Source organism: Prosthecodimorpha hirschii (genome assembly GCF_001305515.1).
Taxonomy (GTDB): domain Bacteria; phylum Pseudomonadota; class Alphaproteobacteria; order Rhizobiales; family Ancalomicrobiaceae; genus Prosthecodimorpha; species Prosthecodimorpha hirschii.
In genome coordinates this window covers 2,930,580-2,988,053 of the sequence record NZ_LJYW01000001.1, presented here as the reverse complement: position 1 = coordinate 2,988,053, position 57,474 = coordinate 2,930,580, and the positions used below count along the sequence as shown (strand labels likewise).

The 57,474-nt window shown below is 68.5% G+C and carries 45 protein-coding genes, 1 other RNA gene and 1 pseudogene (1 of these 47 cut by a window edge); 29 read left to right on the top strand and 18 right to left on the bottom strand.

The annotated features are described in order from the left end of the window. Both ABB55_RS29735 and ABB55_RS13005 read right to left on the bottom strand, forming a co-directional pair. Positions 1-224 carry the 5' portion of a helix-turn-helix domain-containing protein gene (locus ABB55_RS29735; RefSeq protein ID WP_152982032.1) on the bottom strand. 226 nt of this gene lie to the left of the window's left edge, so only the first 224 of its 450 coding nucleotides appear in the window; its start codon is at positions 222-224; its stop codon lies off the left edge, out of view. Positions 225-1,122: 898 nt separating this feature from the next. After that, positions 1,123-1,410 carry a DUF1153 domain-containing protein gene (locus ABB55_RS13005; protein ID WP_210168253.1) on the bottom strand — a complete coding sequence of 96 codons (288 nt, stop codon included), beginning with the start codon at positions 1,408-1,410 and terminating at the stop codon, positions 1,123-1,125. Positions 1,411-1,664: 254 nt separating this feature from the next. On the opposite strand from ABB55_RS13005, the gene ABB55_RS13000 reads away from it, so the two are divergent. Further along, positions 1,665-2,387 carry a hypothetical protein gene (locus ABB55_RS13000; protein ID WP_140940114.1) on the top strand — a complete coding sequence of 241 codons (723 nt, stop codon included), beginning with the start codon at positions 1,665-1,667 and terminating at the stop codon, positions 2,385-2,387. Positions 2,388-3,054: 667 nt separating this feature from the next. Here ABB55_RS13000 and ABB55_RS30720 read toward each other — a convergent pair. The 4 genes from ABB55_RS30720 to ABB55_RS12985 form a co-directional block, all read right to left on the bottom strand. Then, a complete protein-coding gene (locus ABB55_RS30720) occupies positions 3,055-3,294 on the bottom strand; it encodes a hypothetical protein (protein WP_152982031.1) in 240 nt (79 codons plus the stop codon). A 410-nt stretch (positions 3,295-3,704) separates the two neighbouring features. Further along, positions 3,705-7,904: a coiled-coil domain-containing protein gene (locus ABB55_RS12995; RefSeq protein ID WP_054359185.1), complete on the bottom strand. Its 4,200-nt coding sequence runs from the start codon at positions 7,902-7,904 to the stop codon at positions 3,705-3,707. Further along, a complete protein-coding gene (locus tag ABB55_RS12990) occupies positions 7,898-9,214 on the bottom strand; it encodes a hypothetical protein (protein WP_152982030.1) in 1,317 nt (438 codons plus the stop codon). Before ABB55_RS12990 ends, ABB55_RS12995 begins: the two co-directional genes overlap by 7 nt. Before the next feature lie 76 nt (positions 9,215-9,290). Next, entirely contained in the window at positions 9,291-11,117 is a 1,827-nt protein-coding gene (locus tag ABB55_RS12985; RefSeq protein WP_054359183.1) for a 3-methyl-2-oxobutanoate hydroxymethyltransferase, read from the bottom strand. Positions 11,118-11,466: 349 nt separating this feature from the next. On the opposite strand from ABB55_RS12985, the gene ABB55_RS12980 reads away from it, so the two are divergent. Then, positions 11,467-12,597 (top strand): polysaccharide biosynthesis/export family protein, encoded by a 1,131-nt coding sequence (locus ABB55_RS12980; protein WP_152982029.1) that lies wholly within the window; start codon positions 11,467-11,469, stop codon positions 12,595-12,597. A 114-nt stretch (positions 12,598-12,711) separates the two neighbouring features. Here the strand turns inward: ABB55_RS12980 and ABB55_RS12975 are convergent, their stop codons facing one another. Continuing rightward, positions 12,712-13,614 carry a LysR substrate-binding domain-containing protein gene (locus tag ABB55_RS12975; protein WP_054359181.1) on the bottom strand — a complete coding sequence of 301 codons (903 nt, stop codon included), beginning with the start codon at positions 13,612-13,614 and terminating at the stop codon, positions 12,712-12,714. Positions 13,615-13,746: 132 nt separating this feature from the next. Here ABB55_RS12975 and ABB55_RS12970 point away from each other — a divergent pair, with 132 nt between their 5' ends. The 9 genes from ABB55_RS12970 (at position 13,747) to ABB55_RS12930 (ending at position 22,033) form a co-directional block, all read left to right on the top strand. Continuing rightward, positions 13,747-14,784 (top strand): ABC transporter substrate-binding protein, encoded by a 1,038-nt coding sequence (locus tag ABB55_RS12970; RefSeq protein WP_054359180.1) that lies wholly within the window; start codon positions 13,747-13,749, stop codon positions 14,782-14,784. A 94-nt stretch (positions 14,785-14,878) separates the two neighbouring features. Further along, positions 14,879-15,928: an ABC transporter ATP-binding protein gene (locus ABB55_RS12965; RefSeq protein WP_054359179.1), complete on the top strand. Its 1,050-nt coding sequence runs from the start codon at positions 14,879-14,881 to the stop codon at positions 15,926-15,928. Positions 15,929-16,026: 98 nt separating this feature from the next. Continuing rightward, the gene (locus ABB55_RS12960; protein WP_054362030.1) at positions 16,027-16,857 is read left to right on the top strand and encodes an ABC transporter permease; all 831 of its coding nucleotides are present in this window, start codon (positions 16,027-16,029) and stop codon (positions 16,855-16,857) included. Then, positions 16,854-17,660 (top strand): ABC transporter permease, encoded by an 807-nt coding sequence (locus tag ABB55_RS12955; protein ID WP_054359178.1) that lies wholly within the window; start codon positions 16,854-16,856, stop codon positions 17,658-17,660. The genes ABB55_RS12960 and ABB55_RS12955 overlap by 4 nt, the downstream gene beginning before the upstream one ends. Positions 17,661-17,668: 8 nt before the next feature. After that, positions 17,669-18,805 (top strand): NAD(P)/FAD-dependent oxidoreductase, encoded by a 1,137-nt coding sequence (locus ABB55_RS12950; RefSeq protein ID WP_054359177.1) that lies wholly within the window; start codon positions 17,669-17,671, stop codon positions 18,803-18,805. A 27-nt stretch (positions 18,806-18,832) separates the two neighbouring features. Continuing rightward, positions 18,833-19,129, top strand: coding sequence for a (2Fe-2S)-binding protein (locus ABB55_RS12945; RefSeq protein ID WP_054359176.1), 297 nt, complete (start codon positions 18,833-18,835; stop codon positions 19,127-19,129). After that, positions 19,126-20,541, top strand: coding sequence for an FAD/NAD(P)-dependent oxidoreductase (locus ABB55_RS12940; RefSeq protein WP_054359175.1), 1,416 nt, complete (start codon positions 19,126-19,128; stop codon positions 20,539-20,541). The genes ABB55_RS12945 and ABB55_RS12940 overlap by 4 nt, the downstream gene beginning before the upstream one ends. Then, on the top strand, positions 20,541-21,656 hold the full coding sequence (locus tag ABB55_RS12935) for an NAD(P)/FAD-dependent oxidoreductase (protein WP_054359174.1): 1,116 nt from the start codon (positions 20,541-20,543) through the stop codon (positions 21,654-21,656). Before ABB55_RS12940 ends, ABB55_RS12935 begins: the two co-directional genes overlap by 1 nt. A gap of 29 nt (positions 21,657-21,685) precedes the next feature. Continuing rightward, positions 21,686-22,033 carry a RidA family protein gene (locus ABB55_RS12930; protein ID WP_054359173.1) on the top strand — a complete coding sequence of 116 codons (348 nt, stop codon included), beginning with the start codon at positions 21,686-21,688 and terminating at the stop codon, positions 22,031-22,033. Between the two features lie 192 nt (positions 22,034-22,225). Here the strand turns inward: ABB55_RS12930 and ABB55_RS12925 are convergent, their stop codons facing one another. The 3 genes from ABB55_RS12925 to ABB55_RS12915 form a co-directional block, all read right to left on the bottom strand. Then, positions 22,226-22,888: a hypothetical protein gene (locus ABB55_RS12925; RefSeq protein ID WP_054359172.1), complete on the bottom strand. Its 663-nt coding sequence runs from the start codon at positions 22,886-22,888 to the stop codon at positions 22,226-22,228. A gap of 324 nt (positions 22,889-23,212) precedes the next feature. After that, the gene (gene nudC, locus ABB55_RS12920) at positions 23,213-24,196 is read right to left on the bottom strand and encodes an NAD(+) diphosphatase (RefSeq protein ID WP_054359171.1); all 984 of its coding nucleotides are present in this window, start codon (positions 24,194-24,196) and stop codon (positions 23,213-23,215) included. Positions 24,197-24,318: 122 nt separating this feature from the next. After that, on the bottom strand, positions 24,319-24,726 hold the full coding sequence (locus ABB55_RS12915) for an HIT domain-containing protein (RefSeq protein ID WP_054359170.1): 408 nt from the start codon (positions 24,724-24,726) through the stop codon (positions 24,319-24,321). A gap of 140 nt (positions 24,727-24,866) precedes the next feature. Here ABB55_RS12915 and ffs point away from each other — a divergent pair. From ffs to ABB55_RS12905, 3 genes are all read left to right on the top strand, one after another. Continuing rightward, positions 24,867-24,965, top strand: an RNA gene (gene ffs, locus ABB55_RS28910) — signal recognition particle sRNA small type. A 96-nt stretch (positions 24,966-25,061) separates the two neighbouring features. Then, positions 25,062-27,077 (top strand): DNA polymerase III subunit gamma/tau, encoded by a 2,016-nt coding sequence (locus ABB55_RS12910; RefSeq protein ID WP_083463580.1) that lies wholly within the window; start codon positions 25,062-25,064, stop codon positions 27,075-27,077. Positions 27,078-27,132: 55 nt separating this feature from the next. After that, positions 27,133-27,453 carry a YbaB/EbfC family nucleoid-associated protein gene (locus ABB55_RS12905; RefSeq protein ID WP_054359169.1) on the top strand — a complete coding sequence of 107 codons (321 nt, stop codon included), beginning with the start codon at positions 27,133-27,135 and terminating at the stop codon, positions 27,451-27,453. Between the two features lie 64 nt (positions 27,454-27,517). Here ABB55_RS12905 and ABB55_RS30340 read toward each other — a convergent pair whose 3' ends face one another. Then, a complete protein-coding gene (locus tag ABB55_RS30340; RefSeq protein ID WP_160321225.1) occupies positions 27,518-27,694 on the bottom strand; it encodes a hypothetical protein in 177 nt (58 codons plus the stop codon). A gap of 137 nt (positions 27,695-27,831) precedes the next feature. On the opposite strand from ABB55_RS30340, the gene recR reads away from it, so the two are divergent. Further along, complete coding sequence (recR, locus tag ABB55_RS12900; protein WP_054362029.1) at positions 27,832-28,452, top strand: recombination mediator RecR; 621 nt, start codon at positions 27,832-27,834, stop codon at positions 28,450-28,452. 87 nt (positions 28,453-28,539) lie between these two features. Here recR and ABB55_RS12895 read toward each other — a convergent pair whose 3' ends face one another. Continuing rightward, entirely contained in the window at positions 28,540-29,385 is an 846-nt protein-coding gene (locus tag ABB55_RS12895) for a peptidylprolyl isomerase (protein ID WP_054359168.1), read from the bottom strand. 350 nt (positions 29,386-29,735) lie between these two features. On the opposite strand from ABB55_RS12895, the gene secA reads away from it, so the two are divergent. From secA to ABB55_RS12880, 3 genes are all read left to right on the top strand, one after another. Beyond that, complete coding sequence (gene secA, locus ABB55_RS12890) at positions 29,736-32,414, top strand: preprotein translocase subunit SecA (RefSeq protein WP_054359167.1); 2,679 nt, start codon at positions 29,736-29,738, stop codon at positions 32,412-32,414. Positions 32,415-32,822: 408 nt separating this feature from the next. Further along, on the top strand, positions 32,823-33,314 hold the full coding sequence (locus ABB55_RS12885; RefSeq protein WP_160321224.1) for a pilus assembly protein TadG-related protein: 492 nt from the start codon (positions 32,823-32,825) through the stop codon (positions 33,312-33,314). Between the two features lie 185 nt (positions 33,315-33,499). After that, complete coding sequence (locus tag ABB55_RS12880) at positions 33,500-34,417, top strand: DUF3800 domain-containing protein (RefSeq protein WP_083463579.1); 918 nt, start codon at positions 33,500-33,502, stop codon at positions 34,415-34,417. Between the two features lie 75 nt (positions 34,418-34,492). On the opposite strand, the gene ubiG is transcribed toward ABB55_RS12880, so the two are convergent. Both ubiG and ABB55_RS12870 read right to left on the bottom strand, forming a co-directional pair. Beyond that, positions 34,493-35,239, bottom strand: coding sequence for a bifunctional 2-polyprenyl-6-hydroxyphenol methylase/3-demethylubiquinol 3-O-methyltransferase UbiG (ubiG, locus tag ABB55_RS12875; RefSeq protein WP_054359164.1), 747 nt, complete (start codon positions 35,237-35,239; stop codon positions 34,493-34,495). Positions 35,240-35,365: 126 nt separating this feature from the next. After that, on the bottom strand, positions 35,366-36,382 hold the full coding sequence (locus ABB55_RS12870) for a hypothetical protein (RefSeq protein WP_054359163.1): 1,017 nt from the start codon (positions 36,380-36,382) through the stop codon (positions 35,366-35,368). 207 nt (positions 36,383-36,589) lie between these two features. On the opposite strand from ABB55_RS12870, the gene ABB55_RS12865 reads away from it, so the two are divergent. The 5 genes from ABB55_RS12865 to ABB55_RS12845 all read left to right on the top strand — a co-directional run bounded on the left by ABB55_RS12865 (position 36,590) and on the right by ABB55_RS12845 (position 44,198). Further along, positions 36,590-37,843 (top strand): aspartate kinase, encoded by a 1,254-nt coding sequence (locus ABB55_RS12865; RefSeq protein ID WP_054359162.1) that lies wholly within the window; start codon positions 36,590-36,592, stop codon positions 37,841-37,843. An 81-nt stretch (positions 37,844-37,924) separates the two neighbouring features. Then, the gene (gene ptsP, locus ABB55_RS12860) at positions 37,925-40,198 is read left to right on the top strand and encodes a phosphoenolpyruvate--protein phosphotransferase (RefSeq protein WP_054359161.1); all 2,274 of its coding nucleotides are present in this window, start codon (positions 37,925-37,927) and stop codon (positions 40,196-40,198) included. A 60-nt stretch (positions 40,199-40,258) separates the two neighbouring features. Beyond that, positions 40,259-41,332, top strand: a complete 1,074-nt coding sequence (gene prfA / locus ABB55_RS12855) for a peptide chain release factor 1 (RefSeq protein ID WP_054359160.1) — start codon at positions 40,259-40,261, stop codon at positions 41,330-41,332. 4 nt (positions 41,333-41,336) lie between these two features. After that, on the top strand, positions 41,337-42,239 hold the full coding sequence (prmC, locus tag ABB55_RS12850) for a peptide chain release factor N(5)-glutamine methyltransferase (protein WP_244472031.1): 903 nt from the start codon (positions 41,337-41,339) through the stop codon (positions 42,237-42,239). A 723-nt stretch (positions 42,240-42,962) separates the two neighbouring features. Then, positions 42,963-44,198 (top strand): DUF4167 domain-containing protein, encoded by a 1,236-nt coding sequence (locus tag ABB55_RS12845; protein ID WP_083463578.1) that lies wholly within the window; start codon positions 42,963-42,965, stop codon positions 44,196-44,198. Positions 44,199-44,377: 179 nt separating this feature from the next. Here the strand turns inward: ABB55_RS12845 and ABB55_RS12840 are convergent, their stop codons facing one another. Then, positions 44,378-45,166, bottom strand: a complete 789-nt coding sequence (locus ABB55_RS12840) for an MOSC domain-containing protein (RefSeq protein ID WP_054359158.1) — start codon at positions 45,164-45,166, stop codon at positions 44,378-44,380. A 161-nt stretch (positions 45,167-45,327) separates the two neighbouring features. Between ABB55_RS12840 and ABB55_RS12835 the strand changes: the two genes are divergently transcribed. From ABB55_RS12835 to ABB55_RS12825, 3 genes are all read left to right on the top strand, one after another. Beyond that, positions 45,328-46,671: an NAD(P)/FAD-dependent oxidoreductase gene (locus ABB55_RS12835; RefSeq protein ID WP_054359157.1), complete on the top strand. Its 1,344-nt coding sequence runs from the start codon at positions 45,328-45,330 to the stop codon at positions 46,669-46,671. A 61-nt stretch (positions 46,672-46,732) separates the two neighbouring features. Next, positions 46,733-46,921 (top strand): type II toxin-antitoxin system HicA family toxin, encoded by a 189-nt coding sequence (locus ABB55_RS12830; protein WP_054359156.1) that lies wholly within the window; start codon positions 46,733-46,735, stop codon positions 46,919-46,921. Next, positions 46,921-47,367, top strand: coding sequence for a type II toxin-antitoxin system HicB family antitoxin (locus tag ABB55_RS12825; RefSeq protein ID WP_054359155.1), 447 nt, complete (start codon positions 46,921-46,923; stop codon positions 47,365-47,367). Before ABB55_RS12830 ends, ABB55_RS12825 begins: the two co-directional genes overlap by 1 nt. A 10-nt stretch (positions 47,368-47,377) precedes the next feature. Here ABB55_RS12825 and ABB55_RS12820 read toward each other — a convergent pair whose 3' ends face one another. Continuing rightward, positions 47,378-48,307, bottom strand: a complete 930-nt coding sequence (locus tag ABB55_RS12820) for a bifunctional helix-turn-helix transcriptional regulator/GNAT family N-acetyltransferase (RefSeq protein ID WP_054359154.1) — start codon at positions 48,305-48,307, stop codon at positions 47,378-47,380. Positions 48,308-48,639: 332 nt separating this feature from the next. Here ABB55_RS12820 and clpB point away from each other — a divergent pair, with 332 nt between their 5' ends. The 3 genes from clpB (at position 48,640) to ABB55_RS12805 (ending at position 53,661) form a co-directional block, all read left to right on the top strand. Then, entirely contained in the window at positions 48,640-51,234 is a 2,595-nt protein-coding gene (clpB, locus tag ABB55_RS12815; protein WP_054359153.1) for an ATP-dependent chaperone ClpB, read from the top strand. A 413-nt stretch (positions 51,235-51,647) separates the two neighbouring features. After that, on the top strand, positions 51,648-52,703 hold the full coding sequence (locus ABB55_RS12810; RefSeq protein ID WP_054359152.1) for a PcfJ domain-containing protein: 1,056 nt from the start codon (positions 51,648-51,650) through the stop codon (positions 52,701-52,703). Positions 52,704-53,028: 325 nt separating this feature from the next. Continuing rightward, positions 53,029-53,661 carry a YitT family protein gene (locus tag ABB55_RS12805; RefSeq protein ID WP_054359151.1) on the top strand — a complete coding sequence of 211 codons (633 nt, stop codon included), beginning with the start codon at positions 53,029-53,031 and terminating at the stop codon, positions 53,659-53,661. 175 nt (positions 53,662-53,836) lie between these two features. On the opposite strand, the pseudogene ABB55_RS28905 reads toward ABB55_RS12805, so the two are convergent. Both ABB55_RS28905 and ABB55_RS12800 read right to left on the bottom strand, forming a co-directional pair. Further along, positions 53,837-54,228 (bottom strand): annotated as a pseudogene (locus tag ABB55_RS28905) (transposase); the annotation flags it as partial. A 248-nt stretch (positions 54,229-54,476) separates the two neighbouring features. Next, the gene (locus tag ABB55_RS12800; RefSeq protein WP_152982027.1) at positions 54,477-56,441 is read right to left on the bottom strand and encodes a M23 family metallopeptidase; all 1,965 of its coding nucleotides are present in this window, start codon (positions 56,439-56,441) and stop codon (positions 54,477-54,479) included. Positions 56,442-57,474 lie beyond the last annotated feature (1,033 nt).

Genomic DNA, 57,474 nt, shown 5'->3' with positions numbered 1-57,474 from the left:
GCTATATCGTCAAAATCCAAAGAATACTGATCCCGGATGCGCCCAAAGGCGCGCAGCAGGCTCGCGGCCTTTTCAGCCTTGGTGGAATACAAATTCAAATCTGAAGCCATTTTGCGGTCCAATTGAACCTCATATACATCACTTCTCACGGCATCATCCCTCCGCCTGCCGGACCATGTCTTCATTTCGACAGTCGAAAGATTATATTCTATGTCGTTGTGCATGATCTTGATATCAGTTAGCTGAGCCTGGAGATCTCGCGCGATTCACGCTGATTTCGGTCCGTGATCTATGCCACAGTTTACGAGCCGGTATTCTTTTTTATCGCGATCTGTCTAATGGATATCAATAGAATAAATGCTCATTTTTGCGAGAAATGTCGCCAGTACACAAATCGGAAATCTATTAGCAAAATGTATCGCCTAGCGTTCCGTATTTGCTCCTAGCGACAAAAGAGAAATTATACTGCTACGGGCAACCTGAGGCCTCTTTCGCGGGTGGCTAGCTCGTCACCGTATACTGGTTCCGTGCGGCCGGGATGCCTCGAAATGGACCTGGATCAAAGGCGTTCCGGGGAAGTATCGAATGACTTGCATCCATTGAATTGACGTAGCGTCCTGTGCGTGTAACGTTCGATCATCGATCGGAAGATCTCTGCGGTATAAGAGTCCTGCGGACCCAATAGCCGGCGCGAGATCGCGTTTGTGCATAACGACTTAAAAATATCATGTGATATCGAATAGATTACCTAAAATTGGGGAGATTGTCGAAAACCGAAGTTGATCTCGAATGTTGCCCGGCGATGGTTTCCACTCGGCCCGGGTTGGCCGTCGTTGCGGTCTTGGTCAAGCTTGATGCGGCCACGCCGATGCCAATTGTATGCAAGAGCATAGACACCGTTTTGCAGCCGCTCGCGCTATCCGTTCCCGAAGACGAAACTTCGCCTCATCGTCCGGCACTCACCCCATGGGCCCGACGACGAGGACTGTCCCAATTGTCTGGCAGGGGGGTCGCGCCGCGGCCTCAGGCCGGAGGCTCGGGATCGAAGGGCCTCGGGGTCCTGCGATCAAGAGCCATCCCGTCGCTGCCGGGCGTCGATCGATCGATGCGGACGCGGCCCCGTCACCGGGCATCGCTGTCGTCACCGCCGAACCATGACGGGGCGCGGCGCGGCGGGAAGGTTTGCCGGCGCGGCCGCTTGTGCTTCAGCTTCAGCCCGTCGAAGCCGTATTTCTCGACCGCATAATGCCATTCCCGCAACTCGGATTCACTGATGCCGTAGTCCGATTGCAGCACCGACAGGCTGACGACGCCGCTTGCCAAGGCTTCCAGGACGGCCATCTTGCGCTGGGCAGTCCAGCGCTGTCCGTGACCCGCCGGCGCGAATGGCGGTGCGGTCTCGGAGACCATCGCCGGGACGGATAGGTCGGCCTGTTGCATGCGGGTTCGCCCGAATCTGAATGCCTCGTACCGGTCCAGGCTGCCGGGTCAACTGAAAATAGAAAGTCGTCCAATGCCCAATATGGGCGACAGTATTTACAATGAGCCGATGAAATCATTTCAGGGAACCCAATTTGGTGACCAATTAAGGCTGATATTCGACCAACCGGGTTCCCGGAAGTACGGTAAGTAATTGATATTACTCGCGTCCAAACCGGACACCGATGTTAGAAAGTGAAATTAGACGCAAAATCCTGATACCATTACGTGCCTTATCATCAATTTTTCGCTCTTTTGTCTATTTTCGGCCGTTAAGTTTTATGGTTGAGTTTGATCGTGACGCTTTTACCGGAGATTGTGCGATGTGGACCACTGCCGCCCTGACGGCGCCGAGGCTCGGCCCCATTCTCGATGCGGTCCGCGGGTTTCCGTCGTCCTTGCTCGGCGCCGGCGTTTCGGTCGCGGTTCGGCAGCCGGCCGAAGCGCCGGCCGGCGCCCCTGCGGCGTCGGAGACCGGCGAAAGGGTCTGGCAACCGGACTTCTCGGAGGCCGCCGCTGCGTTCATCAGCCGGCGCTCCCGGATAGCCGCCGATGCCCTCGCCAATGCCGACCGCCGGTCGCGGGACGATCTCGTCGAATTCGAGATGCTGCTGCAGTTCTCGATCGCGCGCGGCGTCCGCACCCACATCGTCGACCTGTCGATCCTGCGCCACAGTTTCGCGATCAATCGGACCGCGCGGCTGGTCACCTTCAAGAACGCGCTCGAACGCCTGCGTGGCTTCGGCATCCGCAACGGCCAGCCGACCTGTCCGGTGCACTATGCGGGCGACAGGGAACCCGTGATCCGCGTCCTGGGCTACAATCCGGCCGCCGATGACGGGGACCGGGGGGCTGCCTCCGCCGGCTCGATCCCGGCTGCGCCGCCCGTCGTCGCAATGGCTGGCTGACGCCGCCGCCGGGACGGGTGCCCGCCGCCCGTCCCAAGCCCTGCCTGCCGTCCCTGCCAACACATGGCCCTTTCGTCTCCGTGCAGGACCGCCACCTGCGCGGTACCCCGGGGGGGCTGGGCGCTTTGTCTCAGCCAAAGCCCCCCCGGTCCTCGCGGCCACCGCGCCCATCGACGGCGTCGGCCCTTGCGCCCGTCATCCCGCAGCTTGGCGGTGGCGCCGGGCTTCGCTTCGCGCGTCGCGAACCGGTCTTGATGGGCCCGGGCGGCCCGCCCGGGTTCCGCCGCGCGTTCCCGAACGCGGGCCCCCTTCGTCTTCAAAGCCGGTTCGATTAGGATGCCCGTCCCCCCGCGCGCAGGTGCGCCTGGGGCAGCGTTCCCGATGGCCTCCGGGCGGGGGGGGGGTCGGCGCGCGGCGGCGGGGCGCATGGGCGACCCGTTTGGCGCGGCTGGAGGGGCATGTCCCGCCCCGGCGGGGGCAAGGGGGTCGAACCGGCCATCCGTCGATCCCGGCTTAGGCCGCCGGTCCCGGCGATCGTGCTTGTGCGCATGTTCACACAGGTGCCGGCAGGTGCGGGCGCGTCGGAGGTCCGACTCTCGCCGGATGGGATCGGACCCGACCCGACGATGCGTGGCGTGCCCGCAGCCGTCTTAGGAGGCTGCCCGCATCACGAACCGGGGCGGAGCAGCAGTACGAAGATCAATAGCCAGACCGCGCCATTCAACATGCAGAGAATGTAAATCATCAGCCGTTCGCTTCCCGTTCTCGGGAAGGCATCGATTTCGGCTTCGATGATGGTGAGATCCAAGGGCGCGTCATCGACGATATTGCGTCGTATGAACCGCGAAATCGCGCTTCGAATCCGTGTCGTCAAGGCGGAAGACAGAGAGCGGTTGGATTCGCGCATTGTCGATCAGGCCCTCGTTTCTTGATGGACGGATTCTGACGGGACTCTCTGGCTTCGGCGGAATATCCGGAGGCGGATTGACGTATTCGCAGCGACTGGACGGCCTTGTGGTGTCGGTTCGTTTCCGGAGAGCGGCCCGGAAGCTTGGATGGTCGCGGGGACGGCCCCCGAAGATCTTGCGCGCGTTCATCGGGACGACGTGAGTCCGCGGGTTTCAGCGCCGCGAGGGTGACGTCGCAGATCGACGAACCCAGACGACGGCGCCGCAACCAGCGTGGAAACGCCCCGATGTGCCGGGACGTTGCACTCCCGTCCGTCACTCCGACCGCGCGGGGGAGCGGCACGCCGCCCCACCCGATGTCGGCCCCGGCCGGCGGGACCGGCCCGCCGACCGCGGCAGACCCCGCCAATCAGCGCATGTAGACCTTGCTCCGCTCGGTCACGTCCGGCATCGAGCCGGCTACGCTGCGCAGGAACTCCTGCACTTCCTGGCGGTTGTCATCGACCATGACGCGCAGCTCGGTCGTCACGTCGACGGACAGCCGGCGCATGCTCTCGCGCAGCTGCTCGAGCGTGCTTGAGATGACCGCATCGAGATCGGCGATGCGGACGCCCTGCGTCTCGAAGAACTCCCGGGCCGCATTGCCGCCGAGGGCGACCGTCTGCAGGGCTTCGGCGCCGCGCTGGTTGACATCGGTCACCGTGGCAAGACCGGCCAGGACCTGGTCGAGAGCCTGCTTGGTCGCGGCGATCGACCCGGCCAGAGGCTCGGCGGTCTTGTCGTAGAGCTGCCCCAGATCGGCGATCGAGCCGGACGAGCCGGCGATGTTCCGGCCGGCCGCATCGATCTCGCGACCGGTGGCCGAGATCACCTCGGCGGTCCTGTCGATCCGGCTGGCCAGGGCGGAGATGCGCAGGTCGAGATGTTCCACGGCCGCCTGCAGCTGGGTGGCGGCCAACTGCGTGCCATGGGCGATGCGTTCGACGCTCTGCGACATGCCGGCGGCGAAATCCTCGCGCAGGATCCCGCCGTTGCGCCGGAACTCTTCCGCCGACTGCCGCATCGCGATCACCATCGCCTGGCCGGCCTCGTCGAGGACGCCGCCCAGATCGCGAACCTTCAACTCCAGTTCGGCCGTGCTGGCGCGGGTGAAGTCCCGCCCGGCGTCCTGGACCTTCCGCGCCAGGGCCTCGACGCCCGCTGTGATCGAGACCAGCGACCGTTCGGCGGTTTCGGATGCCTTGACGGGCAGATGCGCCAGCGCGTCCTCGAGCGTCGCGGCCCCGGCCGCAATGGTCGCGACCGCCTGTTCGGTCGACTTCGCGACATGCTCCGGCAGGGCGCCGATGACGCCGTCCAGGTCCTCGATGCGCAGGCGCAAGGTGCGGGTCATCTCGTCGACGACGCCGAAGATGCGATCCGGGATCGTCTCGACGATACCGCCGAGCGCCACGATCTGGGACTTCTGGGTTTCTGCGCTGGTGGCCAGGACGCTGTCGACGGCATCGGCCGCCGCCTCCAGCCGCCCGGCCGCGACGTTGATGCCGTCGGTCAGTCCGGTCCCGGTTTCGGAGACCCCGCGGACGACGGTCTCGAGCGCTTCGACGGCGGCGCGGACGGTTCCCGACAGCGCCTCCACCTGCGCGGTGGCGGATTGCTGCCACAGCGACGCGAGGGTCTCGGACATGCGTTCCGGCTGCCGGATCAGTTCGGCGGACGCCAGTTCGAGGCGGTTGGCCAGCCGGTCGATCTGACGACCCAGTCCGGAGACGGCGTCGTCGATCCGGGTCCGCGCCACCTCGGCGGCCTCGCCAATGGTCGCAATGCTCTGGCTCGTGTTGCGGTTCAGTTCGACACCGGCGCCGGTCAGGCTCTCGCCCGCGGCCTGGATCGTCGACTTGAACTGAACGCCGGTCGCTGCGAAGTCGGAGAAGAGCGCCGCAAAGCGCTCCTGGGAATGCTCCGCCAGCGCCCGGTGCTGGTCACGCAGATCAGCGATCGCGGTGCTCAGGCTCTGGGTGAGGCCGGCAACGCTGGACTCGGCGGCATGGCCGATGGTGACCGGCACCTTGCGCAGCGTCGCTTCGATATCCTCGACGGCTTCCCGCAGAGATCTCATCGCGCCCGTGGTCGCCCCGACGACGGTGGCGGGCAGGCGCGACACGCTTTCGTTCAAGGTCGCGGCCGAGAGGTCGATGGCCTTGACCGCGTTGAGAGCGGAGGTTTCGACGACCTGCGGAATGCGCTGCAGGACGTTCTCGATGGAATCGAGCTGGCCGGCGACGCGCGAGCCGTGGGTGAACAGGGCATCGTCGAGCGCCTCGCTGCTCGACATCAGCACGCGTGCCGCCTCTCCGACCGTATCGCCGATCTTCTTGTCGGCATCCTTGAGCGCGGAGGCCACGCCCGACAGGGCGGACACGGACTCGCTGACCCCGGAGGACAGCAGCGTGATCTGGCGACCGACCGCGGCCTCCCACAACCGGCCGAGCGTGTTGGCGACATGCTCGGGCTGGCGCGCCAGTTCGGCGGAGGCCGTGTCGATGCGTCCGGACAGTTCGTCCACCTGCACCTTGAGGGACTGCACCGATCCGGCGAAGTCCTCGCGCAGCTGACTGGAGGCGACGACCAGAAGCTGGGCGCCTTCGCGACTGCCCGCCACCAGCCCGTCGCCCGCCTCGCGCACCGAGGCGGCGGTGCGCTGCGTGGCTTCGGCCAGGTCGCTACCCGCGGCCAGCAGCCGCGAGGAGACGGCATCGACCTGGACACGCAGGCCGGATGCCAGCGTCTCGACGATCGCCCGGGTCCGGTCGAGGACCTCCTGGGAGGTCCTGTCGAGGGTCGCGCCGACCGTGGCGGCCGTGGTCTCGGCGGAGGTCCTGAGGGTCGCCGGGAGGGCGGCCATCACGGCCTCGAGTTCCCGCACCTGTCCGACCAGCGCCTTCGAGGACGCTGCCTGTTCGGCGGCGACATCGGCGGACTGGCGCGCGATGGACTGGCCGGCCTCTTCGAGGAGCCGGCCGAGGCTCTCGACCCGGCTGGCCAGATTGTCGACCATGCTGCCGGTGAAGCTGACGAACTGCTGCTTGAGGTCCTGGACGGCGGCGGTCATCCCGGCGCCGATCGTGAAGACGGCGGACTGGGAGGCGTCCGACATGGTGGCCGGCAGGCGCTGCAGGGTCTCGTCGATCTGATGCAGCCGCTTCGCGACCGTGTCGGCGGCGGCGACATTGATGTCGGCCGCCTGATGGGTCTGCCGGACCAGCGTTTCGCCGGTCTCGATCAGGGTGCCGCTCAACGCGCGGATCTTCTCGGAAGCCATGTCGGAGAAGCGTCCGGACTGGGTCTCCCAGCCCTGGGCCGCCGTCTCGATCGCGGCGCTGATGCGGACGACCGAATCCTGGGTCAGCGTCGAGACGCTCGTCGGCAACGTCTGCAGCACCGCCTCGACCTGCCGGATCTGGGTCGCGATCGCCTGCGCGGCCTCGACATTGGTGCCGGCCGCCTGTTCGGCCTGGCGGCGCAGATTGTCGCCGGCCGCCTCGACGCCCGACTGGAGGAGCCCGATGCTGGTGGTGACCGTCGCGTCGAGCTGCTGGCCGATCGTCCGGGTGCGTTCGCGAACGTCCTCGGCGGTTGCGTTCAGGACAGTGCCGATCGTCCCCGCCGCGCTCTCGGCGGAAGCGGCGATCGAGCCCGGCAGGGTCTGCAGGACGGTCTCGATCTCGCGCAGGCGCGCACTGAGCCCGTCGAGCGCGGTATCCGTCGCCCGGGTGACGGCGCGCGGAACCTGGGCGAGGCCCGAGTCGAGATCGGCGATCGCGACCCTGACGACCTGTGCGGCCTCGCTGGAACTGTCGCCGACCGAGCGCACCAGATCCGCCAGCGTGTTGCGCACGGCCCCGAGCTGCTCGTTCAGGCGGTCGGTGCCGGACGCCAGCGTGCCCTCCAGCCGATCGGTCGCGCGGTTGAGACAGGACGCGGAACTGTCGATCTGCTGGGCATAGTGCTGCTCGGCCGCCCGAACGGTGCCGCTCATGCTTTCCAGCGCGGACGCCGAGCTCCTGATATTCTCGGCCACGATTTCGAGCTGCCGCTCGACGCTGCGGCCCCAGACCGCCTCGAAGGCATCGGCGACCCGGGCCGGATGGACGGCGAGTTCGGCCGAGGCCGCCCGGACATGGCCGGAGAACTCGACGATCTGCTGTTCGAGCGCCTCGACGGCGCCCGACAGGACGGAGCGCGCGCTTTCCGCGCTCTCGCCGACGAGGCGGCTGCCGTCGACGACGCTGAGACCGAGATATTCGCCCGCCGTGCGCAGCTCGCCGGACGCCGCCTGGGTCGCTTCCAGGATCTGTTCGGCGGCCCGTCCCAGGGCGACCGTGATCTGTTCCGACTGGCGCTCCATCTCGGCTGCCGCCATGTCGTTGAACGACCGCGTCACATCCTGCATCCGCAGCGAGGTCTCCTCGACGCCGGAGGTGATGGCGATCAACGCCCGGTCGGTCGCCGCAACGACGGAGCTCGGAATGCGGGCGAGCGAATCGTCGAGCGCGCCGATCTGCGTCTTCAGGGATGTGGCGGCGGCCGAGGCCGCCTCGTTCACCATGGTCGGGACACCGGAGAGGACCTTTCTCCAGGCTGCCGATCTGCGCCTTCATCGCTCGATGGCGTCGAGGACGCCTCGGTGACCACGGACGGAATCCGAGCCAGGGACCGGTCGACATCGGCAAGCCGCGCCGCCATCGAGCGGGTCGCCTCACCGGCCGCATTGGTCACGAGACCGGGCAGTTCGCCGAGGACGGTCTTGAACTGATCGAGCCGGTTGCCGATCTCCGCGCTGCGGCTGTCCATCATGTCGCCGAAGTGCTGGGTGGTCGCCAGAAGCCGCTGCGAGGCCAGCTCGATGGTCGAACCGAAGCCTTGCTCGACCGACTGGACGGTGCGGGCGATCTGCTCCAGCTGTTCGACATTGCTGCGCAGGGACCGGTTCATCAGGTCGGTTTCGGCCTGGGTCGCCTCGCGCCACAGCCGGACGAAGCCGTCGCCGGCGCGTGTCGCGAAGTCGTTGGAATTGCGTTCCATCGTCGCGCCGATCCGCGTGATCTCGCTGATCAGCGGGTTGATGGTGCTCGAGATCGAACTGGCGATCTTGGTGGCGATCAGCTCGGGCAGGGGCTCGGCATGCTGATGGAGGGCCTTGGAAACCTGGCCGCCGATCGATTCCGACAGCGCATCGCGCAGACGGACCAACTGGCGTTCGTTCTCCTCCGATGCCCTGAGCTGGCGCAGGGCGACCAACTCGCGCGGAACGTGGTTGGCGAGCGCCCCGAAGGACTCGATCAGGTCCTCGATCACCCGATCCTTGCGCACCGCAAAGGCAGTGGCGTCGCCTTGCCGAAGCTGCCGGACGATCATCGCGACGGCCAGCACAACGACCCAATAGGCCGCGCTTTCCGCACCGCTCCAGGTCCCGATCAGAAGCCCGAGCGCGCCGAGCAGGAGCCCGGCCGCGACGATGCTGTCGATCAGGGCCGGCATGTCGTCGCAATCCATCAGGTCGCGCAGCCGGTCGCGCCGGAACACGTCCTCGGCGCCGATGGTGGCGATGATCTGATCGGACCGGATCTCGAATCCGGACCGGTAGCGAATCCAGGGCGCCGCGAAGGGCGATGCCGCGAAGGTCGCGTCAGCCTGGGCGATGCGGGCCTCGGGCTTGTCGAGCGCGATCGCGGCCAGGAGCTTGTCCTGCAACGCCCTCACAGTCTCGATCGCGGCGCGCCGGCGGGGCCGGCAGACCGCGAGGTACCATCCGATCGACGCAACAAGGAGGCCGAGAGCGATCACCAAGGCAAAATCCCGGCTGCCCAGCACGGCGATGACCGGAGCGAAGGCTCCCAGCTGGTGCGACATCGACATCATTCACGTCCTTGGTTCGCAGGAGATCGGCAGGAGGACAGTCACAGCGCAATCGATGCTGGATCGGTCGGCTCGGTCAGAAAATCGGTCGGGTCTGCAGGACCTTGACCTCGACCGGCCGCGGGCCGGCGGTGCCGGCCCAGGACCTGAAACCCGAGGTCGCGAACGCTTCCGAACTGGCGATCGCCTCGGTCCTGATCCGCGAGGTGACCACCGGCGTCTCGACGGTGGCCGCATTGGCCGCCGACGATAGGGGCACGCTCGCCCGGTCGGGCAGCAGCAGGGCGGCCGCCAGGCCGCCCGCCAGACAGAGGCCGACCAGGAGCGACAGCACCCCGGGGCCGGATGTCGGCGGACCGAGCCACCGCCGGCGCCGCTGGCCGGAGAAGGTCGGCAGGTGCAGTATCTTTGCGGTGGTGCGTTCCTGGTCGGGCGCCGGGGCGGGCGCCGGATCCGGCTCCCGGGCCGAACGGCCGGCCGTCTCCTCGCCGCCCCGGGCGGCCGAGGCGGGCAGGCGGGCGGGCGGAGGACGATGCGCCGGCGGCGCCGATGCGGGCGGCGGCGGCGGCACCACGGCCCGTTCGCGCATGGCGAGGGGGCGGCGCGGCGTCGGTGCCGGGGAGGGTGCCGGGGCCGGGGCCGGTGCGGGAGGATCGATGGCCGGACCGGCGCCGGACGTGGCGGCCGGGGCGGGTGCCCTGTCGCCCGCGGCCGCCTCCGAACGCCGTCCCGGCGTGGCCGTGGGGCGCGGCGGCCTGGAGACGAATTCCTCGGGCTCGGCGATGCCGAACATCGACAGGAAATCGTCCGCCACGGCGGCCCCGGATGCCGGCGGTTCGGCGGCCTTGCTCGGGGCCGGCGCCGGCTCGTCGGCGAAATCGGTCAGCGCGTCCCAATCCGCTTCGGGCAGGGTGACGGGATCCGGGCCGCGTGCCGCTTCGACGGCCGGCCGCTTGGCTTGCGAAACGGTCTCCTCCGCCGCCTCCGGCTCGTCGTTGGTCTCCCACCGGGCTTCCGGCATCGGTTCGAAGATCGGGGCGGCGACGGTCGAAGCGCTGATGGGCTTCGGCGCGGTCCGCGCGCCCGACGGGGCCGCAACGGAGGCGGATGCGTCACGGCGCGCCGCGGGTACGATCGACTCGACCGTTGCGGCCGGGGCGCGCGGTGCCGGGCGATTCGGCGCCGGACGCGGCGCCGGCTTGCGCGCCGTCGCCGAACCGGCCAGCACGGTCGAGCGGGTCGCGTTTTCGCGGGCCGACCTCAAGAGGCTGAGGCATTCCACGTCGCGCAGCAGGAGGCCGTCGCACAGACTGCCCGATTCGGCGCCGATCACCGGCACCGGGACCGCCCGGCTGAGCGCCAGGGCCAGCTTGTCGTTCTGGCCGATCGCCAGAATCGCGAAGGCACCCGCCTCGGCGACCGCGCGCGCATCGTTGACGACCTGGATCGCGTGCCATTCGCGCTCCGCCGCCGTGAACTGAGCGCCGAGCCCGGCCTCCTCCGGCATGGCGATGTCGGCGCGCGCGATGACCGGCACCTTGCAGGACGCCAGATGGCGGATCGTCTCGATCGCCACGGTCTCGAGCGGCAGCAGGACGCCGCAGCATTCGACCTCCCGCAGCATGTGGAGACTGGTCTCATAGGCGAGGTCGAGCGAATGCGTCCAACTCGCATGCGGCAACTCGACGACGATCTTCGATGCCGGCGCGCCACGGGCGACCGCGTGGGCATGCAGGACCATCATGGCGAGATCGGCGCTGGCCGGCGACGGCAGGCCATGGATCTGAACCGCCACATCGCAATCGACCACCAGCAGGTCGCACAGCGGATCGAGCACCCTGGCATAGGGGGCGGTATAGGCGGTGGCCGCAATGATCCGGCGCCCCCCCTTCCGATCTCTCAAGGACGGCCTGCCATCCGTAGCTGTCGGACTTGCGTGCTTCATACCCGTCGCCAGCTCTACGCTTTCCAACGCCCGTCGGAGCGATTTCGTAAAATTTAACGTGCATTTAATAAATACGATCGGCAGAGTGCCGAGCCAGACACAAAAGTTCGAATTAGGCGGAAGTGCTCAATCTGGGCATAAACGTAGTGGCAGTTAATAACTATATTATCGAATTAGATTTCCGCATCATTTCTATACATGAAATCCGTGGTCTTGCGCCCATTCTGAGCGTTCCAGAGGTGCTAAGCACGACAGTCGGCACGAAGTGCCGATCTCCCGCCCGTGCATCGCTTCCGAGGACTATCGCATGACGCTACGCCAGTTCCGGCTGCTTCCTGGCGTCGCGACCCTTGCATTCGGCCTCGCCCTGATCGGATGCTCGAGCCTGCCGTCTTCCGGACCGTCCGCCGATGTCGTGATCGAGCCGTCCGGTCAGGCCGCCGGGACCCGCCTGATCGAACTCGACCTCGCGTCGGCGCGGGCCGCATTCGACCGCCGGCGGAGCGTGATCGGGGCGAGCTTCCCGCGTCTGGCGAAGCCCAATCCGATCCTTCTCGGCCGGGGCGATGTGCTGGACGTCCGCGTCATGGAAGCCGGCGACAACGGGCTGTTTGCGAATTCGCAGACGCGCGGTACCCAATTCACGGCCCAGATCGATCAGGCGGGCGACCTCTTCACCCCCTATGGCGGGTCCATGAGGGCCGCCGACCGCAGCCCGGAGCAGGTCCGGGAGACGCTCCAGCGCAGCCTCGCCGACAAGGCGATCCAGCCGCAGGTGCTGCTTTCGGTCACCGCCAGCCGCGGCAATTCGGTGACGGTGCTCGGCGATGTCGGAAGACCGGGCCTGTTCCCGCTGAGTCCGGCGGGGACCCGTCTGATCGATGCGATCGCCGCCGCCGGCGGCGCCCGCTCCGCGTCCTTCGATACGGCCCTGACGATCAAGCGGAAGGATGCCGTCGCGACGCTCTACCTGGACGACCTGCTGGCCGAGCGCGACAACAACATCCTGTTGGCGGCGAACGACGAAATCCTCGTCGCCTCCGCGCCGCGCAGCTACGCGATCCTGGGTGCGGTCACGACGTCCGGCGATGTGAAGTTCGGGGCGGCGACCGTGACCCTGGCGGAAGCGCTTGCCCGGGCCGGCGGTCTCGACAGCCTGGCGGCCGATGCCGGAGGAGTCTTCGTGTTCAGCTCCGAACCGCCGACGCCGGATGCCGCCTCGGGCGAACGGCCGGTGCCGGTCCTCTACCGGCTCGACTTCTCGTCGCCGCAGGCCTTCTTCATCGCCCGCCAGATGCATCTGCGCGACAAGGACGTGGTCTATGTCGCCAGCGCTCCGGCGGTCGAACTGGCGCGGGTCCTGGACCTGGTCGGCCGGGCGACCGCCGTGGCGCGCGGCGGCGTCGGGCTGACGGGCGATCTCCAAAAATCGCGCTGACCGGACGGGTCGCCGTCCCGGCGGCCGGAGCCGGAGGCTGACAGTCGCGCCGGCCGGCGGGACCTTGCGGGCCGGCGCGGCTCCGGGACCGGCTCCGGGCCGGGCGCTGCCGGTTCAGACCACCGGGTGCCGTTCGATCGCCCGGGCGAGCGCCTCGACGAAGTCGACCGCCACCGCAGACGGGCTGCGCTGGGGCGGATAGACGGCGGCGAAATCGAAATCGATGCGCGGCTCGAAACGGCGCGCGACGACACCCCGGCCGGCAAATTCGGTGGCGGTGAAGGGGTCCGCGATGGCGACGCCGAGACCGGACGAGACCATGCCGCACATGATCTCCGAGAGGCTGGTCTCGACCCGCAGCACGCGGCGTACGTCCTGCTGCGCAAACACCTGGTCGACCTGATGCCGGCTCGAACTGCCGGCGCTGAGCGAGATGAACGTCTCGCCCTCCAGGTCGCGCGGCACGATGACATCCTTGCCGGCCAGCCGATGGCCCTCCGGGACCACCGCGACCCGGGCGACGGCCGGCATGCGGACGGCGTTGAGCCCGGCATGGGCGATCGGCACCTCGGCGAACCCGACATCGCACTGGCCGTTCAGCACCCAGTCGACCACGATCGGCGAAATGACGCCGAACAGGGACAGGTTGAGATTGGGGCGATCCATCAGGAAGTGACCGGCGAAGCGCGGAAGGAAGCCGTTGGCGAGCGCCGGCAGGGCCGCGATCCGCAGGCTGCCGATGCGCCGGCCGCGAATCTCCTCCGCGGCGGCGGTGATCCGCTCCAACCCGACGAAGGAGCGCTCGACCTCGGTGAACAGCGCCATGGCGGCCGCCGTCGGCACGAGCCCGGTGCCGCGCTTCTCGAACAGCTGCAGCCGCAGGAGTTCCTGCAGGTCGCGCAGCAGGCGGCTCACCGCCGGCTGGGTGACGGCCATCAGGTTGGCCGCCTCGGTGACGCTCCCGGTCAGCATCACGGCCCGGAAGGCCTCCACCTGCCTCGGATTGATGCGTGCCATGAAAGTGGGCCTATTCATAACATTACGGCATGAATAGCTTGCCATTATTCATTGGACGGCGGAAGGGCGTGTTGCGAGCATTCGGGTGGCGCGTCATCGCGGGGATGCCGCTGCACGGGGAGATCAGTCGAGATGAAAAGTCAGGGCCTTCTTGCCGCTGCGAGCCTCACGGTGCTCGTCGCATCCCTGTCGGCTGCTGATGCACAGCAGAAGACGTTCTATGTCGCCGGCTACGGCGGCTCGTTCGAGAAGACGATGCGCGACGAGGTCATCCCGGACTTCGAGAAGAAGCACGGGGTCAAGGTCGAGTATATCGCCGGCAACTCGACCGATACGCTCGCCAAGCTGCAGGCCCAGAAGGGCAACCAGCAGATCGATATTGCCATCGTCGACGACGGCCCGATGTATCAGGCGATCCAGCTCGGCTTCTGCGGCAAGATCCAGAACCTGCCCGCCGCCGATCTGCACGACGCCGCCCGCTTCAAGGACGACAAGGCCGTCGCCATCGGGCTGGTCGCGACCGGCATCATGTACAACACCAAGGTCTTCGCCGAGAAGGGCTGGGCCGCGCCGACCTCCTGGAACGATCTGAAGGATCCCAAGTTCCTGAAACAGGTCGTCATCCCGCCGATCAACAATACCTACGGGCTCTATACCCTCCTCATGTACGCCAAGATGAATGGCGGCGGCGAGAAGTCGATCGAGAGCGGCTTCAAGGTGATGAAGGACGAGGTCAACAAGAATGTGCTGGCCTACGAGCCGTCGCCGGCCAAGATGACCGAACTGTTCCAGTCCGGCCAGGCCGTGATCGCCGTCTGGGGCAGCGGCCGCGTTCAGGCCTTCGCCAATACGGGCTTCCCGGTCGACTTCGTCTATCCGAAGGAAGGTGCCGTCACGCTGCTCGCCTCGGCCTGCCCGATCGAAAAGGCCGACGCCTCGCCGATCGCCTCGGACTTCATCAAGGCCATGCTCGAGCCGAAGATGCAGCTGATCCTGCTCAAGGACTACGGCTACGGTCCGGTCAACAAGACCGTCCAGGTCCCGCCGGCACTCGGCGGCATGGCGCCGGTCGGCGAAAAGGCGGCCAAGCTCTACAATCCGGACTGGACGGCGATCAATCCGCAGCGCGAGGACTGGACCAAGCGCTGGAACCGCGAAGTCGAGCGCTGATCGCCCGTCTGCCCGAAAGACTGCCCGTCTCCGGCCTTGCCGGGGACGGGGCCCGTCGCAACCTTCCGCCCATCAGGCACCGGCGAGACCGCTCATGGCCTTTCTCGAACTCGACGGCGTCACCAAGCGGTTCGGCCCGCATGTTGCGGTCGAGCAACTGGATCTGACCGTCGCCAAGGGTGAGTTCGTCTCGCTGCTCGGCCCGTCCGGTTGCGGCAAGACCACCACGTTGCAGATGATCGCCGGGTTTCTCGATCTCACCGGCGGCGCCATCCGGCTGGAGGGGCGCAATCTCGCCGAGATCCACCCTTCGCGCCGCGGCCTCGGCATCGTCTTCCAGAGCTACGCGCTGTTCCCGCATATGACGGCGGCGGAGAATGTCGCCTTCGGCCTGGAGATGCGCCGCGTGCCGGCCGCCGAACGGGCCGAAAGGGTCGAGGCGGCGCTGGCCATGGTCGGACTGGCCGGCTTCGCCGACCGCTATCCGCGCCGGATGTCGGGCGGCCAGCAGCAGCGCGTCGCGCTGGCCCGCGCCCTGGTCATCCGGCCGAGCCTCTTGCTGCTCGACGAGCCGCTGTCCAACCTCGACGCCAAGCTGCGCGAGGAGATGCAGATCGAGCTGCGCCAGATCCAGCGCAATCTCGGCACCACCACCATCCTGGTCACCCACGACCAGGTCGAGGCGATGTCACTGTCCGACCGCATCGTGGTCATGAACACCGGCCGGGTCGAACAGATCGGCACGCCGCAGGAGACCTACGAGCGGCCGGCCTCCGCCTTCGTGGCCAACTTCCTCGGCAAGACCAACGAATTCGCCGGTACGATCGAGGCCGGAACGCAACCGGCCCGAATCGTCGCCGGGTCCTGGAGCGCCCCGGCGCCGGCCGGGTTCTCGGGGCCGGTCACCGTCTCGGTGCGGCCGGAGAAGATCGGCTTCGCGGGCGCCGGCCAGGGCCTCGCGGCCCGTGTCGCCATCCGCATCTTCCAGGGCAATCACTGGCTGTTCCAGTGCGAGACCGAATGCGGCCCGGCGATCGTGATCCGCCAGAATGACGGCATGGCCCAGCCGGCCGAGGGCGAGGCCGTGCGGCTCGCCTGGCGGCCCGAGGACATGAGCCTGCGCGCCGCGGGTGTCCGGCCGTGACGGCGGCCTCGTCTGCCCCCCAGCCGGCGCCTGTCACCGCGGCGCCCGCCGCTCCGGCGCCCGCCGCCGGAGGGGCCGGCACCGGCACGCCCTGGCCGCTGGTGCTGCCGGCCCTGATGCTGTTCGTCGCCGTCGTGCTGATCCCGCTGGCGATGACCGTGCTGCTCTCGTTCAACGACTGGGGCCAGTACAAGGGCATCGAGCAGGTCTTCATCCTCAAGAACTGGCGCGAGATCTGGGAAGACGACTACTTCCTGGAGATGTTCCTGCGCACCTTCCGGATCGCCGTCCTGGCGACGCTGATCACGGCGCTGCTCGGCGCGCCGGAGGCCTATATCCTGAACCGCATGCAGGGACGCTGGAAGGGCTTCTTCCTGCTCGTCATCCTCGGCCCGCTCCTAATCTCCGTGGTTGCCCGCACGCTCGGCTGGGCGCTGCTGTTCGGCGGCGCCAACGGGGTCGTCAACAAGGCGCTGATGTCGCTCGGCGTGATCGGCGCCCCGATCCCGTTCATGTTCACCGAGACCGGCGTCGTCGTCGCGCTGGCCCATGTCATGATGCCGTTCATGGTGCTCTCGGTCTGGGCGGCGCTGCAGCGCGTCGACCCGCAGATCGAGAATGCCGCCATGTCGCTCGGCGCGGGACACGCCACCATCCTCCGGCGCATCGTGCTGCCGCAGATCATGCCCGGCATCCTGTCCGGGGCGATCATCGTCTTCTCGCTGTCGGCCTCGGCCTTCGCGACGCCGTCGATCATCGGCGGCCGGCGCCTGAAGGTCGCCGCCACGCTCGCCTATGACGAGTTCCTAAACACGCTCAACTGGCCGCTCGGCGCGGCGGTGGCGGTGCTGTTGCTGGTCGCCCTGGTGCTGATCGTCGTCGGCTCCAACGCGCTGATCGAACGGCGCTATGCGGAGGTGTTCCGATGAGCCGCAACGGCCCGCTGGCGCTCCTCTTCCACACCCTGTTCGTGATCTTCATGCTGGCGCCGATCCTGGTCGTCTGCCTGGTCGCCTTCACGCCCGAGGGCTTCCTGTCGCTGCCGACGCAGGGCTTCTCGCTGCGCTGGTTCCGGGCGATCGCGCGCTATCCGGAATTCATCAACGCCTTCTGGGTCAGCCTGTGGCTCGGCGCGGTCGCGTCGCTGATCGCGGCCGCCTTCGCGGTGCCGGCCGCGCTCGCCATCGCGCGCCACAGCTTCCGCGGCCGCGAGGCGCTGTCGGCGCTGTTCCTGTCGCCGCTGATGATCCCGCATGTGGTGCTCGGCATCGCCTTCCTGCGCTTCTTCACGCAGACCGGCCTGAGCGGCACCTTCCCGGCGCTGCTGATCGCCCATGTGGTCGTGGTGTTCCCCTTCGCGCTGCGCCTCACGCTCGCCGCCGCAACCGGCATGGACCGCTCGGTCGAGATGGCCGCGGTCTCGCTCGGCGCCGGCAGCTGGACCCTGTTCCGGCGCGTGACGCTGCCGCTGATCCTGCCCGGCGTGATCTCCGGATGGGCGCTCGCCTTCATCCAGTCCTTCGACGAACTGACCATGACGGTCTTTCTCGCCGCGCCGGGCATCGAGACGCTGCCGGTGCGCATGTTCCTCTACATTCAGGACAATATCGATCCGCTCGTCACCTCGGTCTCGGCCAGCGTGATCGCGGTCACCATGCTCGCCCTGGTCCTGCTCGACCGTTTCTTCGGTCTCGACCGGGTGCTCTCCGGTCACGGCGACCGGGGGCGATAGGAGACATCATGCGCAACGACTACGACATCGCCGTGGTGGGCGGTGGCCTGCTCGGCTCGGCGATCGCGTGGGGGCTCGGCCGGATCGGCCAGCGCGTCGTCGTGCTCGACGAGGGCGACGTGACCAAGCGGGCCTCGCGGGCCAATTTCGCGCTCGTCTGGGTGCAGAGCAAGGGTCTCGGCATGCCGGCCTACACGGTCTGGACCGTGCGCGCCTCGGAGACCTGGGCGCAGCTCGCCGCCGACCTGAAGGACCAGACCGGCCTCGACGTCTGCCTGCAGCGCAATGGCGGCTTCCACCTGGCGCTCTCGGAGGGCGAGCTCGAACAGCGCGCCAACACCCTGAAGCGGCTGCACAACCAGGTCGGCGCGGCCGACTACCAGGTCGAGGTGATGGACCGCGACCGGGTCGCCGCCATGCTGCCGGCGATCGGCCCGGAGGTGGTCGGCGGCACCTTCTGTCCGCTCGACGGGCACGTCAATTCGCTGCGCACCTTCCGCGCCTTCCATACCGGCTTCAAGGCCTTCGGCGTCGACTACCGGCCCGAGCACCCGGTCACGGCGATCGCGCAGAGCGGCGGCGAATTCCGTCTGGCGACGCCGAGGGGCGAGATCCGCGCCGGCAAGGTCGTGCTCGCGGCCGGCAACGCCAACCAGGCGCTCGCCCCGATGGTCGGCCTGCACGCGCCGATGGGGCCGACGCGCGGCCAGATCGTCGTCACCGAGCGCACCCTGCCGTTCCTGCCGCATCCGCTGACCACGATCCGCCAGACCGACGAGGGCACGGTGATGATCGGCGACAGCAAGGAGGACCTGCTCGACGATTCCGGGCTGGATCTCTCGATCAGCACCGTCATGGCCGACCGGGCGCGCCGCACCTTCCCGCTGCTCGGGCGGCTGAACGTGGTCCGCACCTGGTCGGGCATCCGCGTCATGCCGAAGGACGGCTTCCCGGTCTACGACCAGTCGGAGAGCCATCCGGGCGCTTTCGTGGCCTGCTGCCATTCCGGCGTGACGCTGGCCTCCAACCATGCCTATGCGCTCGCCCCGATGATCGCCGCCGGCCAGCTCGACGCGACCGAGGTCGGCGCCTTCACGGGCCGCCGCTTCGCCGCCATGGCGACGACCGGCAGCGGCTACTACTGACGGGCGCCCGGCGCCTCGGAGACAGCGATGTTCAAGCGATTGCAAGCGGATACGCGCAAACCCGTCGGGATCTTCGTCGACGGCACGGCGGTGACGGCGCGCGAGGGCGACACGGTTTCGGCTGCCCTTCTCGCCTCGGGGCTGGACGTGCGCCGGACAACGGCCGTCAGCGGCGCGCCGCGCCTGCCCTACTGCATGATGGGGGTCTGCTTCGACTGCCTGGTCACCGTCGACGGCACCGGCAACCGGCAGGGCTGCCTGATCACCGTGCGCGAGGGCATGCGCATCGAAATCCAGAAGGGCAAGAGGGAGATCGGCCGATGAGCGCCGGACCGACGCGTTCCGAATACGACGTCGTGGTCGTCGGGGCCGGCCCGGCCGGTCTCGCCGCGGCGGCGACCGCGGCGGGTGCGGGCCTTTCGACCCTGCTCCTCGACGAGAATGCCGGTCCGGGCGGCCAGGTCTGGCGCGCCATCGACACGACGCCGGTGCGTGCGCCGGATCTGCTCGGCCGCGACTACTGGGCGGGAGCCGGGCTGGTCGCGGAGGCGCGCGCCAGCGGCGCGGAGATCCTGCAGGGCGCCACGGTCTGGGGCCTCGATCGAAACCTCGAGGTCGCCGTCTCGATCGGCGGCGGCTCGCGCTTCGTCACCGCCCGCCGGGTCGTGCTGGCGACCGGCGCGCTCGAGCGGCCGTTTCCGATCCCGGGCTGGACGCTGCCCGGCGTGCTGACCGCCGGCGCCGCCCAGACGTTGCTCAAATCGTCCGGGCTCGTCCCCGAGGGCCGCACGGTGCTGGCCGGGCAGGGGCCGCTCCTGTGGCTGCTCGCCGCGCAGATCCTGCGCCTCGGCGGCGGCATCGATCTGATCCTCGACACTGCGGAGCGCGCCAATTGGCGCCAGGCCTGGCGGTACGCGCCGGGCTTTCTGTTCACGCCCTACTTTGCCAAGGGCCTCGCCCTGATGCGCGAGGTCAGGGCGAAGGTCCGCGTCGTCTCCGGCGTCACGGCCCTGTCGGCGGAAGGCGACGGCCGGGTCGAGCGGGTCGCCTACACGGCCGGCGGACGGCGCGAGACGGTTCCGGTCGATACGCTGCTGCTGCACCAGGGTGTGGTGCCGAACGTGAATCTGGCCATGGCGGCGGGCGTGAAGCACGCCTGGGATCCGATCCAGCTGTGCTGGGCGCCGGTGCTCGACGAGACGCTGGCGACCTCGGTGCCGGGCATCGCCATTGCGGGCGACGGCGCCGGCATCGGCGGGGCGCCGGCGGCCGTGGTACGCGGCCGCATCGCCGGGCTGGCCGCGGTCGAGGCGCTGGCGCCGACGGCCGTCCGGCGCGGACCCTCGATGGAGACCCTGCGGGTCGCGCGCGACCGGGCCGAGCGCGGGCGCCGCTTCCTCGATCTCCTGTTCCGGCCGTCCCGCGCGTTCCGCATCCCGGACGGCGACACCGTCGTGTGCCGCTGCGAGGAGGTGACGGCGCGCGACATCCGCGACGCGGTGGCGATCGGGGCGACCGGGCCGAACCAGCTGAAGGCCTATCGGCGCGCCGGCATGGGCCCGTGCCAGGGCCGGCTGTGCGGGCTGACCGTGACCGAACTGATGGCCGAGGCCCGCGGCATGACGCCGGAGGAGATCGGCTACTACCGCCTGCGGCCGCCGGTGAAGCCGATCACGCTCGCCGAACTGGCCGACATGCCACAGTCGGAATCGGCGGTGCGTGCGGTGGTGCGCTGATGACCGTGCGCCGCGACGCGATCATCGTCGGCGGCGGCATCCACGGCTGCTCGACCGCCCTGCATCTCGCCCTGCGCGGCTTCAGGCCGGTGCTGATCGAGAAGGACTATGCCGGCCGCCACGCCTCGGGCGTCAATGCCGGCGGCGTGCGCCAGCTCGCCCGGCATGTCGCCGAGATCCCGCTCTCGATCCGCTCCATGGATGTCTGGGAGGGGATCGAGGACCTGCTCGGCGACAGCTGCGGCTTCGAGAATGCCGGCCAGGTGCTGGTCGCCGAGGACGCGGCCGAGCTCGACGCCTGCCGGACCCGCGTCGCGGATCTGAACCTGCGCGGCTTCGACCATGAGGAATTGATCGATGCCGCCGAACTCCGGCGGCTGGTGCCGGCGGTGGCGGAGACCTGTCCGGGCGGAATCGTCTCGCGCCGCGACGGCGCCGCCGAACCGGCCCGCACCACCACGGCCTTCCGCCGCCGCGCCGAGTCGCTCGGCTGCCTGATCCGCGAAGGGGTTGCGGCGTCCAATGTCCGCCGCGAAGGCGGCCAGTGGCGGGTCGATGCCGGCGCGGAGACCTATGAGGCGCCCGTGCTGGTCAATGCCGCCGGAGCCTGGGCCGGCCGCATCGCCGCCGCGCTCGGCGAGCCGGTACCGGTCGAGACCGTGGCGCCGATGCTGATGATCACCTCGCGCGTGCCGGCCTTCATCCGCCCGGTCGTGATCCTGCGCGGCCGCAAGCTGTCCTTCAAGCAATTCGCCAACGGCACCGTGCTGATCGGCGGCGGTCATCTGGCCACGCCCTATCCGGACACCGGCGAGACCGTGCTCGACTGGCGCAAGCTGCAGGAGAGCGCCCGCACGGTGTTCGATCTCTTCCCGGTCATGCGCGGCGCCACCATCGTGCGCGCCTGGGCGGGCATCGAAGCGCGCACCCGCGACGACCTCCCGGTGTTCGGCCCGAGCGCCCGCCACGAGGGCCTCTTCCACCAGTTCGGCTTCTCGCTGCACGGCTTCCAGCTCGGCCCCGGCGCCGGCGCCGTCATGGCCGAGATGATCGCCACCGGCCACACCAACACCCCGATCGACGGTCTTCGCATCGACCGCTTCGCCCGGGCCTGACCGCAACCCTTCCCATCTTCGGAGAGATCATGACCATCACCCGCACCATCCGCACGCCGATCATGCACCGCGCCGTCGTCGCCAACGGCTTCGTCTTCGTCGGCGGCACGATCGCGGACGACACCAGCCTGTCGATGGGCGAGCAGACCCGCAACATCCTGGGCAAGATCGCCGGCTATCTGAAGGAGGCCGGCACCGACATGACGCGCGTCGTCTCCGCCTCGATTTTCGTCACGGATCTGTCGAAGAAGAAGGAGATGGACGCCGTCTGGACCGAGACCTTCGGCGACGACCTGCCGACCCGGGCGACCGTCGGGGTCGCCGATCTCGGCGGCGGCGCGCTGATCGAGGTGGTGGTCACGGCGCTGGCCGGCTGACGCGGGAGACGCCGGTCGCGCATCGCCGATCGCTCGCCGGCGCGACCGCGCCCGGCCGTCCGCCCGGGACCGACGGCCCTGCGCGATGACCGTCGGGCTTCCTTACGCGGATTTTTCAGGCCGCTGTCGGCCGCGCGCAAGCTGCGTCGTTTGAAAGGGCCCGGTCCGCTCCGGCGGGCCGGGCCGCCGGCCTCAATTGGCCGCGAAGCAGTAGAACAGGCCGGCGCCGCCGGTGCTCTTCAGGGCGTCCTGGCTGCAGCCGCCGCGCGAATTGTGCGACGAGTTCCAGCTCTTGGCCGCCGCCGACTCGTCGAGCCCGGTGCGGTCAGAGTGGCCGACCGTGGCGATGCCGTCGGCGCCGCTCTTGGTCCAGTTGCCGCAGGTGCGATCCTCGCCGGCCGCGAAGGCGGTCCCGTCGGGCTGCGTGCCGGTCAGCACGTCATGGGTGTTCGGCGTGTCGCCGCGGCCGTTGACCACCGTCCCCTTCTCGGTCAGCGCGGTCGCCTTGGTGATGCCGTTGGCGCTGCCATGCAGGTCTTCGACGCTCTTGGCGATCACCTCGCCCTTGGCGTTGACCCAGGGACCCTTGCCGATCCGGTCGCGCGCGTTGACGGCGCCGGCGCCTTGCGTCGACAGATAGGCGCGCCAGGTCTTGGCGCCCGCCCCGACCGCTGCCGCGAGCGCCTGACAATGCTTGTCGGCCCCCTCCAGACCGCCGAGATCGGCGCCCTTGCCGGCGCCCGTGCTGGTGACGAAAAACGACAGATTGCCCGACTGGGCCGCCGCCGGAGCGGTGCCGGCGAATGTGACCGTCGCCGCGATGGCAGCGGCTGCGATGAACGCGATGCCCTTCATGCTTCCCTCCATGGCATGCACGAGAGGGACGGGCCGCGTCGTCCGCGGGGTCATGACGCCGGCCACGATCGACCCGCCTGCCCCCAAAGACACGGAGCTCGACGCTGCGCCATCCGGCGGCTGCCGGTCTGCGCGATCGTCGGCTCCACGGCAGGCCTGGCCCCGCTCGGACCGGGTGTTTCGTTCTTGTCCCGGTGACGCAAGGCTAGGCACGCATCGCGATGTCGGCAAATGACAAGATGTTGACGCCGGGTTGGCTAGGGATCGCCCGCTGGCCCTGGCCCTGGCCCTGGCCCTGGCCCTGGCCCTGGCCCCCGGCCCCGGTCACGCACCCGCCCAGGCCCGGACCAGGTGCCAGGCGATGGCGTAGGGGTTGGCGGCGAAGAGGCCGTCCGGATGGGTGCGGTCGAGCATGGCGCGGGTCTCGGCGCGGGAGAACCAGCGGCAATCCTCCAGCTCCTCCTCGTCGCGGCGGATCTCGGTGGTGACCGCCTCGGCGAGGCAGCCGATCATCAGGGTGGAGACCATCGGCCAGGGCTGGCTGGCATGGTAGGTGACCCGGCCGACCTCGATGCCGGCCTCCTCCCAGGTCTCCCGGCGCACGGCGGCCTCGATCGTCTCGCCCGGCTCGATGAAGCCGGCGAGGCAGGAATACATGCCGGGGGCGAAGCGCGCCTGCCGGCCGAGCAGGCAGTTCTCGCCGTCGGTGACCATCATGATCGCGACCGGATCGGTGCGCGGGAAATGCTGCGCCCCGCAGGCCGGGCAGTCGCGCCGGTAGCCGGCGGCGGCGGGCCGCGAAGGCTGGCCGCAGCGCGAGCAGAAGCGGTGCGATTCGTGCCAGCCGAGCAGCGAGCGGGCCTGCGCGATCGCCCCCATCTCGTGGGCCGGCAAGACCCCTTGCATGGCCAGCGAGCGCAGGTCGATCAGCTTGAACGGGCCGCCCTCGCGCTCTTCGGCCTCGATCGCCTCGGGCGGCAGCCGGGTTTCGGCGGCGAACCACGGTGTCGCGCCGGGCAGGTCGGTGGCGAGGTCGGACCCGGTATCGAAGCCGAGCAGGATCGGGGCGGCGAGATCGGCGCCGAGCCTGTCGGCGACGACCCGGTCATGGGTGGCGGTCAGACGGCCCGCATCGCGCAAGGACACGACCGGTCGGTCGCCGGCATAGAGGATGAAGCGGGCATCCGGCACCGCCAGCTGGCGGGCGAACCAGTCCGCATCGCCGCGCTTCTCCGAGAGGCGGTCGAGACGGTTGCCGGCGAAACCGACCCGGGCGGAGGGCTCGTCGGCGAAAAACGGAAACGGCATGGAGGCCTCGTGGGGGGCGGTTCAGGGGATCGGTGGCAAGCGCGGGGATCGAAAGGGCAAGGGGTTTCCGGAAGCGGCCGGTTTGCGGGGCCCTTTGTGGCGGCGCCCGGCGCTGGCGGCCGTCAGGCCAACGCGGCGCGCAATTCGGCGATCAGGCGATCGCGCGCGGCCGGATCGTAGGGGCGGCGCTCGACCTTGCCCCAGACCGGCGCCGGCCAGGCCGGATCGGTCCGGAAGCGGGCGATGACATGGACATGGAGCTGGGCGACGACATTGCCGAGGGCGGCGACGTTGAGCTTGTCGCAGCCGGTGATCGTCCGCAGGGCGGTGGAGACCCGGGCGATCTCGTCCCACAGCCAGCCCTGGTCGTGGCGGGACAGGTCGACGATCTCGACTAGGTCCGGCTGGCGCGGCACCAGCACCACCCAGGGATAGTTGGCATCGATCAGCAGGCGCACGGAGGAGAGCGGCAGGTCGCAGATCGGCAGCGTGTCGGCATCGAGGCGGGGATCGAGCGTGAAGCCGGTCATGGCGGGTCCTGTCGGGCTGGCTGCCGGGCCTGTCGCGGAAGGCCGGTTCTGTGGATGGCGGGGCGGCCGATCGCAAGGGAGCGGCCGGGTCGAGATGTAGCCCTTGCAAGTCGCCGGTCAATCCATGATATGAGGACCCCGGGAGGTCGGCGGTGGACGTCGCCACTCGTCGATCTGGTCAGGTCCGGAAGGAAGCAGCCAAGGCGGGTCGGGCACGGGTCATCGTCCGGCCTCCCACCTCCTCGATTCGAGGTCGCCACGATTTGGGTCGCCCGCCGAGCGGCGGCCGGCCGGAACCGGCCGAGCGCCGGTTCCGCTGAACGCGCGGGTGCCGCATGGACGGTCTCTTCCCGACCGACAGCCTGCCCGAGACCGCCGGGCCGACCGATGCCGCGAAGCCGGGCGCCGCGAAGTCCGGCGCCTACCGGGTGCTCGCCCGCAAGTATCGTCCGCAGAGCTTCGACGACTTGATCGGCCAGGAGCCGATGGTGCGCACGCTCTCCAACGCCTTCGAGATCGGCCGCATCGCGCAGGCCTACATGCTGACCGGCGTGCGCGGGGTCGGCAAGACCACCACCGCCCGCATCCTGGCCCGCGCGCTCAACTACGAGATCCCGGGCCGGATCGAGAAGCCGACCATCCACATGCCGGAGCCGGGCGTGCACTGCCAGGCCATCATGGAGGGCCGGCATGTCGACGTGATGGAGATGGACGCCGCCTCGCATACCGGCATCGAGGACATCCGCGAGATCATCGAGGCCGTGCGCTACAAGCCGGCCACGGCGCGGATGAAGGTCTACATCGTGGACGAGGTCCACATGCTGTCCAACGCGGCCTTCAACGGTCTCCTGAAGACCCTGGAGGAGCCGCCCGAGCATGTGAAGTTCATCTTCGCGACCACCGAGATCCGCAAGGTGCCGGTGACCATCCTGTCGCGCTGCCAGCGCTTCGACCTGCGCCGCATCGAGGCCGGCGTGCTGACCGCCCATCTGCGCCGGATCGCCGAGGCCGAACAGGTCGGGATCGAGGACGAGGCGCTGCGCCTCGTCGCCCGCGCCGCGGAAGGCTCGGTGCGCGACAGCCTTTCGCTGCTCGACCAGGCCATCGCCCATGGCGAGGGGCAGATCACCGCCGACCAGATCCGCGAGATGCTCGGCCTCGCCGACCGCACCCGGGTGATCGACCTGTTCGGTCAGGTCATGCGCGGCGAGGTGGCGGCGGCGCTCCAGGAACTGGAGGCGCAATATGCGGTCGGCGCCGACCCGGCGACGGTGATCGCCGATCTGGCCGAATTCACCCATTTCGTCACCCGGCTGAAGCTGGTGCCGGGCGCGGCCGAGGACGGCGCGGCGACCGAGGCCGAGGTGACGCGCGGCCGCGACTATGCCGAGGGCTTGTCGCTGCGCGTGCTCGGGCGCGCCTGGCAGATGCTGCTGAAGGGCTTCGACGAGGTCAAGGCCGCGCCGAAGCCCCTGGCGGCGGCCGAGATGGTGATCGTCCGGCTCGCCTATGCGGCCGACCTGCCGACGCCGGACGAAGCGTTGAAGCTGCTGCGCGATGCGGGCGGCCCGGGCGCAGGGCCGTCCGGCGGCGGTGCGTCGGGACAGGGTGGCGGCGGGACGGGCGGTGGTCCGGCCCGCATGGCCGCAGGATCGCAAGGGCCTGGCGGCGGTGCCCTGACGGGGGTTCCGAGCGCATCGGGCGAGCCGCGCGCTGCCCCCCGGCTGGTCGCCTCGTCAGGCGCGATGGCCTCCGCGGTCCCGTCCCCGGCGGCCCCGTGGGAGGAGCCGCGCGCACCCGCCGCACAGCCGTCGCCGGCCCCAGCCCCAGCCCCGGTTGCCGCGGCGCCGGCCGGCGACATGCGGCCGCTCAACAGTCTCGAGGATATCGCTGCACTCGCCGCCGAGAAGCGCGATATCCGATTGAAGCTCGCCATCGAGCGGCAGATGCGGCCGGTGCGCATCGAGGATGGGCGGATCGAGTTCTCGCCGACACCCGAGGCGCCGAAGGATCTGGCCCAGGAACTGGGCCGCAAGCTCGGCGACTGGACCGGCCGGCGCTGGATGATCGCCATCTCGCGCGAGACCGGCGGGGCGACGGTCGCCGAGGAGCGGGAGGCGGCCCGCAACCGGCTGGTCACCGACGCCCGCGCCGATCCGCTGGTCGCCGCCGTGCTGAAGCGCTTCCCCGGCGCCATGATCGTCGACGTGCGCGTCCACAAGACGGCCGAAGAAGAGGCCGCCGCGGCGTCGGGCGCGCCGATCCTGCCGGCCGGGTCGGAGGACCTGCCGGCGGACGCCTATGTCGCGCCGGTCGACATGGACGATCCGGGCTGGGCGCCCGACGATTGACCGTCGGCCCCGGCCGACCCGCACCGACGCAACAACCCCAACCCGAGGAGTTCCGATGGACTTCCTGAAGATGATGAAGCAGGCCAAGGACATGCAGGCGCGGATGGCGGGCCTGCAGGATGAACTGGCCACGATCGAGGTGTCCGGCGCCTCCGGTGCGGGCCTCGTCACCGTCACGGTGTCCGGCAAGGGCGAGATGCGTTCGGTCAAGATCGACCCGTCGCTGCTGAAGCCGGAAGATGCGGAGATTCTTGAGGATCTGATCGTCGCGGCGCATCGCGACGCGCACGCCAAGGCGGAAGCGGCGATCGCCGCCAAGATGGCCGAACTGACCGGCGGCCTCGGCCTGCCGGCCGGCTTCAAGCTGCCGTTCTGACGGCGGCCCGGTCCGCTGGCGCCGGCCGGCTCGAACGGCGGCGCGGCGCGGAGCCTTCGGGCGGTCAGACGGTGCGGTCGAGCACGCGGCCGAGGCCGGAGGTGATCGGGGCCTTGGCGACCTCCTTCTCGACGACTTTCTCCTTGTCGTCCTTGCGCGTCTCGGAGGCCTGGCGATCGAGACGCGTGTTGCCGCCGAGATCGATGAAATGCTTCCGCTGCGCCTTGTCCACGCTGGTCATGCCGGTCCTCGCCCCTGTCTTGCGGCGGATCGTTGGACGGCATCCGTGAATCCCGACTTGCACGGATCGTTCAAAGTCTAGGCAATCTGGAAATTTCCGGGGAGGACTTGCGGCTCCCCGCCGACGAGGCCCATTCCATGTCGAAATCCATCGCCGGGCCGGAGATCGAGCGTCTGATCCAGCTGCTCGGCAAGCTGCCCGGGCTCGGCCCGCGTTCGGCGCGCCGCGCCGCCCTGACGCTCGTGAAGCGCAAGGAAGCCCTGCTGGCGCCGCTGGCGCGCGCCTGCACGGAGGTCAACGAAAAGGTCGGCGTCTGCACCGTCTGCGGCAATGTCGACACCGTCGATCCCTGCTCGATCTGCCGCGATCCGCGCCGCGACGACAGCACCATCGTGGTGGTCGAGGACGTCTCCGATCTCTGGGCGCTGGAACGCGCCGGCGCGATGGCGGCGCGCTATCACGTGCTCGGCGGGGTGATGTCGCCGCTCGACGGCATCGGTCCGGACGACCTGAACATCCGCAGCCTGATCGAACGCTGCCGGTCGGGCCGCGTCGGCGAGGTCATCCTGGCCGTCAACGCCACCGTCGAGGGCCAGACCACCGCGCACTACATCACCGGCGAGATCGCCGGCCTCAGGGCCGACGGGATCGACGTGACCGTGACCCGGCTGGCCCATGGCGTGCCGGTCGGCGGGGAACTCGACTATCTCGACGACGGCACCCTGGCGGCGGCCCTGAAGGCGCGCACGCGGTTCTGACCCCAGCGCCGGGCCGGTCAAAACAAAGCCGGCGCCGCGGGGGTGTCCGCGACGCCGGCCGGATAGGTTCGCAATCGGGCGGTCAGATCACTTCTTCGCGCCGAGAGCGGCCTCGTCGATGTCGACCTTGGCGGCCTTCTTCAGCTCGGTGAGCGCCTCGGAGAACTTCTCCTGGACGACCTGCTGGCGGAGCTGGTCCTTGACCTCGTCGAGGCCCGGCACCTTCTGCTTGCGCTTGTCCTCGACGCGGATGACATGGAAGCCGAACTGGGTCTTCACCGGGGCTTTGGTGAACTCGCCCGGCTTCAGCTCCTGCACGGCCTTGTCGAACTCGGCGACCATTTCGCCGGCGCCGAAATAGCCGAGATCGCCGCCTTCCTTGGCCGAACCCGGATCCTGCGACTTTTCGGTCGCGATCTTGGCGAAATCGCCGCCCTTGGCGATGTCGGCGATGATCGCGTCGGCCTCTTCCTTGGTCTTGACCAGGATGTGGCGGGCGCGGGTCTCCTCCGGCGGGGTGGTGCCGCCGACATACTTGTCGTAGGCCGCCTTCACATCTGCGTCAGTGACGGAACCGTCGACCTTGATCTTCACGAATTCGTTGATCAGCAGGCGCTGGCGCAGGTTCTCCAGCCGCTTCTTGAATTCGTCCGAGGCGCCGAGCCCGTCCTTGTCGGCCTGGCCGGCGAGGATCTGGATGTCGATCAGGCGGTCGAGCGCGGCGCGCCGGCGGGCGGGCTCCGGCAACTGCGCGAATTGCTGCGACATCTCGGCCATCACGGCGGCGAGATCAGACTCGGTGATCGCCTTGCCGTCGACGGTCGCGATCTTCTTGTCCTCCGCGGCCGCGGCGGGCGCCCATCCGGCCGACCCGATCACGGCCGCCGAGGCCAGAAGGGCGGCCAGGACCGCGATACGTGACGCTTTGATCATCGGAACTATCCTTCGATGGTTTCTTCGCCCCGATAGGGACCGATTGCGGCGGGGCCGTGAATTCGGGCCGGCACATTGGTGCAAAGCCGTGACGTTGACAACAGGGAGGCCCCCACTTATCTCTGCCGCGGCCCCCCGTGGCGCCGGGTTTCGGCTCGTCTTGCGACGGGCTGTCGCGGCCAGTCTCGCCGGCTCGCGCAGAGTCGCGAGGGCCGGTCGACGGCACGAGGGCTGTTCCGGACACGCGCGTTTTCCCTCGGTCGCATTTCCATGAAATCTTCCGGTCGCGCCGGACGGAGCCGATCAGGCGTTCCGGCGGCGTCGCGGACCGACAGTCAGGAAAGCCCTCCATGTTCGGGCTCGGAAATCTCGCCAAGAAGCTGTTCGGCTCCGCCAACGATCGCAAGGTGAAGGCCTATCGACCGCGGGTCGAGGCCATCAATGCCCTTGAGGCCGAGCTCGCGCTGCTGACCGACGACGAGCTCCGGGCTCGCACGGACAAGTTCCGCGCGGATCTGGCCGCCGGCACCAAGCTCGACGATCTCCTGGTGCCGGTCTATCTCAATGCCCTGACCGGCAAGGGCGTGCATGTCGTCACCGTCAACGACTATCTCGCCTCGCGCGACGCCGAATGGATGGGCCGGGTCTACCGCTTCCTCGGCCTGACCGTCGGCGTGATCGTGCATGGTCTCGACGACGAGCAGCGCAAGACCGCCTATGCCTGCGACGTCACTTACGGCACCAACAACGAGCTCGGCTTCGACTATCTGCGCGACAACATGAAGTACGAGGTCGGCCAGATGGTCCAGCGCGGCCATCACTATGCGATCGTCGACGAGGTCGACTCGATCCTGGTCGACGAGGCGCGCACGCCGCTGATCATCTCCGGCCCGCTCGACGACCGCTCCGAGCTCTACAACACCATCGACGCCTTCATTCCGCGGCTGACCGCCAAGGAAGACTACGAGATTGACGAGAAGCAGCGCACCGCCTCCTTCACCGAGGCCGGCATGGAGAAGCTGGAGCGGACGCTGGCCGAGGCCGGCCTGCTCAAGGGCGAGAACCTGTTCGACGTCGAGAACGTGACCGTCGTCCATCACGTCAATCAGGCGCTGCGCGCCCATTCGCTGTTCCAGCGCGACAAGGACTATATCGTCAAGAACGACGAGGTCGTGATCATCGACGAGTTCACCGGCCGCATGATGCCCGGCCGGCGCTATTCGGAAGGCCTGCACCAGGCGCTGGAGGCCAAGGAACACGTCAAGATCCAGCCCGAGAACCAGACGCTGGCTTCGATCACCTTCCAGAACTACTTCCGCATGTACGAGAAGCTCGGCGGCATGACCGGCACGGCCATGACCGAGGCGGACGAGTTCATGGACATCTACCGTCTGGAAGTGATCGACATCCCGACCAACCTGCCGGTCCAGCGCATCGACGACGACGACGAGGTCTATCGGACCAACGAGGAGAAGTACCGGGCGATCATCCGCCTGATCGAGGAATGCAAGGGGCGCGGCCAGCCGATCCTGGTCGGCACCACCTCGATCGAGAAGTCCGAACTGCTCGCCCATCTGCTGGTCAAGGCCGGTTTCCGCCAGGCCGACCCGACCGATCCGGCCGCCTTCCGCGATCTCTATGACGGCGATCAGAAGTCGACCACCGAGCGGGTGTTCACGGTTCTCAACGCCCGCTACCACGAGCAGGAAGCGGCGATCGTCGCCGAAGCCGGCATCCCGGGCGCGATCACGATCGCGACCAACATGGCCGGCCGCGGCACCGACATCCAGCTCGGCGGCAACGTCGACATGCGCGTGCGCTACGAATTGAAGGACATGGCCGAGGGTCCGGAACGGGACGCCGCGGTCGAGCGCATCAAGGCCGACGTGTCGCGGCTCAAGGACCAGGCGCTGAAGGCCGGCGGCCTGTTCGTGCTCGGCACCGAGCGCCACGAGAGCCGGCGCATCGACAACCAGCTGCGCGGCCGCTCCGGCCGCCAGGGCGATCCGGGTCATTCCAAGTTCTTCCTGTCGCTGCAGGACGACCTGATGCGCATCTTCGGCACCGACCGCATGGACGGGATGCTGCAGAAGCTCGGCCTCAAGGAAGACGAGGCGATCATCCATCCCTGGATCAACAAGGCGCTCGAAAAGGCCCAGCAGAAGGTCGAGGCGCGCAACTTCGACATCCGCAAGAACCTGCTCAAGTTCGACAACGTCATGAACGACCAGCGCCGGGTCGTGTTCGACCAGCGCGTCGAGCTGATGCAGGGCGAGTCGGTCCGCGAGACCACCGACGGCATGCGGCATGACGTGATCGCCGATCTGGTGCGCAAGCACATTCCCGAGAATGCCTATGCGGAACAGTGGGATGTGGCCGGCCTGAAGGCCGAGGTGCAGGAGCATCTCGGCCTCGATCTGCCGATCGAGGACTGGGCCAAGGAAGAGGGCATCGCCGACGAGGAGGTGCAGGACCGCCTGACCAAGGCGGCCGACGCGGTCATGGCCGACAAGCTCGAGCGCTTCGGCGAGGGCATGATGGCCTATGTCGAGAAGGCCGTGCTGCTGCAGACGCTCGATCATCTGTGGCGCGAGCACCTGGTCACGCTCGACCATCTGCGCCAGGTGATCGGCTTCCGCGGCTATGCCCAGCGCGATCCGCTGAACGAATACAAGACCGAGGCCTTCACGCTGTTCGAGGCCATGCTCAACGGCCTGCGCCGGGCCGTGACCGGGCAGCTGATGCGGGTCGAGATCGTCCAGCAGGAGCCTTCGGCCTTCCAGCAGCCGAGCCTGCCGCCGATGCAGGTGCATCACGTCGACGCGGCAACCGGTCGCGACGAGTTCGAGGGTGGCTACGGCCAGGCGCTGGCGCCGGCGGCGGCCGCACCCCAGGCGGTCGGCATCGACCCGAACGATCCCTCGACCTGGACGAATGTCAGCCGCAATGCCGCCTGTCCGTGCGGTTCCGGCAAGAAATACAAGCATTGCCACGGCGCCCTGAACGCCTCGGGCACCATGACGGCCTGACCGGTTTCGGGCGGAGGCCCGTGATGGCCGCCACCGGCCCGCAAGCGTTGCTTCCGACAACGCCCCGCACCCGTATGGTTGCGGGGTGTCTTTTTGGGCCGTGCCCGGGCCGGCCGCATCTGCCGGCGATCCGGCCGCGCCGGCCACCGGCCTCGAGCCGGGCGATTGCGGGATCAAAGCGTTTAGGCAGCATTTGATCGTTTTTGCGAGCGTCTCTTGTCGCTCATCCTGTCGACGACGTCACATTTTAACATATTAGACTTGCGCCGATATCGGTAAGAACTGCTTTGAACTTCGGTGGCACGGTACCCGTCAGAACAACGGATATGCGCCATGCGGAAATGCCGAAGCGTCCAACCGCCGATCCGCCCTGTCGCCCGCCTGGTGCGGCATCGGGGCGGCAATGTCGTGACCACCTTCGCGCTGTGCGCGCCGCTCATCATCGGGCTGTCGGGATACGTGGTCGACAAGGCGGTCTGGCAGGCGCAGCGGTTCGCCTTGCAGGATGTCGCGGACACCGCGTCGCTGGTGGCGGCCCGGACGCTCGCCACCGATCGCTCGCATTCGCCCGAGGCGCGTGTCGCCGCCGCCCAGGCCGATGCCGCCAGGACGGTCTTCGCCGCCCGCCCGGATCTCACGCCCAGCATCACCGTCTCCAGGGACGGCCGGACGGTGACCGTCGGGCTGGTCGAACGCGGCATGGTCAGTTTTGCCGGCGTCTTCGGTGCCCAGCCGGTAGACCTCGCGGTGACCGGGCATGCGATCGTCGATCGCAATGCCGAAACCGCCTGCCGCATCGACAAGTCCGCCGATCACGCTTGCCGGAGCACCGGCTCGATCGCGAACCTAGCCCCGCCCGAGCCGGCCGTTCTCATGCCTTTCGCGCGATTGGGGCCCTAATACCAACGGCCCAGGATGCTGACGCATCGGGCCGTTGAAGGAACGCGAATTTCTCATTTGCGTCAGAGGCATGAGAAATTCGCGTATCGAATACCGACGATCATTCCATGACCGTCGGTATAACAGGGGCGGCCTTCGTCTGCAGCCCCACCGCAATCCCGGGGAATTCCCCGTTGTGACGTGGAATGTGCATTGTCGACCGGACGTTGAGCGCGTTCACTCAACCGATGATCGACTCAACCTCACGTTCCCTCTTCAACCTCTATGTGGACGATTCCGGCACCCGTCATCCTGATCGAGTGCTGGTCGAAGCCCACAAGGGCGACTGGTTCGCCTTGGGCGGCGTTCTGTTGAAGGCGGACGACGAGGTGGAGGCCAGGCAACTCCATCAAGCCTTCTGTGCCCGCTGGGCGATCACGGTACCGTTGCATTCGGTCAAGATCAGGCACCGGAATGCCGAATTTGCGTGGCTGAAGTCCGCGCCGTCGGAGCGTGTCCAGGAATTCTACCAGGATCTTACCGACACGCTTCTGGCGATGCCGGTGCTCGGCCATGCCTGTGTCATCGATCGTCCGGGCTACAGGGCGCGATACTTCGAGCGTTATGGGCGGCAGAGATGGGACCTGTGCAAGACCGCCTTCTCGGTCCTTTGCGAGAGGGTCGCAAAATTCGCGGCACTGCACGATCGCCGCGTCAATATCTTCGTCGAGGAAAGCGATCCGCGGTCAGATCGGCTGATCCGGACCTATTTCAAGCATTTGCGGACAGAGGGAATGCCTTTCGGCAAGATGAACTCAAGCCACTACCAGCCGCTGGCGGTGAACGAGCTGGCCTACCGGCTGTTGGATCTCAAATTCAAGCGCAAGTCTTCGCCATTGATGCAGATCGCGGACCTCTATCTTTATCCGATCTGTCGCCGGCGGTACGATCCGCACTATTTCCCGGCCCGAGAGCTACGAAATTGCCGCAAACTGATCGACCAAAGTCTTGGGCCAGAGAAGATTTCTCATCTCGGCATCAAATATTCATGCTTCGATTCAGACAGCAAAAAGGGCCTCGTTTCCGAGACCCTTCAGCCAGCCTCCAAAGCGGAGACCTCCTAGGCATAGCCTGAAACCAGAGATAGTGGCTTCCCGGTTAATGTCAAGTTAACACTTGTCCGCTGCGGCTGAGCGTGCTCACCCCCGCTGCGCCAGCAGCATGTAGTTCACGTCGAGGTCGCGGGCGTTGCGGGACCAGCGGTCGCGCAGGGGGTCGTAGACCACGCCGACACGGTCGATCACCGTCAGGCCGGACGCCTCGATGTGACGGGAAAGCTCGGCGGGGGTCAGGAACTTGCGCCAGTCGTGGGTGCCGCGCGGCAGCCAGCGCAGCACATATTCGGCGCCGACGATGGCCAGCGCGTAGGATTTCAGGGTCCGGTTCAGCGTCGCCATGATGAGCAGGCCGCCGGGTCGGACCATGCCGGCCACGGTGCTGACGAACAGCCCGACATCGGCGACGTGTTCGACGATCTCCATGGCCAGCACGACATCGAAGGTCGCGCCGGAGGCCGCGAGATCCTCGGCGGTGGTCGCCCGGTAGTCGATGGCGAGCCCGGCCTCCGCGGCATGCAGCCGGGCGACCTCGATATTGGTCTCCGACGCGTCCGCGCCGACGACCGAAGCGCCGAGCCGGGCCATCGGCTCGGAGAGCAGGCCGCCGCCGCAGCCGATGTCGAGCAGGCTCAGCCCCGCGAAGGCGTCCGGCGCCTGGGCGTCGCGCCCGAAGCGGGCCGAGACCTCCTGCTTGATGTAGCCGAGCCGGACCGGGTTGAACTTGTGCAGCGGTCGGAACTTGCCGGCAGGATTCCACCACTCGGCGGCCATCGCCGAGAAGCGGCGGATCTCGGCATCGTCGACGGTGGAGGCGGGCGCTGCGCTCATGGTCTGTCCTTTCGGCTCGGCCGGGAGGGTAGTCCGCAAGCGGCCGGGGTCAAGGCGCTTGTCGCAGACGGCGGACCCGACCGCGGCGCGCTCCGCCGCCGAACCGCCACGGCCGTGGGACGCCGGTCAGATCACGCAGAAGCGCTCGATCGCCCGGATCGGCAGGCGGACATGCGCGGCGCGCCGGTCGGAGACGCCGTAGGTCAGCAGCAGCGCCTCCGCGTCGAGCGGCTGCAGGCCGCAGGCGAACTCGATGCCGCGGCGCTGGATGAAGAAGGGATCGCTCATCTCGACCAGGTCGAGCCGATCGTCGAGAAGCACGAACTGATGCAGGTAGTAGATCTTCCCGTTGGCGCGCCGTGGCGCCTGGTGGGCCAGGCTCAGATAGTGGCCGCGGAAGGGAATGAACGGCGTGCCGCCCCGGACGGGGAACTCCCGCCCGGCGGGCGCGGTGCCCTTGTGGGCGACGATGCGGCCGCCCTCGAAGCGATGCAGGCAGAGCGGCGCCAGGCTCTGGGCCAGGAACAGATCGTCGTCGGCGACGAGCGGCACCCAGTTCTTTTCGATCCGCGCGCCGCCGGGGGACGGGATCGGATGGAACTCCACGATCCGGCCGGCTTCGATCCGGACCAGGACCTGCTCGGCCCGGTACCGCGTCGCATCCAGCCAACGGACCCGGGCACCCAGGCCCCAGATCGCGCCGCGCCAGGCGAAGAGGCGGATGTCTTCGATCGCGCCGGCCTCCGGAGCCGCCTGAAGCAGGGAGTCGTCGAGCCGCTGCCGGTTTGCGACCTGTCCCTCGCGGTCGGTTTCGAACAGGACGTTGACGCTGGTCCGCTGCGACGGCTCCGGATGGATGTAGGTCCCGTCGTTCAGGCACAGGGTGTTGCAACTGCGGGCCAGCATCAGGAAGCCGGTCCGGGTGCCTATGGCGGCCGTGTTGAACAGCGGGAAGGGCTCGTCGCAGGGCAGATAGTGCGGCGCCATGTCGAACATGTCGCGAAGGACCGGCGTCGCGGCGACGATCGGCGCATTGGCCGCCGCCGCGGCTTCCCGGGCCGCGCGCTTCGCCGCCTTGCGGTCGGGCTTGTCCGGGGCCGGGGCGAAGAGGTTCAGGGCCGACCGGACCAGACGAAACCGCACCGAATCCCCCCGATGTCCCCGAACCGCACGGCGCGCACTGTAGCCGGGCGGGTGCACGCCGTTCCAGCCCGGATGACGTTGCAGCCCGGATGAGGGCGGGTTGCCCCGCATGTTGCGCCGCCCGGGCGGCTCCTGTATCAGCATCGCCGCGCCACGGACGCCGTCCGACAGCGTATCCGGTTCCGATCTTCGCGAAGTGACCTCCCCATGGCCCGTCTGGTGATGAAGTTCGGCGGCACGTCCGTCGCCAATATCGAGCGCATCCGGAACGTGGCGCGGCATGTCAAACGCGAGGTCGATGCCGGCCATCAGGTGGCCGTGGTGGTCTCCGCCATGTCCGGCGTGACCAATCAGCTGGTCGCCTACTGCAAGGAAGCCTCCGCGCTGCACGATGCGCGCGAATACGATGCGGTGGTGGCGTCGGGCGAACAGGTCACCTCCGGCCTGCTCGCCATCGTGCTGCAGGACATGGGCATCGAGGCGCGCTCCTGGCAGGGCTGGCAGATCCCGCTGAAGACCGACCGTCAGCACGGCGCGGCGCGGATCATGGAGATCGACGGCGAATTCCTGACCAGCCGCATCGCCGGCGGCCAGGTGGCCGTGATCGCCGGCTTCCAGGGCATCGCGCCCGACAACCGCATCGCCACGCTCGGCCGCGGCGGCTCCGACACCTCCGCGGTGGCGATCGCCGCCGCCATCAAGGCCGATCGCTGCGACATCTACACCGACGTGGACGGCGTCTATACGACCGACCCGCGCATGGTGCCGAAGGCCCGCCGCCTCGAAAAGATCGCCTTCGAGGAGATGCTCGAAATGGCCTCCCTCGGCGCCAAGGTGCTGCAGGTGCGCTCGGTCGAACTGGCCATGGTCAAGAAGGTCCGCACCTTCGTCCGGTCGAGCTTCGACGACCCCGCGGCGGTCGGCGTCGACCAGAACGGCAATCCCCCCGGCACCCTGATTTGCGACGAGGATGAGATCGTGGAAACCCAAGTCGTCACCGGCATCGCCTATTCCAAGGACGAGGCGCAGGTCTCGCTCAGGAACGTTGCCGACAAGCCGGGCGTTGCGGCCGCCGTGTTCGGTCCGCTCGCCGATGCGGGCATCAATGTCGACATGATCGTGCAGAACACCTCCGCCGACGGCTCGACCACCGACATCACCTTCACGGTGCCGAACGCCGATCACGACCGCGCGCGGGCGGTGCTCGATGCCGCCATGGCCAAGATCGGCGCCACCAACGTGCAGAGTTCGGGCGACGTGGTGAAGGTGTCGGTGATCGGCATCGGCATGCGCAGCCATGCCGGCGTCGCCGCCCAGTGCTTCCAGGCGCTCGCCTCCAAGGGCATCAACATCCGCGCGATCACCACCTCCGAGATCAAGATCTCTGTGCTGATCGACGCAGCCTATGCCGAACTGGCCGTTCGGACTTTGCATTCCGTCTACGGTCTCGATAAGCATTGAGGCAGAGGCGCGGAGCGTGATCCGCGCCGGGGGACCGTCCGGTCGGGCGGCCTCGCCACGAGATCAGGGAGGGAGCTGACGATGCGAGGGTCCCTCGCGGCGCCGCGCGTGCTGCTCCGCCGCCTGCGCGAGGTGATGGCTGAGCCCATCAGCGCGCAGGAGCGTCTCGACAAGATCGTCGAGCAGATCGCCAACAACATGGTGGCCGAGGTCTGCTCGGTCTATGTGCTGCGCGCCGACGAGACGCTGGAGCTCTACGCCACCGTCGGCCTGAAGCGCGAGGCGGTGCACCATACCGCCCTCAAGGTCGGCGAAGGCCTGGTCGGCCTGATCGCCGCCGAGGCCCGCTTCCTCAACCTCGCCAACGCGCAGGTCCATCCGGCCTTCGCCTACAAGCCCGAGACCGGCGAGGAGATGTACAACGCCTTCCTGGGCGTGCCGATCCTGCGTGCCGGCCGGACTCTCGGCGTGCTCGTCGTCCAGAACAAGTCCCACCGGACCTACATGGACGAGGAGGTCGAAGCCCTCCAGACCATCTCGATGATCATCGCCGAGATGATCGCGGCCGGCGGCCTCGAACCGCTCGCCCGGGTTTCCGGCGGCGCGCTCGACCTGCGCCGGCCGATGCAGCTCGAAGGCGTCGGCCTGTGCGACGGCGTCGCGCTCGGCCATGCCGTGCTGCACGAGCCGCGCGTGGTCGTCTCCGCGCTGATCGCCGACGATCCGAACCGGGAACTGGCCCGGCTGGAAGCCGCCATCGAGAAGCTGCGCATCTCGGTCGACGACCTGATCTCGCGCTCCGAGGTGGCGACGCCCGGCGAGCATCTCGACGTGCTCGAAGCCTATCGGATGTTCGCCTACGACCGCGGCTGGGTGCGCAAGATGGAGGAGGCCGTGCGCAACGGCCTGACCGCCGAGGCCGCCGTCGAGAAGGTCCAGTCGGACACCCGCGCGCGCATGCTGCGCCAGACCGACCCCTATCTGCGCGACCGTCTGCACGATTTCGACGCACTCGCCAACCGGCTGCTGCGGGAACTGATGGGCCGGCCGCACGGACCGACCGCCGGCATCCTGCCCAAGGACGCGATCGTCGTCGCGCGCAGCATGGGTGCGGCCGAGCTGTTCGACTACGACCGCGAGCGCCTGCGCGGCGTCGTGCTGGAGGAGGGCGCCACCACCAGCCATGTCGCCATCGTGGCGCGCGCGCTCGGCATTGCGGTGGTCGGCCAGCTGAGCGGGGTGGTCTCGCTGGTCGAGGTCGGCGACGCCATGATCGTCGACGGCGAAGCCGGGCTGGTGCATCTGCGCCCGCCGGCCGATGTCGAGCATGCCTATGCCGAGAAGGTGCGCTTCCGCGCCCGCCGGCAGGCGCAGTACCGGCGGCTGCGCTCGCGGCCGGCGATGACCAAGGACGGCACCGACGTCCAGATGCTGCTCAATGCCGGCCTCCTGGTCGACCTGCCACATCTCGACGAATCCGGGGCGGCCGGCATCGGCCTGTTCCGCACCGAGCTGCAGTTCATGGTCGCCTCCTCGTTCCCGAAGATGAGCGAGCAGGAGCAGCTCTACCGTCAGGTGCTGGTCGCCGCCGGCGACCGGCCGGTCACCTTCCGCTCGCTCGATATCGGCGGCGACAAGGTGCTGCCCTATGTGCGGGCGCTCGAGGAGGAGGAGAACCCGGCCATGGGCTGGCGTGCGATCCGCCTCGGCCTCGACCGGCCGGGCCTGCTGCGCACCCAGATCCGCGCGCTCCTCAAGGCGGCCGGCGATCGCGAACTGCGCCTGATGTTCCCGATGGTCACCGAGGTCGGCGAGTTCCTGCGGGCGCAGGCCATGGTCGAGCGCGAGAAGACCTTCCTCAAGCGCCACGGCCATGCTCTGCCGGCGTCCGTGAAGCTCGGCGTCATGATCGAGGTGCCGTCGCTGGTCTTCCAACTCGACGAACTGTTCCGCGTCGTGCATTTCGCCTCGGTCGGTTCCAACGACCTGATGCAGTTCACCATGGCGTCGGACCGCGGCAATACCCGTGTCGCCTCGCGCTACGATCCCTTGTCGCTGCCCTTCCTGCGCATGCTGAAGATCATCGCCGACAAGGCGGCCGAGCATCACGTGCCGATCACGCTGTGCGGCGAACTGGCCGGGCGGCCGCTTGAGGCGCTCGCCCTGCTGGCGCTCGGCTACCGTTCGATTTCGATGGCGCCGGCCTCGATCGGCCCGGTCAAGGCCATGGTGCTGGAATCCGATCTGTCGCGCCTGAGGGCGCGCTTCCTGAGCCGGCTGGAACCGGGCCGCCCGCCCGGCGATCTGCGCCATTTCCTGCGCGGCTATTCGGAGGAACAGGGCATCCCGGTCTAGCGGGCCTTCCTGCCCATCCGCCCGCTCGCCCGCGCCCCGTGTTCCCGTTCCCGGCCAGACATGCTCCCTCGCGACAAACTCGATCAGTTGCTCGACCGCTTCGCCGTCCTGGAAGCCCGCATGGCGGGCGGGACGGATTCCGACAGCTATGTCCAGCTTGCCAAGGACTATGCCGAACTCCAGCCGGTCGTCGCCAAGGTGCGCGCGCTGATCGCCGCGGAGGCCGAGCGCGCGGGCATCGACGAGCTGATCGCCGACCCGGACACCGACCCCGAGATGCGCGCTATGGCGGAGGCCGAGCGGGCGGATGCGGCGGCGGCCGTCGAGGCCCTGGAGCGGGAGGTCGCCGTGCTGCTCCTGCCCAAGGACGCGGCCGACGAGATGAGCGCGATCCTGGAGGTGCGCGCCGGCACCGGCGGCGACGAGGCGGCGCTCTTCGCCGGCGATCTCTTCCGCATGTATGAGCGCCATGCCGCCCTGCACGGCTGGAAGGTCGAGGTGCTTTCGGCGAGCGAAGGCGAAATGGGCGGCTACAAGGAGATCGTCGCCTCGATCACCGGCCGGGGCGTGTTCGCGCGGCTGAAGTTCGAATCGGGCGTGCATCGCGTCCAGCGCGTCCCGGCGACCGAATCGAGCGGCCGCATCCATACCTCCGCGGCCACCGTCGCGGTGCTGCCGGAGGCCGAGGATGTCGACGTCGAGATCAACGACGCCGATCTGCGCATCGACTATTTCCGCGCCTCCGGGGCCGGCGGCCAGCATGTCAACAAGACCGAGAGCGCGGTCCGGATCACCCACATCCCGACCGGCGTGGTGGTCGCCATGCAGGACGAGCGCTCCCAGCACCAGAACAAGGCCAAGGCCATGAAGCTGGTGCGGGCACGCATCTACGAGGCGGAGCGCGAGCGGGCGGCCGCCGCGCGGGCCGAGTCCCGCAAGAGCCAGGTCGGCTCCGGCGATCGGTCCGAACGCATCCGGACCTACAATTTCGGCCAGGGCCGGGTGACCGACCACCGCATCAACCTGACCCTCTACAAGCTACCGGAAATCCTCACCGGCGAGGCGCTCGACGAGGTGATCGACCCGCTGGTGACCGAGCATCAGGCGAGTCTGCTCGCCGCCGACCAGGGTTGAGTCCGTGTCCGGCGACGCCGCTCCCGCCGCTCCGCCGGTCGAGGTCGCGGCCGGGATGCGTCTCGATGCGGCGGTGCTGGCCCTGCGTCGGGCCTTCGCGGCGGCGGGGCTGGAGACGCCGGATCTCGATGCCCGTCTGATCGCCCGCGGTCTGCTCGATCTCGATCTGACCGGCCTGATCCGCGCCGCGGACCGGCCCCTCACCGCGGCGGAAGCGGTTGCGCTGGCCGAGCTGGCGGGTCGTCGGATCGCCGGGGTGCCGGTCGCGCGGCTGTTCGGCGAGCAGGAGTTCTGGGGCCTGCCGTTCCGGCTCGGACCCGACACCCTGGTGCCGCGCCCGGATACCGAGACGCTGGTCGCCGTCGCGCTCGATCTGCTGCGGCGGTCCGGCACCCCGGCGCCGGTCGTCGCCGATCTCGGCACCGGCTCCGGCGCCGTCCTGGCCGCGATCCTGACGGACTGTCCCGGGGCCTTCGGCATCGGCACCGATCTGGCGGCAGGCGCCCTGGCGGTCGCGGCCGGCAATCTCGCCGTGCTCGGTCTCGCCGGCCGCGCCGCCCTGGTGCGCGGGTCGTTCGCCGACGCCCTCGCGCCGTGCCGCTTCGACCTGATCGTCTCGAACCCGCCCTATATCGTGCGCGCGGTGATCGCCGGCCTGGCACCCGAGGTCCGATTGCACGATCCGCTTCTGGCGCTCGACGGCGGCGAGGACGGGCTCGACGCCTATCGCGCTCTGGTGGCTCGCGCGGCGGCGTCCCTGGTCCCGGGTGCGGCGCTTGCGGTCGAGATCGGCTACGACCAGGGCCGCAGCGTGCCGGATCTGTTCGCGCGGGCCGGCCTGACCCGAATCACGGTCGTTGCGGATGCGGGTGGAAACGACCGCGTCGTCGTCGGGTTCGCGGCGTGACGGGTCCCGCGCCGTTGCGTCGGCCGAATGGCGGTCGCATCTCGCTGGAAACGGCCGGATTTCCGGCCATGGCGTTGAAAATAGCCCTTGGAAAATCACGCGGGAGCCGCTAGGTTCACTCGCGCCGATACGCAACACCGGCGAACGGTTCACCGCATTCTCTACGGATCAGCGACTTTCCGGGCTGCCTCTTCTGAAGGTTTCTCGGGGGTGCAGCGAGGGACATGCTCCGTAAGCGGTGTGTAGAGCGCAGGTCGCCGTTGGATCGACCGAAGTGGATCGACCGGATCTCGTCGAAAGATATGCCCAGGTTCGGACTGCTTCCGGGACGCGTTCCGTCATGGATGCTCGTCTCGCACCGGCTGGCCTCGGGTCACCGGATTTCGGTCGCCGGAGGCATCGTATCGATATCGGATCGACGTTTCGGCCATGGCACCGGCCGGCGGCGAAAGAAGCGATCGGCAGAGCGCCGATCATGACAAGGCCGACCGCGGATCGAACGATCGCAATTCCTGGTGTCGCCTGTGCGATGGCCAGGATCGCGAGAGCTGCGAAGCGGCGGATGGAATGGCCGGCCGATGCGCCTGCCGAAAGTCGTACCCGTAAGGCCCGGCCGACCCTCGCGTGGCGGCTTGGTCCATCCCGTCCGATCTCGGAACATTTGCGAGATCTCATGCGGGCGGCGGGACCCTACTCTCAGTTCCCGGACGAGACCACGGTCAGATGAGACAAGGAAATCCAAAGCAGAGGATGCGGGGGCGGGGCAACAATAGCAACAACAGCAACCGCAAAGGCCCCAACCCGCTGACGCGGAGCTATGAGTCCAACGGTCCGGACGTGAAGGTCCGTGGCACGGCTCTGCATATCGCCGAAAAGTATGTCGCGCTGTCGCGCGACGCATCGGCAAGTGGCGACCGGGTGCTGGCCGAAAACTACATGCAGCACGCCGAGCACTACTATCGGATCATTGCAGCCGCGCAGGCGCAGCTGCAGCAGCCGATCACGATCATGCGCACCGACATCCAGTCCGAGGACGAGGACTACGAGGATGACGTGGATACCAGCGCGGACTTCCGTCCGACGCCGGCCGTGATCGAGCAGCCGCAACCCTATGTCGAGGATCTCGCGTCCCAGCCGCAGCCGGTGCTGCCGGAGCGGGCGCCCTACCAGCCGCGCGAGATGCGCGACGGCAATCGCGACCGCGACGGCCGCGAGCGGGACGGGCGCGATCGCGACGGCAACCGGGACCGGTTCGGCGACCGCCAGCGCCACAATGGCAGCGGCCGTCCGTATCGCGATCGCAACGATCGCGGCCCCGATCAGCGCGGCGAGCGTGGCCCGGACATGCGCGGCGAGCGCGGTCCGGATCAGCGCGGCGAGCGGGGTCCCGACCAGCGCGCCGAGCGCGGTCCCGACATGCGCGGCGAGCGTCCGGAAGGCCGCTACGAGCGGCAGGATCGGCCGGACCGTGGCCAGCAGCGCCCCTACGAACCGCGCTTCGAGGATCGCGAAGGCCGTCCGCCGCGCGAGAACCGGGAGCCGCGCGAATTCCGGGGCGACCGCGAGCCGCGCGAGAACCGCGAGCCGCGCGACTATCGCGAACCGCGCGCCGAGCGCCGCCCGGAACCGGCCTACGAGCCGCGCGCCGAGCGTCACGAGCAGCCGGTGATCGAGGAACGGGCGATCGAGCCCGTGGCGGCTCCGGTCGTGGCCGCTCCGGTGGCCGTGGCTCCGGTCGTGTCGGCGCCGGCGGTCGAGCCGGTCAGCGATCTGCCGCCCTTCATCACCGGGGCGCCGCGCGAAGCGGAAGCGCCGGTCAAGAAGCGCCGCCCCCGCGCCGCCGCTGCGGCTCCGGCCGCCGAGGCGACACCCGCCGCCGCTCCGGCGGCGCCGCGCACGCGGACCCGCAAGGCCGTCGCCGTGGAAGCGGCGCCCGAGCCGACCGGGGCCGACGACTGACCCTTTCGCGCACAGCGAAGTTCGACATGAGACGGGGCCCGGATCGCACGATCCGGGCCCCGTTCGTTTTCGGTCCCGCCCCATGCCGGGCCTTGGGCCGCCGGCACCACGATCGTGGCCGGCCGGTCGATACCGCACGGGCCCACACGGGCCCGCACGGGACGTTGTGGTCCGTCCGCTCAGAACGGCAGGTCGCCGGTCCGCTGCGGCAGGTCCGCCGCCAGCCTGTCGCCGACCGACAGCGCGCCGCCGCGCGTGACGCGGACATAGATGCCGAAATCGGTATGGCCGTAGAGGCCCATCAGGCTGCGTGGGAGGGTCATGTCGCGCTCGCCGGTCGTCGGGTCGACATTGGTGGCCGCGCAGCGCTCTGTCCGCTTGACGCCCTCGAAGGCGACGCCCGGGCCGGCGATGGTCCGGCCGACCAGATCGAATTCCGACCAGGCCGGCAGGCCTTCGACATAGAGATTGGCGCGGAAGCGCAAGGGGTCGACCGGCCGGCCGAGCTGGCGCTCCAGGTCGCGCAGGCTGTCCAGATTGACGAGGTGCAGCACCTTGGCGGCGACGTCCGAGAAGCTGTGGCCCGGAGCCGCCAGGATGCGCGGCGCCCCGCGCAGCTCGTCCGCGAAGCGCCCGGCCAGGAACGTTTCGACGGCCGCACGGCCGTCCGGCGTATCGAGCCGGCCTTCGGCCTGCAGGACGCCGTCCTCCAGGATGGTGAAATGCCGGCTCTCGGGATCGAAACGGGTGCTGAGCCGCGCCACGCCGGCATTCTTCATCAGCATCAGGAAGCGGATCTTGGGGAAATAGCTCGGGCTTGCCGGATCGAAGCCAGAGGCGCCGTTCTCGACCGCGAAGGCGCGATCCCACGGCACGGTCATGCCGGGGGCGAGATCGGTGCGGTCGAGCGCTTCGGGCGAGAAGCCCTTGACCGGATAGCGGTAGAGGCCGGCGACGCGGATCTCCATGGGGCGGCTCCCGAGTTTCGATCCGTCCGGGTACGGGCCCCGGCCTGCCCCGTCAAGGCGGGCGCCGGTACGAACGGGCAGCGTCACCCCAAGGCCTTCCGTCGCACTTGAGTTCCGGGCCGGGCGGGGTAGGGTGCCGCCCTCGCCGGAGGGCGCCGCCGATGTATCCCGCCCTGTTCCATCCCCAGGTCTACGAGACCGACGTGCTGCCGCGCACGATCTGGTCGGAGGGCGTCGCGCTGCCGGTGCCGAACCGGCTCGGCACCTCGATCCGCACCGAGGTCGCGGTCATCGGCGGCGGCTATGCGGGCCTGTCGGCGGCCCTGCATCTGGCGCGCGACTACGGCATCGAGGCGGTGGTGCTCGATGCCGCTCCGATCGGCTGGGGTGCCTCGGCGCGCAACGGCGGCTTCGTTACCCTGCCGGCCGCCAAGGCCTCGGCCGAGGAGATCATCGCCCGCTACGGCGAGGCCGATGCCTACGGCTTCTTCCGCAGCCAGGCCGATGCCATCGAACTGGTCCGGCGGCTCCTCAGCGAGGAGCGGATCGAGGCTGAGCCGCAGGGGGACGCGACCTACGACGTGGCTCACGCGCCATCGGCCGTCGCCGGCCTGCAGCGGACCGCGGAAATCTATCGCCACCGCTTCGGTCTCGACGCCGCGTTTCTCGGCCGCTGGGCCTTCGACCAGATCGGCCATGGCGGCACCGAGCAGCACGGCGCCCTGCGCCTGCGCGGCGGCTTCGGGCTCAATCCGCTGAAATTCCTGCTCGGCCTGGAGGCCGCGGCGCGCCGGCACGGCGCGGTCGTCCATGCCGACAGCCCGGTCCTGTCCTGGGCCAAGGATCGAGGCCGCCATATCCTGGAGACGCCGGACGGCCAGGTCTCCGCGCGCAGCGTGATCGTCGCCACCAACAGCTATACGCCCGACGACCTGCAGCCGGCGCTCGCCAACCGCACCATCCCGGCACTCTCCAACATCGTCGTGACCCGGCCGCTGACCGAGGACGAACTGGCGGCGGAGGGCTGGCGCACCGTCTGCCCGGTCGCCAATACCCGCAGTCTGCTGTTCTACTACCGCCTGCTGCCGGACCGGCGCTTCCTGTTCGGCGCCCGCGGCGGCACGTCCGGCTCGCCGCGCGAGGACAAGGCCATGCGGGCCTGGCTGGAACGGCGGCTGGGCGAGGTCTTTCCGAGCTGGAAGGGCATCGAGACGACCCATTTCTGGAACGGCCTCGTCTGCCTGACGGCGCGCCGCACGCCGGCGATCGGCCGGCTGCCGTCCGACCCGACGGTGCTCTACGGCTTCGGCTGGCACGGCAACGGCGTCAACACCGCCCCCTGGGCCGGCCAGGTGCTGGCCCACGCGGTCGCCATGCGCTCCGGCGGCATGCTCGACCTGCCGGCGCCCTATCGCGGCCTGCCGATGAACCTGTTCGCCCCGTCCGTCCGCAAGCTCGCGCTCAAGGCCGCCTATCTCTGGTACGGCCTGACCGAGCGGAGCTAGGGATCGATAGCGTCTCCACAGAAGTGTTGACATTTCCGCCGGGTTGCAACTAGCCTGACCCATGAATGCGAGCGAGCTCAGACGCTTCCTCGCCCAGCGGGGATGCACTTTCGAGACCCACAAGGGCGGGGCGGGCCATGTCACCGTCCGGCTGGGCGACCGGGTCAGTCAGTTGCCGATGCATAGCCGGGGCAAGGAGCTGGGCACCGGGCTCGTCAACAAGATCCTGAAGGATTTGGGGTTGAAGTGATGCTCGACTATCCGATCGAACTCACGCCAGACGACAACGGCACCCTCCTGGTGACCTGTCCGCTGCTGCCCGAAGTCACCACCTTCGGCGAGAGCGAGACGGAGGCGTGGCGTCATGCACAAGAGGCCATCGAGGAGGCGATCGGCGCGCGGCTGGCCCGCTGGGACGCGGTGCCGCTGCCGGACGGCTCGGTCGATCGCGGCGTCTCGGGTCGCAAGGTGTCGTCGGTCCGCCTGCCGCTGCTGACCGAGATGAAGGTGCTGCTGTTCCGCGCCTGCCGCGATGCCGGCGTCAGCCGGGCGGAGCTTGCGCGCCGCCTGGATTGGCACCGCGAGCAGGTCGACCGGCTGTTCCGGGTCGACCATGCCTCCCGCGTGGATCAGTTCGACGCCGCCTTCGCGGCCCTGAAATCCGACCTGAAGATCGAAGTCGGCCACGCCGCCTGATCGCTTCGCGTCAGGCGAGGTCGAGCACCCAGTTCTGGCCGGTCATTTCGGGGCCGAAATCGGCGTGGCGGCTCTCTTCGACCAGGCGGAAGCCGGCCTTCTCGTAGATGTGGCGGGCGGCGACCAGCGGGTCGTTGGTCCACAGGATCAGGCGCCGGTAGCCGCGGGCGCGCGAGAAGGCGATCGCCTCGTCGACCAGCCGGCGGCCGAGGCCGTGCCCGCGGGCTTCCGGGTGGACCAGCAGCAGGCGCAGCTTGGCGGTTTCGGCATCGGCCCGCACGATGAACACCGAGCCGACGCGGCGGCCGTCCATCTCGGCGATCCAGCAATGCTCGGAGGCCGGATCGAAATCGCGCAGGAACTTCGCCAGGATCTCGGCGACCAGCGCCTCGAACAGCGGCGTCCAGCCGTAGTCGCGGGTGTAGATCTCGCCATGGGCTTGCAGGATCCAGCCCATGTCGCCGGCCCGGTGCGGGCGCAGCGTGATCTGCGGTTCCGGTCGCGTCGGCGCCAGCAAGGCTTCGACCCGCCCCATCGCGGCGACCAGGTCGTCGCGTTCGCCGGTTCCGAGGCCGTCCAGCATTTCGCCGATCTCGCGGCGCGCCGCCGCCTGGATGGCGTCGAAGACCGGCTGTGCGGACGGCTTGTGGGCGAGGATCTGCCGGCGCCCGTCGGCCGGATCCGGCCGGCGCTCGACGAAGCCGCGCTCTTCCAACCCCTTGAGCAGCCGGCTCAGATAGCCGGCGTCGAGACCGAGCGCCTCGGCGATCGGGCCGGCCGTGGTCGTGCCGGCGACGCCGATTTCGTAGAAGACCCGCGCTTCCGGCAGGGATAGCGGACTGCCGTGCAGCCCCTCCGACAAGGCGCCGATGCGGGCGGTATAGAAGCGGGAGAAGCGGCGAAAGGCTTCGATCTGCTCAGGCGCGACGGGCGCGGTCATCGGTGGCGGGCTCCTGCTCGGGCGGTTCGGTCCTCGCATCGATCCTGTCGATATGATTGCTTTTGTCAAGCATCAGGGCATCGGCGACCGTCGTTCGCTGCCCGCGCCGGCCCCCACGCCTGCCCGAAAGTCCGCCCCCGGGGCGGCGTGCGGCCGCCATCGTAAAGCTCCTGATCCGGCAACCCCTTCCGGGCGCCCGGGCGGCTCCCTATATCCGGTCCGACGGTCACGGCGATGCGGCCCCGATGGCGCATTCTCGTGGCCAATCCAGTCACCCGTGACGCGGGGCACCGGGCTTCGGACGGTCCTCGCGGGCGAAGAGGGGGTCAGGCATGAATCCTGAGAAATATTCCGACCGCGTTCGCGGCTTCCTGCAGTCGGCGCAGACCATGGCGCTGTCGCGGGGTCACCAGCAGTTCCTTCCCGAGCATATCCTGAAAGTCCTGCTCGACGATCCGGAAGGCCTTGCGGCCGGCCTGATCGACCGGGCCGGCGGCCGTTCGCGCGATGCGCTCGCGGCGACCGAGAAGGCGCTCGAAAAGCTGCCGCGGGTTTCCGGCGGCAATGCGCAGATCTATCTCGCCCAGCCGACCGCGCGCGTCTTCGAGACCGCCGAGAAGATGGCCGAGAAGGCCGGCGACGCCTTCCTGACGGTCGAGCGTCTGCTGCTGGCGCTTTCGACCGAGAAGGAGACCGAGGCCGGCCGCATCCTGGCCCAGGCCGGCGTCACGCCGAATGCGCTCAACACCGTCATCAACGACCTGCGCAAGGGCCGCACCGCCGACAGCGCCTCGGCGGAGAACCAGTATGACGCGCTGAAGCGCTATGCGCGCGACCTGACCCAGGCCGCCCGCGACGGCAAGCTCGACCCGGTGATCGGCCGCGACGAGGAGATCCGCCGCACCATCCAGGTCCTGTCCCGGCGCACCAAGAACAACCCGGTGCTGATCGGCGAACCCGGCGTCGGCAAGACCGCCATCGTCGAGGGCCTGGCGATCCGCATCGTCAATGGCGACGTGCCGGAAAGCCTCAAGGACAAGAAGCTGATGGCGCTCGACATGGGCGCCCTGATCGCCGGCGCGAAATATCGCGGCGAGTTCGAGGAGCGGCTGAAGGGCGTCCTGCAGGAGGTCACCTCGGCCGATGGCGGCATCATCCTGTTCATCGACGAGATGCACACGCTGGTCGGCGCCGGCAAGTCGGAAGGGGCGATGGACGCCTCCAACCTGCTGAAGCCCGCGCTTGCCCGCGGCGAACTGCATTGCGTCGGCGCCACCACGCTCGACGAATACCGCAAGCATGTCGAGAAGGACGCGGCGCTCGCCCGGCGCTTCCAGCCGGTCTTCGTGTCCGAGCCGACCGTCGAGGACACCATCTCGATCCTGCGCGGCTTGAAGGAGAAATACGAGCTGCATCACGGCGTCCGCATCACGGACAGCGCGATCGTCGCCGCCGCGACCCTGTCGAACCGCTACATCACCGACCGCTTCCTGCCCGACAAGGCGATCGATCTGGTCGACGAGGCCGGCGCGCGCCTGCGCATGCAGGTCGATTCCAAGCCGGAGGAACTCGACGAACTCGATCGCCGCATCGTGCAGCTGAAGATCGAGCGCGAAGCCCTGAAGCGCGAAAGCGACCCGGCCTCGCGCGACCGGCTCGGCAAGCTGGAAAAGGAACTGGCGGGCCTCGAGGAGGAATCTGCCGCCTTCACGGCGCGCTGGCAGGGCGAGAAGGAGAAGCTGCAGTCGGCGACCAAGATCAAGGAAAGCCTCGACCAGTCCCGCCTCGAACTGGAGCAGGCGCAGCGCCGCGGCGACTGGGCCAAGGCGGGCGAGCTCGCCTATGGGGTGATCCCGGATCTCGAGAAGAAGCTGAAGGAGGCCGAGGTCAAGTCGGCCACCGCCATGGTCCAGGAGGAGGTGACGGCGGACAACATCGCGGCCGTCGTCTCGCGCTGGACCGGCGTTCCGGTCGACAAGATGCTGGAGGGCGAGCGCGAGAAGCTCCTGCGCATGGAGGACGAACTCGGCAAGCGCGTCGTCGGCCAGCTGGAGGCCGTCCATGCCGTCTCGACCGCGGTGCGCCGCGCCCGTGCCGGACTGCAGGATCCGAACCGGCCGATCGGCTCGTTCATGTTCCTCGGCCCGACCGGCGTCGGCAAGACCGAGCTGACCAAGGCGCTCGCCGCCTATCTGTTCGACGACGAGCAGGCGATGGTGCGCATCGACATGTCGGAATTCATGGAGAAGCACTCCGTGGCCCGGCTGATCGGCGCGCCGCCCGGCTATGTCGGCTACGAGGAGGGCGGCACGCTGACCGAGGCCGTGCGGCGCCGGCCCTATCAGGTCGTGCTGTTCGACGAGGTCGAGAAGGCGCATTCGGATGTCTTCAACGTGCTGCTGCAGGTGCTCGACGACGGCCGGCTGACCGACGGCCAGGGCCGCACCGTCGATTTCCGCAACACGCTGATCATCATGACTTCCAATCTCGGCGCCGAATATCTCGCCAACCAGAAGGAGGGTGAGGATGTCGACGCGGTGCGCGATCTGGTCATGGGCGTCGTGCGCGGCCATTTCCGGCCGGAATTCCTGAACCGGCTCGACGAGATCATCCTGTTCCACCGCCTCAAGCGGACCGAGATGGGGGCGATCGTCGACATCCAGCTCGGCCGGCTGGCCAAGCTGCTCGCCGACCGCCAGATCGCGCTCGATCTGGACGCCTCCGCCCGGGCCTGGCTGGCCGACAAGGGCTACGACCCGGTCTATGGCGCGCGGCCGCTGAAGCGCATCATCCAGCGCTTCGTGCAGGATCCGCTCGCCGAGAAGATCCTGGCCGGCGAGGTCCATGACGGCGAAACCGTCACGGTCACCGGCGGCACCGACCGGCTCCTGTTCCAGGTCGCCGCGCGCGAGGTCAAGGCGGCCTGAATCATCGGGCGTCTGCGAAGGATGTTTGAGGCCCGGCGGGGACACCTGCCGGGCCTTTTCGCGTCCGCATCCGGCTTGAGCCCTGCGCCCTTTCGTTGTATGGGACGCGGATACGTCACGCAGGCTCGGGAGGCGATCATGTCTGTACGTCGCGACTGCCCCGGCACCGGCCGCCTCTGAAGAGCGCACCGGTCTCGCCGATCCATCCGGCCTTGTCGTCTGCGCCTTCCGGCGCAAATTCGCACGCGTGACCCATGATCCTTGATCGTCTTCCGGCCGTGGCCTCGGGCCCGGTCGACCCCGCATGCCTGAACCAAGCTGCAGAACCCCGTGACCGTCCCGTTCGTGCCGGCCCGCCCGCCCGGGCGGCGACGGCGGCGACAGCCGCGACCGCTGCAGAGCGGCGCATCCGCTTGTTCGAGACCCGTTGGCAGCCGGCGATCCGGCAGCTCGCCGCCGCGCACGGCCGCATCGCCGATCTGGCGGTCAGCTTCCCGGCACTGCTGTTCGCACTGGCCCATCCGCGCCGCGGCCTCGATGTCCGGCCGGCCCTCGACAAGGTGCTGGCCGGAGCCCCGCTCGCCGCCATCGCCGCGGACCTCGGCGTGCCGATGTGGCTGCGCCCGCTGCAGCCCGCGCTGTTGCGCGCGCCGCTGCCGGCCCTGCCGGACGGTCTCCTGTTCCGCCGTCAGCTCGTCAACCACCTGCCGCGCCGTGCCAAATCGGCGACGCAATGGTTCGAGGCGGTCGCCGAGGCGGCGCGCTGGGGCGAGCCGGATTTCGTCGTCTGGTGCGCCCGCGAGGCGCCGACCGGCGCGCCGATCGAGGACCACGACATCGCCTATCTGGCCCTTTGGCACTTCTTCTCGCAGCGGCCGGAGAGCGAGGCCGGGCTGTGCGTCGATCGGCGCTGGGGGCCGACGATCGGCTGGGACGCGGCCGTGACTGCTGCGCGTTCGTTCCGAAGGACGGTCATGACCAAGGTTCATCTCGGGGCCATTCCGGTGGAGGACCCCTGGCTCCAGCCAGCCACTGTCGGCGATTTCAAATTCGTCCCGCTCCTCAGCGCCGCGGCGATCATCGAGGAGGCCTCGGCCATGGACAACTGCGTGCGGGATTTCGCCGGCCGCGTCACGGGCGGCCGCTATCGGGTCTGGAGCGTCCAGAGGAACGGCGAGCGCCTGGCAACGATCGGCTTCAAGATCACGCCGCTCCATCCCTTCGTGATCATCGATCAGGTCAAGGCGAAATCCAACCGCCGCCCCGAGCCGGAGGTGTTGGCGGCGGTCCATGGCTGGTTCGAAGGCTTTCAGCAAATCCGAAGGGATACCTGGGGAAAGCTGAGCCCGGAGGTTGACGCCGGGCGGCCCAGGATCTGGCGCGCGCTTTGGCGCCCCTACTGGCTTGAAAGGCGCCGCTTGCCGGCATGGCTGCCCCTATCCCCGGACGAGCGTCCCTTCGGCTTCTAGTGGTTTGATCGAGACGGATGGTACCCATCCGTCTCGTGAATCCAAACCACTAACTCTTTGACCACTAACGCAAGGTCCGATCGGAGCGCCCCGCTCTGATCGGAGAAAGCCTTTGCAAACAAAGCAATGCAGAGCCTCAACCGATCCGTTCAGGCCGGCTGATGCTCTGACCTTTCGCGTCGCCGGGTCGCGCTGGACGCGCGGCTCGGCCTTCATGCCGTTGTTGCGCTGCACAATAAGCTGCGACATCATGGAGCCTGCGCCGGGGGGCGACGCATCGACGCCGTCGCCGGCGCCCCATCCGCCGATCCCGCAAGGCATCCCCATGTCCCTGGCCGACCGTCTCCCGCATGCCGACACCGACCCGCGCCGTCACGGGCTCGTCGAGGACGCCTTCGCGCTGGCGACCGGCACGCTGCTGGTCGCGCTCGGTTTTCACATGTTCAAGCTGGCGGGCCTTGCCACCGGCGGCACCGCCGGCGTCGCCTTCCTGATCCACTATGCAACAGGGTTGCCGCTCTCGGCGGTGTTCTTCGTCGCCAATCTGCCCTTCTACGTCTTCGCCTGGATGGCGCTCGGACGCACCTTCACGCTCCGGACCTTCCTGGCGGTGGCGATCCTCTCCGTGGAGACGGCGCTGTTGCCGCGCGTGGTCACGATCAGCGCGGTCGACCCGGTCTATGCCGCCGTGATGGGCGGCCTGCAGATCGGCGTCGGCATGCTGGTGCTGTTCCGCCACAAGGCCAGCCTCGGCGGGTTCGGCGTCATGGCGCTCTGGCTGCAGGAAACACGCGGCTGGCGCGCCGGCACGGTGCAGATGGCGCTCGACGCCGTCGTCGTCGCCGCCGCCCTCTGGGTGCTCGATCCGATGCGGATCGCCCTGTCGATCCTGGGCGTCGTCGCCCTCAACCTCGTCCTCGCCATCAACCACCGCCCCGGCCGCTACAGCGGCTTCTGAGCGCGTTCACCGGGTGCCGGAGCCCATCCCGGCCCATCGCACGGCGGCCGAAGCTCATGCGCAACGCTGGGCCCTTTCGCCGTTAGCCGAGACCCATCAACGGGTTACCCTTCTCCCCCCTTGGGGGGGCGAAGGCGAAGGAGCCGCCGGGGCGGATGAGCGACTGTGTCTGGGGTCAAGTAGGCATAGCGAGGCCTGTGCGCGCCTGGCGTGCTTTTGCGTTGAGTCTGATGAGGAGTTTGTGGGCGAGGGCGACGCGGATGACCTTCGGGGGCTTGCCGGCTTCCTTCAACCTTTTGGCGAAGTCTCGGAAGTCGTCGTTGAAGCGTCGGACGATCTCGGCGACGACGAAGAGGATGTCACGGACGTCCCTGCGGCCGCCGCGGACGAGGCGCCGGCCGGTGCGTCGTCCGCTGTCGTCGGCGAGGGGTGCGAGGCCGACCAGCTTGGATATGGCCTTGTTGTCGAGGGTGCCGATCTCAGGAGGGCGGCGAGGACGGCGACGGTGCGATCGGCGACGCCCTTGATGGTCCGGAAGGCCTGGCCGAGCGTGCTCCACAGGGGGTCGTCGTCGCGATCCTGCGACTGTACGGTCGTGCGTGACGATGGCGCCGGTCCCTGTGCTCATCCACGGTTGCAGCCTGAGGGGTATCGGGAGCCGGACGCCGCGCGCGAGGATCGGTTGCAACCGATCCTCGCGCAATCTCCTCAAGCGCCACCCCGGGGAACAGGCGACAGATACAAGGGGGACGGTCGGAAAGCGAACGCGGAACCGCCGGTCCCGCTCCGACGCAACGAAACCACTCCCCAGCCGGTCAGTTCGACTGGGCGACCTTCGAGGCCGAGCGGTTCATCAGCTGGTCGACATGCTCGCGCTCGCGGCGGAACTCGGCCAGCATCGTGCCGGACAGTTCCTTGCCGCGCGGCAGGCGCACGCGCATCGGGTCGACGGCGACCTGGTTGATATAGACCTCGTAGTGCAGATGCGGGCCGGTCGACATGCCGGTCGAGCCGACATAGCCGATCACCTGGCCCTGGCGCACCCGCGAGCCCTTCTCGATGCCCTTGGCGAAGCCCGACATGTGGCCGTAGCCGGTGCCGTAGCCGTTGTTGTGGCTGAGCTTGACGAAGCGGCCGTAACCGCCCTTCCAGCCCGCCTCCTCGACGACGCCGTTGCCCGAGGCCAGGATCGGCGTTCCGGTCGAGGCGGCCCAGTCGACGCCGGTATGCATGCGGTAGTAGCCGAGGATCGGATGCCGGCGACCGCCGAAGCCGGACCGGAACACGCCGCCATCCATCGGCTTGCGCATCAGGAACTTCTTCGCGCTCTTGCCGGTCTCGTCATAGTAGTCGACCGTGCCGTCATCCGGCGAGCGGTAGCGGTAGAAACGCTTCCACTGGCCGTTGATGCTGATCGAGCAGTACAGAATCTCGCGGACCGACTTCGGATCGTTTTCGTCTTCGAGCGAATAGAAGACTTCCATGCTGTCGCCCTGCTTGACGCGGGCGTTGAAGTCGACATCGTAGCTGAAGATATTGACCAGATCCTTGATGCTGGCCGGCGGGATCTGATTGTCGAGCGCGGTCTGGTAGAGGCTTTCGTAGAGGCTCGGCACGCTGCCGGAGGCGACGGTTTCCTCCTCCTCCTCGACCGCGTTCTCGTTCACGTCCGGTTCCTGGGCGGTGACGAAGCCGCCTTCGTCGGACAGGGCGACGGTGACGATATGGGTCGCCTGATTGTAGATCGAGACGCGGACCGGCTTCAGCTTGTTGGTCTGGTCGATCTTGGCGAGGCCGAGCCGGAGGCGGCTGTTGCCGTCCAGGTTCTTCAGCTGGAAGGTCTGGGTCAGCGCCTTCAGGATCTCGGCGGTCAGCTTGTCGTCGGCCTGGTTCTCCTTCAGCACCGATTTCAGCGCATCGGCATTGGCGATCGGCACCAGCTTTTCGTCGAGGCCGTTGCCGGTCGCGGCGCCGCCGCGCTCGGCCTCCGACTTGGCGAAGAAGGAGACGTTCTCGGGCGTGATGCGCAGCGCCATGGCCGACGCCAGGCCCGGGCTGCCGAAGCTCGCCTCGATCCGCTCGGAATCGGACACCATCGGCAGGGCCGCGGTCTGCACGCTGCCGTCGGACAGGAAGCGGGCCTGATCGCGCACGATCCGCTCGACCTCCATGGAGGTCATGGTCACGTCGGGGTCGAACAGGGTCGAATCAGCCGGGAAGTCGCGGGTCCGCAGCGCCACCTCGCCCTCGACCTTGGCGTCGTAGAAGGCCGGGTTGCGCGCACCGGAGGCCTTGCCGGACAGAATGTCGGTGTCGGCGAAGACCTTCAGCGGATTGTAGGCGGGAATGTTGGCCCGCGCCTCGGAACGCTTCAGCGTCAAAGACGCGGACACGCGCACGAACGGGCGCACGCGGATCAGATCCTTGTCGCCGACGCGCGTCATGGTCGACAGGTTGAGCACCTGACGCGCCGCGAACTGGTCGGACGCCACCTTGAGCCGGTCGCCCTTGACCAGGACGCCTTCGCGCCGGACGCCGACCATGCGGTCGGCCGCTGCCTCGGTGCTCGACGGCAGCTGGTCGATCGGATTGGCGGCAAGGCTGTGCTGGCCGTCGAGCGCGACGATCAGGGCGCCGCCCATTAGGAAGGCGGACGTCATGCCGGTCAGCACGGTGCCGGTCAGCCAGCGCAGCGAGACCTTGCGACGATCGAACGGCGTGCCGCTACCGTCGGCACGCAGCGCAGGCTCCGTGCCGAGGTCGATTTCGTCGTCCGTCATGGACCGGTGGCTGTGCATCGTCTCCGTCGGCCGATTCCGGTTGGCCCCGCCCGCGACGAGCGCGCGACAGTGGGCGTCAAAGTGCACCTTCGGGCCGAATCCGTCAACGAAGTCGCGGGAACGGCCGGTTCGGCCGATGTCATCGGCTGCGAATGGGGCAAAAGTCGGAAGCGGCACGCCGGAAAGTCGGCCGGACGGTTATCCACAGGCGTCCGATCCTTCGTTTTCCGCGGTTTTGCGGAGGCGGATCGGAAAATCGAAGAAAATCGAAAGCCGGCTGTTGACACCCCGGGGTGATGGGCTTAGAACCCGGCTCACCAACGAGGGCGGCGGCGCTGCACACGGCAGCGGGCTTCGCCCTGGTGACGGTCCTGGCGGTCTGGAAAGACCGGTTGGGAACGGGCTTCGCAAGGCGAGAGCGATCTCAGTCAATGTGGAAGCGGTCAGCCCCGAGAGAGACGGGGACGATATTGCGCCTCTGGTTGCCCGTGAGGGTGACGCCCTGAGGGGATCGTCCGGAAGGACGATGGAGGCCTGGTCCCGCGACGGGTTCGCCGGACGGGCGTGAGTCGGGATCAAGTCCCGGCAACGACTGAGCCTTGTGTGCTTTAGTCGTGTTCATTGACAAGATGGATCGAAGAAAGAGAAACGTGGACGGCGTGGTCCTTGCGGGGATGCCTGAGAAGGCATCTTGTGATGAGACTACGGCGGTACACGTTGATGGTCGGGCCCTTCGGGGCCTGGCACCTAGACCTTGAGAAAGGTTTGGGACCTCGTCGATGTGCGACCAATAAGCCGTGATCAAATCTTGATGAAACCTGAGAGTTTGATCCTGGCTCAGAACGAACGCTGGCGGCAGGCCTAACACATGCAAGTCGAGCGCCTCGCAAGAGGAGCGGCAGACGGGTGAGTAACGCGTGGGAAACTACCCTTTGGTACGGAACAACTCGGCGAAAGCTGAGCTAATACCGTATGTGTCCTTCGGGAGAAAGATTTATCGCCAAAGGATGTGCCCGCGTCGGATTAGCTAGTT

What these genes read in the sequence shown, in the direction of transcription:
- ABB55_RS13005 (WP_210168253.1), bottom strand. Translation starts at nt 1,410, where the DNA reads ATGGTCTCCGAGACCGCACCGCCATTCGCGCCGGCGGGTCACGGACAG.
- ABB55_RS13000 (WP_140940114.1), top strand. Translation starts at nt 1,665, where the DNA reads ATGTTAGAAAGTGAAATTAGACGCAAAATCCTGATACCATTACGTGCC.
- ABB55_RS30720 (WP_152982031.1), bottom strand. Translation starts at nt 3,294, where the DNA reads ATGCGCGAATCCAACCGCTCTCTGTCTTCCGCCTTGACGACACGGATT.
- ABB55_RS12995 (WP_054359185.1), bottom strand. Translation starts at nt 7,904, where the DNA reads ATGGTGAACGAGGCGGCCTCGGCCGCCGCCACATCCCTGAAGACGCAG.
- ABB55_RS12990 (WP_152982030.1), bottom strand. Translation starts at nt 9,214, where the DNA reads ATGTCGATGTCGCACCAGCTGGGAGCCTTCGCTCCGGTCATCGCCGTG.
- ABB55_RS12980 (WP_152982029.1), top strand. Translation starts at nt 11,467, where the DNA reads ATGACGCTACGCCAGTTCCGGCTGCTTCCTGGCGTCGCGACCCTTGCA.
- ABB55_RS12975 (WP_054359181.1), bottom strand. Translation starts at nt 13,614, where the DNA reads ATGGCACGCATCAATCCGAGGCAGGTGGAGGCCTTCCGGGCCGTGATG.
- ABB55_RS12970 (WP_054359180.1), top strand. Translation starts at nt 13,747, where the DNA reads ATGAAAAGTCAGGGCCTTCTTGCCGCTGCGAGCCTCACGGTGCTCGTC.
- ABB55_RS12965 (WP_054359179.1), top strand. Translation starts at nt 14,879, where the DNA reads ATGGCCTTTCTCGAACTCGACGGCGTCACCAAGCGGTTCGGCCCGCAT.
- ABB55_RS12955 (WP_054359178.1), top strand. Translation starts at nt 16,854, where the DNA reads ATGAGCCGCAACGGCCCGCTGGCGCTCCTCTTCCACACCCTGTTCGTG.
- ABB55_RS12950 (WP_054359177.1), top strand. Translation starts at nt 17,669, where the DNA reads ATGCGCAACGACTACGACATCGCCGTGGTGGGCGGTGGCCTGCTCGGC.
- ABB55_RS12945 (WP_054359176.1), top strand. Translation starts at nt 18,833, where the DNA reads ATGTTCAAGCGATTGCAAGCGGATACGCGCAAACCCGTCGGGATCTTC.
- ABB55_RS12940 (WP_054359175.1), top strand. Translation starts at nt 19,126, where the DNA reads ATGAGCGCCGGACCGACGCGTTCCGAATACGACGTCGTGGTCGTCGGG.
- ABB55_RS12935 (WP_054359174.1), top strand. Translation starts at nt 20,541, where the DNA reads ATGACCGTGCGCCGCGACGCGATCATCGTCGGCGGCGGCATCCACGGC.
- ABB55_RS12930 (WP_054359173.1), top strand. Translation starts at nt 21,686, where the DNA reads ATGACCATCACCCGCACCATCCGCACGCCGATCATGCACCGCGCCGTC.
- ABB55_RS12925 (WP_054359172.1), bottom strand. Translation starts at nt 22,888, where the DNA reads ATGAAGGGCATCGCGTTCATCGCAGCCGCTGCCATCGCGGCGACGGTC.
- nudC (WP_054359171.1), bottom strand. Translation starts at nt 24,196, where the DNA reads ATGCCGTTTCCGTTTTTCGCCGACGAGCCCTCCGCCCGGGTCGGTTTC.
- ABB55_RS12915 (WP_054359170.1), bottom strand. Translation starts at nt 24,726, where the DNA reads ATGACCGGCTTCACGCTCGATCCCCGCCTCGATGCCGACACGCTGCCG.
- ABB55_RS12910 (WP_083463580.1), top strand. Translation starts at nt 25,062, where the DNA reads ATGGACGGTCTCTTCCCGACCGACAGCCTGCCCGAGACCGCCGGGCCG.
- ABB55_RS12905 (WP_054359169.1), top strand. Translation starts at nt 27,133, where the DNA reads ATGGACTTCCTGAAGATGATGAAGCAGGCCAAGGACATGCAGGCGCGG.
- ABB55_RS30340 (WP_160321225.1), bottom strand. Translation starts at nt 27,694, where the DNA reads ATGACCAGCGTGGACAAGGCGCAGCGGAAGCATTTCATCGATCTCGGC.
- recR (WP_054362029.1), top strand. Translation starts at nt 27,832, where the DNA reads ATGTCGAAATCCATCGCCGGGCCGGAGATCGAGCGTCTGATCCAGCTG.
- ABB55_RS12895 (WP_054359168.1), bottom strand. Translation starts at nt 29,385, where the DNA reads ATGATCAAAGCGTCACGTATCGCGGTCCTGGCCGCCCTTCTGGCCTCG.
- secA (WP_054359167.1), top strand. Translation starts at nt 29,736, where the DNA reads ATGTTCGGGCTCGGAAATCTCGCCAAGAAGCTGTTCGGCTCCGCCAAC.
- ABB55_RS12880 (WP_083463579.1), top strand. Translation starts at nt 33,500, where the DNA reads ATGTGCATTGTCGACCGGACGTTGAGCGCGTTCACTCAACCGATGATC.
- ubiG (WP_054359164.1), bottom strand. Translation starts at nt 35,239, where the DNA reads ATGAGCGCAGCGCCCGCCTCCACCGTCGACGATGCCGAGATCCGCCGC.
- ABB55_RS12865 (WP_054359162.1), top strand. Translation starts at nt 36,590, where the DNA reads ATGGCCCGTCTGGTGATGAAGTTCGGCGGCACGTCCGTCGCCAATATC.
- ptsP (WP_054359161.1), top strand. Translation starts at nt 37,925, where the DNA reads ATGCGAGGGTCCCTCGCGGCGCCGCGCGTGCTGCTCCGCCGCCTGCGC.
- prfA (WP_054359160.1), top strand. Translation starts at nt 40,259, where the DNA reads ATGCTCCCTCGCGACAAACTCGATCAGTTGCTCGACCGCTTCGCCGTC.
- ABB55_RS12845 (WP_083463578.1), top strand. Translation starts at nt 42,963, where the DNA reads ATGAGACAAGGAAATCCAAAGCAGAGGATGCGGGGGCGGGGCAACAAT.
- ABB55_RS12840 (WP_054359158.1), bottom strand. Translation starts at nt 45,166, where the DNA reads ATGGAGATCCGCGTCGCCGGCCTCTACCGCTATCCGGTCAAGGGCTTC.
- ABB55_RS12835 (WP_054359157.1), top strand. Translation starts at nt 45,328, where the DNA reads ATGTATCCCGCCCTGTTCCATCCCCAGGTCTACGAGACCGACGTGCTG.
- ABB55_RS12830 (WP_054359156.1), top strand. Translation starts at nt 46,733, where the DNA reads ATGAATGCGAGCGAGCTCAGACGCTTCCTCGCCCAGCGGGGATGCACT.
- ABB55_RS12825 (WP_054359155.1), top strand. Translation starts at nt 46,921, where the DNA reads ATGCTCGACTATCCGATCGAACTCACGCCAGACGACAACGGCACCCTC.
- ABB55_RS12820 (WP_054359154.1), bottom strand. Translation starts at nt 48,307, where the DNA reads ATGACCGCGCCCGTCGCGCCTGAGCAGATCGAAGCCTTTCGCCGCTTC.
- clpB (WP_054359153.1), top strand. Translation starts at nt 48,640, where the DNA reads ATGAATCCTGAGAAATATTCCGACCGCGTTCGCGGCTTCCTGCAGTCG.
- ABB55_RS12805 (WP_054359151.1), top strand. Translation starts at nt 53,029, where the DNA reads ATGTCCCTGGCCGACCGTCTCCCGCATGCCGACACCGACCCGCGCCGT.
- ABB55_RS12800 (WP_152982027.1), bottom strand. Translation starts at nt 56,441, where the DNA reads ATGACGGACGACGAAATCGACCTCGGCACGGAGCCTGCGCTGCGTGCC.